This window comes from Aromatoleum tolulyticum, assembly GCF_900156155.1.
GTDB classification, from domain to species: Bacteria; Pseudomonadota; Gammaproteobacteria; order Burkholderiales; family Rhodocyclaceae; genus Aromatoleum; species Aromatoleum tolulyticum.
The window spans coordinates 55,700-111,678 of sequence record NZ_FTMD01000013.1 but is presented as its reverse complement, the minus strand read 5'-3'; the positions used below and the strand labels follow the sequence as shown (position 1 = coordinate 111,678).

The 55,979-nt window shown below is 68.4% G+C and carries 56 protein-coding genes and 1 riboswitch (2 of these 57 running past the window's edge); of the genes, 31 read left to right on the top strand and 25 right to left on the bottom strand.

Features of this window, described 5'->3' with window-relative positions:
• The 6 genes from BW991_RS18200 to BW991_RS18175 all read right to left on the bottom strand — a co-directional run.
• A protein-coding gene (locus tag BW991_RS18200; RefSeq protein ID WP_076603541.1) for a cobyrinic acid a,c-diamide synthase CobB crosses the window boundary here: on the bottom strand, positions 1–969 show its 5' portion. The gene continues 321 nt to the left of window position 1, outside the view; only the first 969 of its 1,290 coding nucleotides appear in the window; it begins with the start codon at positions 967–969; the stop codon falls past the left edge of the window.
• 11 nt (positions 970–980) lie between these two features.
• Entirely contained in the window at positions 981–1,829 is an 849-nt protein-coding gene (cobA, locus tag BW991_RS18195) for a uroporphyrinogen-III C-methyltransferase (RefSeq protein ID WP_076603540.1), read from the bottom strand.
• 307 nt (positions 1,830–2,136) lie between these two features.
• Positions 2,137–2,748 carry a cob(I)yrinic acid a,c-diamide adenosyltransferase gene (cobO, locus tag BW991_RS18190; RefSeq protein WP_076603539.1) on the bottom strand — a complete coding sequence of 204 codons (612 nt, stop codon included), beginning with the start codon at positions 2,746–2,748 and terminating at the stop codon, positions 2,137–2,139.
• 9 nt (positions 2,749–2,757) lie between these two features.
• Positions 2,758–3,543 carry an ABC transporter ATP-binding protein gene (locus BW991_RS18185; RefSeq protein ID WP_076603538.1) on the bottom strand — a complete coding sequence of 262 codons (786 nt, stop codon included), beginning with the start codon at positions 3,541–3,543 and terminating at the stop codon, positions 2,758–2,760.
• Positions 3,544–3,633: 90 nt separating this feature from the next.
• On the bottom strand, positions 3,634–4,614 hold the full coding sequence (locus BW991_RS18180; RefSeq protein ID WP_076603537.1) for a FecCD family ABC transporter permease: 981 nt from the start codon (positions 4,612–4,614) through the stop codon (positions 3,634–3,636).
• Positions 4,615–4,656: 42 nt separating this feature from the next.
• Complete coding sequence (locus tag BW991_RS18175) at positions 4,657–6,540, bottom strand: TonB-dependent receptor domain-containing protein (RefSeq protein ID WP_076603536.1); 1,884 nt, start codon at positions 6,538–6,540, stop codon at positions 4,657–4,659.
• 131 nt (positions 6,541–6,671) lie between these two features.
• A riboswitch (cobalamin riboswitch) is annotated at positions 6,672–6,922 on the bottom strand.
• Positions 6,923–6,996: 74 nt separating this feature from the next.
• On the opposite strand from BW991_RS18175, the gene cobU reads away from it, so the two are divergent.
• From cobU to BW991_RS18100, 15 genes are all read left to right on the top strand, one after another.
• A complete protein-coding gene (gene cobU / locus BW991_RS18170; protein WP_076603535.1) occupies positions 6,997–7,548 on the top strand; it encodes a bifunctional adenosylcobinamide kinase/adenosylcobinamide-phosphate guanylyltransferase in 552 nt (183 codons plus the stop codon).
• 116 nt (positions 7,549–7,664) lie between these two features.
• Positions 7,665–9,131, top strand: coding sequence for a diguanylate cyclase (locus BW991_RS18165; protein ID WP_076603534.1), 1,467 nt, complete (start codon positions 7,665–7,667; stop codon positions 9,129–9,131).
• A gap of 63 nt (positions 9,132–9,194) precedes the next feature.
• Positions 9,195–10,253, top strand: coding sequence for a nicotinate-nucleotide--dimethylbenzimidazole phosphoribosyltransferase (gene cobT / locus BW991_RS18160; protein WP_076603533.1), 1,059 nt, complete (start codon positions 9,195–9,197; stop codon positions 10,251–10,253).
• 25 nt (positions 10,254–10,278) lie between these two features.
• The gene (locus BW991_RS18155) at positions 10,279–11,049 is read left to right on the top strand and encodes an adenosylcobinamide-GDP ribazoletransferase (RefSeq protein ID WP_076603532.1); all 771 of its coding nucleotides are present in this window, start codon (positions 10,279–10,281) and stop codon (positions 11,047–11,049) included.
• Positions 11,034–11,585: an alpha-ribazole phosphatase family protein gene (cobC, locus tag BW991_RS18150; RefSeq protein WP_076603531.1), complete on the top strand. Its 552-nt coding sequence runs from the start codon at positions 11,034–11,036 to the stop codon at positions 11,583–11,585. The genes BW991_RS18155 and cobC overlap by 16 nt, the downstream gene beginning before the upstream one ends.
• 85 nt (positions 11,586–11,670) lie before the next feature.
• Positions 11,671–12,621, top strand: coding sequence for a D-glycero-beta-D-manno-heptose-7-phosphate kinase (rfaE1, locus tag BW991_RS18145; protein WP_076603530.1), 951 nt, complete (start codon positions 11,671–11,673; stop codon positions 12,619–12,621).
• Between the two features lie 13 nt (positions 12,622–12,634).
• On the top strand, positions 12,635–13,585 hold the full coding sequence (gene rfaD / locus BW991_RS18140; protein WP_076603529.1) for an ADP-glyceromanno-heptose 6-epimerase: 951 nt from the start codon (positions 12,635–12,637) through the stop codon (positions 13,583–13,585).
• On the top strand, positions 13,582–14,628 hold the full coding sequence (gene waaF / locus BW991_RS18135) for a lipopolysaccharide heptosyltransferase II (protein WP_076603528.1): 1,047 nt from the start codon (positions 13,582–13,584) through the stop codon (positions 14,626–14,628). The genes rfaD and waaF overlap by 4 nt, the downstream gene beginning before the upstream one ends.
• Positions 14,628–15,782: a lipopolysaccharide heptosyltransferase I gene (gene waaC, locus BW991_RS18130; protein WP_076603527.1), complete on the top strand. Its 1,155-nt coding sequence runs from the start codon at positions 14,628–14,630 to the stop codon at positions 15,780–15,782. Before waaF ends, waaC begins: the two co-directional genes overlap by 1 nt.
• Complete coding sequence (locus tag BW991_RS18125; RefSeq protein WP_076603526.1) at positions 15,782–16,903, top strand: glycosyltransferase family 4 protein; 1,122 nt, start codon at positions 15,782–15,784, stop codon at positions 16,901–16,903. The genes waaC and BW991_RS18125 overlap by 1 nt, the downstream gene beginning before the upstream one ends.
• Before the next feature lie 77 nt (positions 16,904–16,980).
• Complete coding sequence (rfaP, locus tag BW991_RS18120) at positions 16,981–17,805, top strand: lipopolysaccharide core heptose(I) kinase RfaP (RefSeq protein WP_088179633.1); 825 nt, start codon at positions 16,981–16,983, stop codon at positions 17,803–17,805.
• Positions 17,802–18,590 (top strand): lipopolysaccharide kinase InaA family protein, encoded by a 789-nt coding sequence (locus BW991_RS18115; RefSeq protein ID WP_076603524.1) that lies wholly within the window; start codon positions 17,802–17,804, stop codon positions 18,588–18,590. The genes rfaP and BW991_RS18115 overlap by 4 nt, the downstream gene beginning before the upstream one ends.
• 1 nt (position 18,591) lies before the next feature.
• Positions 18,592–19,365 carry a lipopolysaccharide kinase InaA family protein gene (locus BW991_RS18110; RefSeq protein ID WP_076603523.1) on the top strand — a complete coding sequence of 258 codons (774 nt, stop codon included), beginning with the start codon at positions 18,592–18,594 and terminating at the stop codon, positions 19,363–19,365.
• A complete protein-coding gene (locus tag BW991_RS18105) occupies positions 19,362–20,807 on the top strand; it encodes a lipopolysaccharide kinase InaA family protein (RefSeq protein WP_076603522.1) in 1,446 nt (481 codons plus the stop codon). Before BW991_RS18110 ends, BW991_RS18105 begins: the two co-directional genes overlap by 4 nt.
• Positions 20,808–20,831: 24 nt before the next feature.
• Positions 20,832–22,886 carry an LTA synthase family protein gene (locus tag BW991_RS18100; RefSeq protein WP_076603521.1) on the top strand — a complete coding sequence of 685 codons (2,055 nt, stop codon included), beginning with the start codon at positions 20,832–20,834 and terminating at the stop codon, positions 22,884–22,886.
• A 61-nt stretch (positions 22,887–22,947) separates the two neighbouring features.
• Here BW991_RS18100 and msbA read toward each other — a convergent pair whose 3' ends face one another.
• Positions 22,948–24,819 (bottom strand): lipid A export permease/ATP-binding protein MsbA, encoded by a 1,872-nt coding sequence (gene msbA, locus BW991_RS18095; RefSeq protein ID WP_084205144.1) that lies wholly within the window; start codon positions 24,817–24,819, stop codon positions 22,948–22,950.
• Between the two features lie 41 nt (positions 24,820–24,860).
• Here msbA and BW991_RS18090 point away from each other — a divergent pair, with 41 nt between their 5' ends.
• Positions 24,861–25,523 (top strand): phosphotransferase, encoded by a 663-nt coding sequence (locus BW991_RS18090; protein WP_076603519.1) that lies wholly within the window; start codon positions 24,861–24,863, stop codon positions 25,521–25,523.
• On the opposite strand, the gene BW991_RS18085 is transcribed toward BW991_RS18090, so the two are convergent.
• From BW991_RS18085 to polA, 9 genes are all read right to left on the bottom strand, one after another.
• Positions 25,507–26,676 carry a hypothetical protein gene (locus tag BW991_RS18085; protein ID WP_244551754.1) on the bottom strand — a complete coding sequence of 390 codons (1,170 nt, stop codon included), beginning with the start codon at positions 26,674–26,676 and terminating at the stop codon, positions 25,507–25,509. The two genes, BW991_RS18090 and BW991_RS18085, sit on opposite strands and share 17 nt — an antisense overlap.
• 7 nt (positions 26,677–26,683) lie before the next feature.
• Positions 26,684–27,490, bottom strand: coding sequence for a polysaccharide pyruvyl transferase family protein (locus BW991_RS18080; RefSeq protein WP_076603517.1), 807 nt, complete (start codon positions 27,488–27,490; stop codon positions 26,684–26,686).
• A 12-nt stretch (positions 27,491–27,502) separates the two neighbouring features.
• Positions 27,503–28,192: a sulfotransferase family 2 domain-containing protein gene (locus BW991_RS18075; RefSeq protein ID WP_076603516.1), complete on the bottom strand. Its 690-nt coding sequence runs from the start codon at positions 28,190–28,192 to the stop codon at positions 27,503–27,505.
• 92 nt (positions 28,193–28,284) lie between these two features.
• Entirely contained in the window at positions 28,285–29,241 is a 957-nt protein-coding gene (locus tag BW991_RS18070; protein ID WP_076603515.1) for a glycosyltransferase family protein, read from the bottom strand.
• Positions 29,238–30,131, bottom strand: a complete 894-nt coding sequence (locus BW991_RS18065) for a DUF6625 family protein (RefSeq protein WP_076603514.1) — start codon at positions 30,129–30,131, stop codon at positions 29,238–29,240. Before BW991_RS18065 ends, BW991_RS18070 begins: the two co-directional genes overlap by 4 nt.
• A gap of 7 nt (positions 30,132–30,138) precedes the next feature.
• Complete coding sequence (locus BW991_RS18060; RefSeq protein ID WP_076603513.1) at positions 30,139–31,272, bottom strand: glycosyltransferase; 1,134 nt, start codon at positions 31,270–31,272, stop codon at positions 30,139–30,141.
• Positions 31,265–33,010: a carbamoyltransferase family protein gene (locus BW991_RS18055; protein ID WP_076603512.1), complete on the bottom strand. Its 1,746-nt coding sequence runs from the start codon at positions 33,008–33,010 to the stop codon at positions 31,265–31,267. Before BW991_RS18055 ends, BW991_RS18060 begins: the two co-directional genes overlap by 8 nt.
• 73 nt (positions 33,011–33,083) lie before the next feature.
• Positions 33,084–35,135, bottom strand: coding sequence for an acyltransferase family protein (locus BW991_RS18050; RefSeq protein WP_076603511.1), 2,052 nt, complete (start codon positions 35,133–35,135; stop codon positions 33,084–33,086).
• A gap of 133 nt (positions 35,136–35,268) precedes the next feature.
• Positions 35,269–38,004, bottom strand: coding sequence for a DNA polymerase I (gene polA / locus BW991_RS18045; RefSeq protein WP_076603510.1), 2,736 nt, complete (start codon positions 38,002–38,004; stop codon positions 35,269–35,271).
• A gap of 88 nt (positions 38,005–38,092) precedes the next feature.
• On the opposite strand from polA, the gene BW991_RS18040 reads away from it, so the two are divergent.
• Genes BW991_RS18040 through rlmH form a run of 8 tightly spaced genes read left to right on the top strand, consistent with a single transcriptional unit; the run spans position 38,093 to position 43,349 of the window.
• Positions 38,093–38,818: an LOG family protein gene (locus tag BW991_RS18040; protein WP_076603509.1), complete on the top strand. Its 726-nt coding sequence runs from the start codon at positions 38,093–38,095 to the stop codon at positions 38,816–38,818.
• Between the two features lie 56 nt (positions 38,819–38,874).
• Complete coding sequence (locus tag BW991_RS18035) at positions 38,875–39,195, top strand: DUF2782 domain-containing protein (RefSeq protein WP_076603508.1); 321 nt, start codon at positions 38,875–38,877, stop codon at positions 39,193–39,195.
• A 45-nt stretch (positions 39,196–39,240) separates the two neighbouring features.
• Positions 39,241–40,182: a homoserine kinase gene (locus tag BW991_RS18030; RefSeq protein WP_076603507.1), complete on the top strand. Its 942-nt coding sequence runs from the start codon at positions 39,241–39,243 to the stop codon at positions 40,180–40,182.
• 3 nt (positions 40,183–40,185) lie between these two features.
• Entirely contained in the window at positions 40,186–41,016 is an 831-nt protein-coding gene (locus tag BW991_RS18025) for a BPSS1780 family membrane protein (protein WP_076603506.1), read from the top strand.
• 4 nt (positions 41,017–41,020) lie between these two features.
• Positions 41,021–41,794 (top strand): BPSS1780 family membrane protein, encoded by a 774-nt coding sequence (locus tag BW991_RS18020; RefSeq protein WP_076603505.1) that lies wholly within the window; start codon positions 41,021–41,023, stop codon positions 41,792–41,794.
• Positions 41,775–42,458, top strand: a complete 684-nt coding sequence (gene nadD, locus BW991_RS18015; RefSeq protein WP_076603504.1) for a nicotinate-nucleotide adenylyltransferase — start codon at positions 41,775–41,777, stop codon at positions 42,456–42,458. The genes BW991_RS18020 and nadD overlap by 20 nt, the downstream gene beginning before the upstream one ends.
• Positions 42,458–42,826 carry a ribosome silencing factor gene (gene rsfS, locus BW991_RS18010; RefSeq protein ID WP_076603503.1) on the top strand — a complete coding sequence of 123 codons (369 nt, stop codon included), beginning with the start codon at positions 42,458–42,460 and terminating at the stop codon, positions 42,824–42,826. Before nadD ends, rsfS begins: the two co-directional genes overlap by 1 nt.
• Positions 42,827–42,878: 52 nt before the next feature.
• On the top strand, positions 42,879–43,349 hold the full coding sequence (gene rlmH / locus BW991_RS18005; protein ID WP_076603502.1) for a 23S rRNA (pseudouridine(1915)-N(3))-methyltransferase RlmH: 471 nt from the start codon (positions 42,879–42,881) through the stop codon (positions 43,347–43,349).
• 8 nt (positions 43,350–43,357) lie between these two features.
• Here the strand turns inward: rlmH and BW991_RS18000 are convergent, their stop codons facing one another.
• The 3 genes from BW991_RS18000 to BW991_RS17990 are packed head-to-tail and all read right to left on the bottom strand — an operon-like array spanning position 43,358 to position 45,205.
• Positions 43,358–43,837 carry a cupredoxin domain-containing protein gene (locus BW991_RS18000; RefSeq protein WP_170879133.1) on the bottom strand — a complete coding sequence of 160 codons (480 nt, stop codon included), beginning with the start codon at positions 43,835–43,837 and terminating at the stop codon, positions 43,358–43,360.
• A gap of 5 nt (positions 43,838–43,842) precedes the next feature.
• Positions 43,843–44,730: an ethylbenzene dehydrogenase-related protein gene (locus tag BW991_RS17995; protein ID WP_076603500.1), complete on the bottom strand. Its 888-nt coding sequence runs from the start codon at positions 44,728–44,730 to the stop codon at positions 43,843–43,845.
• A 10-nt stretch (positions 44,731–44,740) separates the two neighbouring features.
• Entirely contained in the window at positions 44,741–45,205 is a 465-nt protein-coding gene (locus BW991_RS17990; RefSeq protein WP_076603579.1) for a cupredoxin domain-containing protein, read from the bottom strand.
• Positions 45,206–45,487: 282 nt separating this feature from the next.
• Between BW991_RS17990 and BW991_RS17985 the strand changes: the two genes are divergently transcribed.
• From BW991_RS17985 to BW991_RS17955, 7 genes are all read left to right on the top strand, one after another.
• A complete protein-coding gene (locus BW991_RS17985; protein WP_076603499.1) occupies positions 45,488–46,108 on the top strand; it encodes a Maf family protein in 621 nt (206 codons plus the stop codon).
• A gap of 106 nt (positions 46,109–46,214) precedes the next feature.
• Positions 46,215–47,669, top strand: a complete 1,455-nt coding sequence (gene rng, locus BW991_RS17980) for a ribonuclease G (protein WP_076603498.1) — start codon at positions 46,215–46,217, stop codon at positions 47,667–47,669.
• A gap of 13 nt (positions 47,670–47,682) precedes the next feature.
• On the top strand, positions 47,683–48,294 hold the full coding sequence (locus BW991_RS17975; protein WP_076603578.1) for a DUF1294 domain-containing protein: 612 nt from the start codon (positions 47,683–47,685) through the stop codon (positions 48,292–48,294).
• The gene (locus BW991_RS17970; protein ID WP_076603497.1) at positions 48,284–49,225 is read left to right on the top strand and encodes a prenyltransferase; all 942 of its coding nucleotides are present in this window, start codon (positions 48,284–48,286) and stop codon (positions 49,223–49,225) included. Before BW991_RS17975 ends, BW991_RS17970 begins: the two co-directional genes overlap by 11 nt.
• A gap of 22 nt (positions 49,226–49,247) precedes the next feature.
• Positions 49,248–49,847, top strand: a complete 600-nt coding sequence (gene ruvA, locus BW991_RS17965) for a Holliday junction branch migration protein RuvA (RefSeq protein WP_076603496.1) — start codon at positions 49,248–49,250, stop codon at positions 49,845–49,847.
• A gap of 32 nt (positions 49,848–49,879) precedes the next feature.
• A complete protein-coding gene (gene ruvB, locus BW991_RS17960; protein WP_076603495.1) occupies positions 49,880–50,929 on the top strand; it encodes a Holliday junction branch migration DNA helicase RuvB in 1,050 nt (349 codons plus the stop codon).
• Between the two features lie 9 nt (positions 50,930–50,938).
• On the top strand, positions 50,939–51,292 hold the full coding sequence (locus BW991_RS17955) for a hypothetical protein (protein ID WP_076603494.1): 354 nt from the start codon (positions 50,939–50,941) through the stop codon (positions 51,290–51,292).
• A 41-nt stretch (positions 51,293–51,333) separates the two neighbouring features.
• On the opposite strand, the gene BW991_RS17950 is transcribed toward BW991_RS17955, so the two are convergent.
• From BW991_RS17950 to BW991_RS17925, 6 genes are all read right to left on the bottom strand, one after another.
• Positions 51,334–52,524: a class I SAM-dependent rRNA methyltransferase gene (locus tag BW991_RS17950; RefSeq protein ID WP_076603493.1), complete on the bottom strand. Its 1,191-nt coding sequence runs from the start codon at positions 52,522–52,524 to the stop codon at positions 51,334–51,336.
• A 95-nt stretch (positions 52,525–52,619) separates the two neighbouring features.
• Positions 52,620–53,126: an IclR family transcriptional regulator gene (locus BW991_RS17945; RefSeq protein ID WP_170879132.1), complete on the bottom strand. Its 507-nt coding sequence runs from the start codon at positions 53,124–53,126 to the stop codon at positions 52,620–52,622.
• A 196-nt stretch (positions 53,127–53,322) separates the two neighbouring features.
• Positions 53,323–54,243: a tyrosine recombinase XerC gene (gene xerC / locus BW991_RS17940; protein ID WP_076603491.1), complete on the bottom strand. Its 921-nt coding sequence runs from the start codon at positions 54,241–54,243 to the stop codon at positions 53,323–53,325.
• 2 nt (positions 54,244–54,245) lie between these two features.
• Entirely contained in the window at positions 54,246–54,896 is a 651-nt protein-coding gene (locus BW991_RS17935) for a DUF484 family protein (RefSeq protein ID WP_076603490.1), read from the bottom strand.
• A gap of 91 nt (positions 54,897–54,987) precedes the next feature.
• The gene (gene dapF, locus BW991_RS17930) at positions 54,988–55,821 is read right to left on the bottom strand and encodes a diaminopimelate epimerase (protein WP_076603489.1); all 834 of its coding nucleotides are present in this window, start codon (positions 55,819–55,821) and stop codon (positions 54,988–54,990) included.
• A gap of 94 nt (positions 55,822–55,915) precedes the next feature.
• Positions 55,916–55,979, bottom strand: the end of a protein-coding gene (locus BW991_RS17925) for a lysophospholipid acyltransferase family protein (RefSeq protein WP_076603488.1). The gene runs 821 nt beyond the window's last position; only the last 64 of its 885 coding nucleotides appear in the window; the start codon falls outside the window, past its right edge; it ends in the stop codon at positions 55,916–55,918.

The window sequence follows — 55,979 nt, the reverse complement described above, 5'->3', positions numbered from 1 at the left end:
GCCGCACTCGGCGAGCAGCGGCTTGCCCGCCGCCGCGTGCGCCCGCAGTCCGGCGAAGAAATGCGGGTTCGCCGCGAGCGCCTCGCCGTGCAGCTCGGGATAGCCGCCCGGCAGCCACGCGGCGTCGCACTCGGGCAGTGCGTCGCCGGCGAGCGGTGAAAAGAATTCGAGCCGTGCACCGAGCCCGCTCAAGGTGTCGAGGTTGGCCGGGTAGATGAAGCCGTAGGCCGCATCGCGCGCAATCGCGATCGTGCGCCCGGCCAGCAGCGGGGGCAGTTGCGGCGGCAGCGCTGCTGGAAACTCCACCGGCTCCGGCAGATCGGCCGCGCCGGTCTCCGCGATGCCGTCGGCGAAGCGGTCCAGCCGCGCTTCCAGGTCGGCGATCTCCGCCGCCTGCAACAGGCCCAGGTGGCGCTCCGGCAGCCCGGCCTGCACGTCGCGCGACAAGGCGCCATACCAGCGCATGCCCGCGGGCAAGGTCGCCTGCAGCATCTCCGCATGGCGCGCGCTGCCGACGTGGTTCGCGAGCACGCCGGAAAACGGCAGGCCCGGCTGGTAATGCGCGAGCCCGTAGGCCACCGCGCCGAAGGTCTGCGCCATCGCGCGCGCATCGATCACCGCCATCACCGGCAGGCCGAAGCGGCGCGCGATGTCGGCGCCGGAAGGGGTGCCGTCGTAGAGGCCCATCACGCCCTCCACGAGGATCAGGTCGGCCTCGCGCGCGGCCGCGTACAGGCGCCACGCCGCGTCAGCGTCGCCGCACATGCCGAGGTCGAGGTTGTACACCGGCGCGCCGCTCGCAACCGCATGGATCTGCGGATCGAGGAAGTCGGGGCCGCATTTGAACACGCGCACGCGCCGCCCCTGTCGCGCGTGCAGACGCGCGAGCGCTGCGGTGACGGTGGTCTTGCCTTGGCCCGAAGCGGGTGCGGCGATGAAAAGCGCCGGGCAGCGTGCCATATCGTTCATTCCGCCATCCCTCATTCCTGGTCATCCCCGCGATGCACGACGGTGCAGCCGGCGTGGGGAGGATGCGCGACCGGCACGCTGTCCGGCGCGAACCACGCGAGACGCGGATACAGACCGACGACGTCGCCGACGATGGTCAGCGCCGGCGGGCGGATGCCCTCGTCCGCGACCACCTGCGGCAGGTTCGCGAGCGTGCCGACGGCGACGCGCTGGGCCTGCGTCGTACCGCGTTCGACGACGCCGGCCGGGGTTTCCGCGGGCAGGCCATGGGCGACGAGTTCGCGGCAGATGTCGGGCAGGCGCGAGATGCCCATGTAGATCACCAGCGTCTGGCCGCGCCGCGCGAGCATGGGCCAGTCGAGATCGAGCGCGCCGTCCTTGAGGAAGCCGGTCGTGAACACCACCGAACGGGCATGGTCGCGGTGCGTGAGCGGGATGCCGGCGTAGGCGGCGATGCCCGCCGCGGCGGTGACGCCGGGCACGACCTCGACGGTGATGCCGGCCGCGACGAGCACTTCCATTTCCTCCCCGCCGCGCCCGAAGATGAAGGGGTCTCCCCCCTTCAGGCGCACGACGCGCTTGCCCGCCTGCGCGAGGCGCACCAGCAGCAGGTTGATGTCGTCCTGCGGCAGCGTGTGGTCGGCGGCCTTCTTGCCGACGTAATGGCGTTCGGCCGACGCCGGCGCGAGATCCACGATCGCCGGGCTGACGAGGTTGTCGTAGACGACCGCGTCCGCGCCCGCAACGAGGCGCGCGCCGCGCAGGGTCAGCAGCTCGGGGTCGCCGGGACCGGCGCCGACGAGGTAGACGTGGCCCGGCGCGGGGCCGGGGCGGGGATTCGGGAGGTCGGGAAGGGACATGGGGATTTCTCGTCGTTATCGGCCCGGCAAACAATCAGGGGTGCAGGTTGAGTGCGGCACGGTCGCTCCCTCCCCTTCAAGGGGGCGGAGGCGGGGTTTCGCAGAGCACCGCTCTGCGCCGCCGCAGCGGCGGAGCGAAGCGAAGACTCCCGGGCTGGGGTGGGGATGGGTTATGCAGACGTCGCCGAAACCCATCCCCCTCCTAACCTCCCCCTTGAAGGGGGAGGGACACGGTCCCCGTGCAGACTTCATATTTCCTTGCCAGGTTAATTGTCGTACCGGCGCCGGGATCGTTCGTATCCGCGGCTCAGAACTCCAGGCCCGGCATCGCCTTCACGCCGGCGGCGAAGGCGTGCTTGACGAGGCCCATGTCGGTCACCGTGTCGGCCGCTTCGACGAGTTCGGGCGGGGCCGCGCGGCCGGTCACGATCACGTGCTGCGCCGCGGGCCGCGCGCGGAGATCCGCGAGCACCGTCTCCACGTCAAGGTAGCGGTACTTCAGCGCGATGTTCAACTCGTCGAGCACCACCAGCCCGATCGCGGGATCGCGCAGCAGCGCCCGCGCCTGTTCCCACGCGGCCTGCGCGCTCGCCACGTCGCGCGCGCGGTCCTGCGTGTCCCACGTGAAGCCTTCGCCCATCACGTGCCACACGACGTCGGGCTGGCGGCGGAAGAACGCCTCCTCGCCGGTGTCCGAGCGGCCCTTGATGAACTGCACGACGCCCACCTTCATGCCGTGGCCGAGCGCACGCGCGACGACGCCGAAGGCGGCGCTCGACTTGCCCTTGCCGTTGCCGGTATTGACCAGCAGCACGCCGCGCTCGTTCTGCGCCGCGGCGATCTTTTCGTCGACGACCGCTTTCTTGCGCTGCATGCGCTCGGCGTGACGGGCGTTCCTGTCCGTGTCGGGGGTATTCATGTCTTTGTTCTAGTCGGGGATGAAAAGGGTGCGCCCGTCGACGTCGAGGCGGCGGATCGGGTGCTCGAAGGCACGGCTGAGGTGGTCCGGCTGCAGGACGTCGTCGCGCGTGCCGGCCAGCACGCCGCCCTTGCCGTCGAGCAGGATCACGTGGTCGGCGAAACGGGTCGCCAGGTTGATGTCGTGCAATACCATCACGATGCCGTGCCCCTGGCGCCGGAGGCGTGCGAACAGCTCCAGCACCGCGATCTGGTAGTGCAGATCGAGGTGATTCGTCGGCTCGTCGAGCAGGAAGAGCCGCGGGGCCTGCGTCAGCAGCGTCGCGATCGACACGCGCTGGCGCTCCCCGCCGGACAGGCTGAGGACGTCGCGTCCAGCGAGCTCCGCGAGGCCCACCTCGGTCAGTGCCGCCTGCGCGACGGCAACGTCTTCGGCACTCTCCCAGCCCCACCGACCGAGATGCGGGTGGCGGCCGATCAGCGTGGTCTGCAGCACCGAGGCGGAAAAATGGTCCGGCTGCTGCTGCGCGAGGAGCCCGCGAAAGCGCGCCGCCGCGAGGCTGTCCCAGTCGGCGTAGGGGCGGCCGCCGAGGCGCACGCTGCCCACCGTCGGCGCACGCAGGCCGGCCAGCGTGTGCAGCAGCGTGGTCTTGCCGGCGCCGTTGGGCCCGAGCAGCACGAGGCATTCGCCCGCCGCCAGGCGCAGGCTGAATTCGCAGCACAGCCAGCGTTCGCCGACCTGCAGCGCGAGGCGGTCGGCTTCCAGCAGGACGAGGGAAGAATCGGTCGAAGCCATCACGCCCTCCGCCGGGCCGTCCCCAAGAGGGCGTGCGCCCCCTTGCGGGGCTGCGGAGCAAGGTCGGTTGCGAGCACGGCGCGCACCATCTCAGCGCGGATTCCGCGACAGCAGGAAGAGGAACACCGGCACGCCGATCAGCGCGGTCAGCACGCCGACCGGCAGCTGCACGGGCGCCATCACGGTGCGCGCAGCGGTGTCGGCGAAGGTCAGCAGCGTGCCGCCGGCGAGCAGCGCGGCCGGCAGCAGCAGGCGCTGGTCGTTGCCGATCGCGAAGCGCACGACGTGCGGCACGATCAGGCCGACGAAGCCGACGGAGCCGACCAGCGTCACCGCCGCCGCGGTCAGCAGCGAGGCGAGCACGTACAGCAGATAGCGCAGCCGCTGCACGCGCACGCCCAGGGCGGTCGCCGTCGCCTCGCCGCGCGCGAGCACGTTGAGGTCGCGAGCGAACGGCAACACCACGACGAGCCCCGCGCCGAGCACCGCAAGCGCCGGCCACGGCCGGCTCGCGCCGCTCGCATCGCCCATCAGCCAGAACAGCATCGACTGCAGGCGCGTGTCCGTCGCCAGCGACAGCATCAGCGTCACCGCCGCGCCGCAGCCGGCCGCGACGATGACGCCGGTGAGCAGCAGGCGGGTCTGCGTCCACGAGCCGTCGCCGTGCGCCAGTCCGAACACCACCAGCATCGCCGCGAGCGCGCCGCCGAAGGCCGCGCCATCGACGGCCCAGGACGACGCGCCGGCGAGCATCGCCGCCAGCGCCCCGACCGCCGCCCCGCCCGACACGCCCAGCACGTAGGGATCGGCGAGCGGATTGCGCAGCAGCACCTGCATCAGCGCGCCGGCCAGCGCCAGCAGCCCGCCGCACACGAACACCGCGACCGCACGCGGCAGGCGCAGCTCGCGCACGACGTCGGCGGCCATGCCTTCGGCACCGCGGAAGAGCGCATCGAAGACCTCGCCGAGGCCGATCGGCAGGTCGCCGGCGGCAAGCGCCCACGCCAGCGCGCACGCGCCCGCAAGCACCAGCCCTGCAATCACGTAGCCCGACGATGTGCGTCCTGGCATGAGTCTCCCGTCATCCGGTCGGGACGGCCGGCGGCGCGTCCCTTACTTCGGTGCGTAACGCACGCCAACGAAGACGTTCGCGCCCAGCGTATTGAAGCCTTTCGCGAGTTCATAATTGCGGTCGAAGACGTTGTTCGCCCTTGCCTCGACCGACCAATCGCGATTGACCGCATAGCGCGCGAACAGGTTCACAAGCGAATATCCTGCGAGTTCGCCTACCTCCCCGGCACGGTCATAACGCTTGCCGACACCAATGAGTTCGCCCCCGAAGCGGAAAGCGCCGACATCGCGCGAAACGGCCAGACGCCCCTGCTCGCGGGCCCGGCGGTGCAGGCGCTTCCCGGTCTCGGTGTTCTTCGCGTCCATCAGATCAACGCTCGCCGACATGTCGAAGCCATACACCTTGGTCGCGTACGCCAGCTCCCAGCCTTCGATTTGCGCCTTGTTCGTCTGCGCCGGGACGTATGCCCAAGTGGGCGGGGCAGCGTTCCACTCGATCAGGTTCGAAATCTTGTTGTTGAAGTAGGTGGCCGACGCGCTCTGGCGACCGTCATCATACTTCAGGGCCGCCTCGCGATTGCGGGACCTTTCGGGCTTCAGGTCCGGATCGCCATGATTGCCGAAGGAGTCCTCGTAATAGAGATCGTTGAGGGTGGGCGCCTTGAAGGCGGTCCCCAACGACGCCGAAACGGACCAGATCGGCGTGAGCCTGTAACCATAGGACGCCAGATAGGTCAGTTCGTCGCCGAACTGGCTGTTCTTGTCCTGACGCAGATTGAGTTGCCACTGGTGGTCGCCCACGGCAGCACTCCAGCCGCCGAGGAAGGACTCGATCCTGCGTCCCTTCTTCGCAAAAGTGGTCGTGCTGTCGACGCGCTGATCGAGATGTTCGTACGCAAGCAGCAGCGCCCCCAGCGGGAGCTTGACGTCGTTCTGCCAAGCGAGCTGGTCCTGTCTGGTATCGAAGCGGTACACGCCCCGGAAGCCGCGGGATTCATCCTTGGACTGGGCGATCCGGATGGTGCTCAGCCAGTTCGACGCGAGCCGGTTGCGGCTCGCGAGCCCGATCGACTCCACGACATCATCGTTGCCGACGTCCGCACCGCCGCGCGCGTTGTAACCGCTGCCGTCATACCAGTTGCGCGTTTCGGAGCGCAGGACGTTCAACTGCAGATCGTGATCGGGGTTGAACTTGAACCCGATCGTCCCGGATGCGGTGGTAGCCCGGAAGCCGTCGTCGTCCGCGTCGAGAGCCGGGTCGTAATCATGAAACAGGGTTGCAGGGCTGAACGCGGGAAACGGTCCCTTCTTGGCCGATACGCCATCGGTTTCATACTGGCTGACCCTGACGGCGTAAGACCACGCGCCTTCCGATCCCGAAACCCCGGCACTCACGTCGGTCGTCTCGTAGGTGCCGGCACCGACAAACAGCTCGGGCTTGAACGCCCCCTCGCCCTTCTTCGTGAAAATCTGTATGACTCCACCGATCGCATCGGCGCCGTAGAGCGCGGAGGCCGGGCCGCGCAAGACCTCGACACGCTCGATCTGATCCAGCGGAATGTTCTGGAACGCCGCCTGCCCCGTCGTCGCAGATCCCACTCGTACGCCATCCACGAACAGCACGGTGTGATTCGAATTCGTGCCGCGTACGAACAATGATGAGGTCTTGCCGGGGCCACCGTTGCTCGAAACCTGGATGCCGGGCCTGTTCGCCAGCAGTTCGAGCAGGGAAGACTGTCCGGATTGCTCGATTTCCGCGCGGTCGATGACGTCCACGCTGGCGAGCACGTCGGAAGCACGCTGGGGTTGGCGCGTCGCGGTCACGACGACGGTGTCACCGGTCTTTTCTTCGGCGGCCAGTGCACCGGAAGCGAACGGCAATGCGGCAGCCACCGCGATGGCGGTAGCGGACAAGCGGATGTTCATCTGGGGTTATCTCCCTGCGCCAGCGGTCGCGTCCCCGCGCCACTGGTCATCTTCACAATGGAAGCGCCGCCCGGGGAGATACGTGTTGAGCCGCTGCGATGCACGCCCGTCGCCGCCTCCCCGCGGCACTTCCGCCTTCTCGTGTCCAGGCCGGTATCCGGGCTCGTGGGCTGGACGGTGCTCCGTGGCGGAGACCGTACCGGGCGCATCGCCTTCCCGGACTCTCGTCCAGTGGCGGTTGGATGCGCTTTGCGTCCACTTACCGTTGCGGGGGCAGCACAGGCATTGCGGAGGGCGGCTTCGGGAGCCGTTCGCGCACCTGTTTCCCGTTTAACCCTCGGGCGGGAATCGCCGTCGGGCACCTGCAACACGTCGCACCCGAAACCGGGCGCGGGGCGGATAATAACGCGTTCCGCAATTTTGCGCAGCGCAAAAAAACCGCGTAATTCCAAAGACATGCCCGCACACCTCATCCTCGGCGGCGCGCGCTCCGGCAAGAGCCGCCACGCCGAATCCCTCGCCGTCGCCAGCGGCCTGCCCGTCACCGTGATCGCCACCGCCGAAGCCCTCGACGACGAGATGAAGGCCCGCATCCGCCGCCATCAGGACGACCGCCCGGCCGGCTGGCGCACCGTCGAAACGCCGGTCGCGCTCGCGGCGACGCTCGCGCGCGAAGCCGCCGAAGGGCGCTGCGTGATCGTCGACTGCCTGACGCTGTGGCTGTCCAACCTGATGGCCGACGCCTGCAACGTGGCCGATCCTGCCATGGCCGAACTGCCGCCGGCGCTCCACGCGGAGCGCGCGGCGCTGCTGGAGACCCTGCCGACGCTGCGCGGCGAGGTCCTGCTCGTCGCCAACGAGGTCGGCCTGGGCCTCGTCCCCGACACTGCGCTGGGACGCTTCTTCCGCGACGAGGCGGGCCGCCTCAACCAGATGGTGGCCGCCGCCTGCGAGCGCGTCACTTTCGTCGCCGCGGGCCTGCCCCTGGCACTCAAGGGCGGTACCTGAGAGCAAACCGCAACACGGCGACGCGCCGCTGCCCATGACGGGGCGGAATTTTTGTACGCCGGCAGCGATTGCCTCCTAGAATTGCATATCCGTAGCAACATTTTTTCAGGGCTGTCATGGACGTTGTAGCGCAAGCGGTCGACGCGATGGATCAAGGCCATACGGCATTCGACGCCGCACGCCTGCGCCTCGCGCTCCCGGCGGCGCTGACGCTTCCGCTCACGGCCTTCGCACAGGGCGAGGCACAGGCCGGAACCGGCGAGCTCCTGGCCAACCTGATTGCCACCGTCTTCTACGTCGGCTTCACGGCAGCCCTGCTGCTCAACAGCCTGATGCAGTTTCTCGCCAACCGCGACCGCAGTTACCTCGTCTACGCGGGATTCGCATCCGGCGCGGGCCTCGGCCTGCTGGCCGTCGGACTGCTGCACGGCTTTGCTCCCGGCGCGTCCGATGGCAACTGGATCGCGACAGCCGAACCCTTCGGCCTCGCGCTCGCCGGCCTGTGCGCAGCACTGTTCAACCGCGAATACCTGCGCACCGCGACCCTCTCGCCGCGCTTCGACCTTGCCCTCAAGGTCTTCACGGCACTGTTCGGCATCGCGCTGGCCGGCGCCTTCGTGCTGCCGGGCGATTACCCGAACAGGCTCGTCGCCGGCATCAGCCCGGCCTTTGCGCTGCTGGCGACCGCATGCGCCGTCCACGGCCGCCAGCAGAAACTGCCGGGCGCGACGCTTCTCATTGCCGGCTGGGCCGCGATGTTCGTCGGTGCACTCCTGTTCCTCGCCACCCACATCGGGCTGCTGCGTCCCGCGGGGCTTCCGATCCACGCGATCCAGCTCGCATGGGCGTTCGGCGTGCTGACGATGTCGCTCGCGCTCGCCGAACGCACCGGCTCCAGCTGGCGCGAACGCGCCGCCCGTCACGCCGACGAGGTCGCGAGCTTCGAGCACTCGATCGAATCCCTGCAGGCATCCGAACAGTTCCTCACCCAGGGCATGGCGCAGCGCAGCCAGGAGATCGAATCCCTCACCCATCGCCTGCAGGAAAGCGAGCAGCGCTTCCAGCAGATGGCGCATCACGATCCGCTCACCGGCCTGGCGAACCAGCTGCTGCTCACCGACCGCATCGACCAGGGCATCATCCGCGCCAAGCGCCACAACACCCGCATCGGCGTCGTGATGCTCGACCTCGACGAATTCAGCTCGATCAACGACAGCTACGGACAGGATGTGGGCGACGAGATCCTCAGGTGCGTTGCGCAGCGGCTGCGCAGCATCGTGCGCGAACAGGACACGGTCGCACGCCCCGAGAACGACCAGTTCGTGATCGTGCTCGAGGAAGTGTTCGACACGGAGGACCTGCAGCGCGTCGCGAACGCAGTCACGCTGGTGGCCGGCGAGGCGATCCAGATCGAAGGACAGACCTTCATGCTCGACGTGTCGATGGGCAGCGCGATTTCCGGCAACGAAGGCTCCAACGCGGTCAGCCTGCTCAAGCAGGCGGGCAAGCTCATGCGCCGCGCCAAGGAAGGCAAGCGCCTCAACCGTCAGCACGGCAGCACCCGCAGCATCGCCCGGGCGTGAGCTTCGCGGCCCGGGCTGCGTGCTAACATCGCAGCCCTTTCAGGGCTCACGCATACCACAATCATGACATTCCAGATCAGCGCCCCCGGGGGCACGCTCGCGGCCGACCTCCAGCACCGCATCGACAACAAGACCAAGCCGCAGGGTGCGCTCGGCCGCCTGGAGCCGCTGGCGCTGCAGCTGGGCCTGATCCAGCAGACGCTCACCCCCGAGCTCCGCCAGCCCCACATCATGGTGTTCGCAGGCGACCACGGCGCGGCACGCGCGGGCATCTCCGCCTTCCCGCAGGACGTCACCTGGCAGATGGTCGAGAACTTCCTCGCCGGCGGCGCGGCGATCAACGTCTTCAGCCGTCAGATGGGCCTGGGGCTCACCGTCATCGACTGCGGCGTGAATCACGAATTCGGGCCGCGCCCGGGCCTCGTCAATGCGAAACTCGGGCCGGGCACCGCGAACTATCTCGAGCAGGCGGCGATGAGCGCCGAGCAATGCGATGCGGCACTCGCGCGCGGACGCGAGCTCGCGCATGCGCTCGCCGCCAATGGCTGCAACGTGGTCGGCTTCGGCGAGATGGGCATCGGCAACACCGCGTCGGCCTCGCTGCTGACGCACTGCCTGATCGGCGAGGGGAGCAACGGGGGCGGCGCGGATCTCGTCACCGTGACCGGGCGCGGCACCGGCCTCGACGACGCCGGCCTCGTGCGCAAGCGCGAACTGCTCGGCCAGGCGCTCGCCCGCGGCGGCCGCCCGACCGATCCGCGCGCGGCGCTCGCCGAATACGGCGGCTTCGAGATCGCCGTGATGGCCGGCGCGATGCTCGGCGCAGCGGAAAAGCGCATGACGCTGCTGATCGACGGCTTCATCGTCACCTCCGCCCTGCTCGTCGCCCACGCGATCGCCCCCGAGATCCTCGGCTACTGCGTGTTCGCCCACCGTTCCAAGGAACCTGGCCACACCGCGCAGCTGAAGCACTTCGGCGTCGATCCGCTGATGGAACTCGACCTGCGCCTGGGTGAAGGCACCGGCGCCGCGCTCGCCTTCCCGCTGGTGCAGGCGGCGGCCAACTTCCTCAACGAGATGGCGAGCTTCGATTCGGCCAACGTCAGCGAGAAAGGCAACTGAGGGGCCACTGAGCGGCGCCCGCACGATGCGCTACCAGCTCGAACTCTTCTTCACCGCGCTCGGCTTCTTCACCCGCCTGCCGGTGCCCGCGTGGGTGCAGTGGTCGCCCGAGCGCCTGAACCACGCCGCGCGCTACTTCCCGCTCGTGGGCTGGGTGGTCGGCGCGATCGGCGCGGCGAGCTGGCTCGCGCTCGCGCAGATCCTGCCGCCGAGCGTCGCCGTGCTGCTGTCGATGGCGGTGACGATACGCGCCACCGGCGCCTTCCACGAGGACGGCTGGGCCGACGCCTGCGACGGCCTGGGCGGCGGCTGGGACAAGTCGCAGGTGCTGACGATCATGAAGGACTCGCGCATCGGCAGCTACGGCACCGTCGGGCTGCTGCTGATGCTGCTCACCAAGGCCGCCGCGCTGGTCGAACTGGCAGCGGCGGGCAGTGCGGCGGTCGCCATCGCACTGCTGGTCGCGCATCCGCTCTCCCGTCTCGCGTCGACGAGCCTGATCCACACCCTCGAATACGTGCGCGAGGACGAAACGGCGAAGGCGAAGCCGCTCGCGCGCCGGCTCACCGGCACGGAACTCGCGATCGCATCGGCTTTCGGCATCCTGCCGCTCGCGCTGCTGCAACCCGGCGAAGCCGCCGCGGCGCTGATCGCCGTCGCCGCGGTGACCCTGTGGGCCGGCCGCTACCTATTGCGCCGCCTCGGCGGCTACACCGGCGACTGCCTCGGTGCCGTGCAGCAGGCGACGGAACTGGCGATCTACCTGGGCATCCTCGCAACGTGGAACTTCACCTGATCCGCCACCCGCGCCCGGACGTGCTGCCGGGCGTGTGCTACGGGCAGTCGGACGTGGGGCTCGCGGAACCGGCCGACGCCGTTGCCGCACGCCTGCGCCCGCTCCTGCCCGAACGCTTCGCGCTGCACGCGAGCCCGCTGGCGCGCGCCCGCCTGCTCGCAGTCGAACTCGGCGCGCCCGTTCTCGACGACCGCCTCAAGGAGATGCACTTCGGCGAATGGGAGCTGCGCCCTTACGCCGAGCTCGGTCCCGCGATCGACACCTGGGCCACCGACCCGCTGGGCTTTCGCGCCCCGGGCGGCGAATCGGCGCACGACATGAGCGCGCGCGTGCTGCAGTGGCTCGACACCCTCCTCGCCACCCCGCCCGCCGATCCGGTGGTGGTGGTCGCCCACGGCGGCCCGCTGCGCGCGATCGCCGGCCACCTGCTGGGACTTCCTGCCGAACGCTGGCTGAGCCTCGACTTCGCCTGCGGCCACGCCACGCGCATCGACGTCGAGGAGTGGGGCGTCGTGCTGAAGTGGTTCAATCGCTGAAACATCGCGCACTACCCGGTTCGTGGGATAATTGCAGACTTTTCAACGCGCTGCCCCGTTCCCCATTTTGTCCCCCTCCCCGTCCATGCTGCCCCCCCTGCCCGATTTTTCTGCCGGTCGCGTGCTCGTCGTCGGCGACGTGATGCTGGACCGCTACTGGCACGGCTCGACGACCCGCATCTCGCCCGAGGCGCCGGTACCGGTCGTGAAAGTCGAGGGGGACGAGTACCGCGCCGGCGGTGCCGGCAACGTCGCACTCAACGCTGCCTCGCTGGGCGCCGGCGCCGAGCTCGTCGGCCTCGTGGGCCGCGACGAAGCCGCGCGCCTGCTGCGCGAACGGCTCGAATCGGGCGGCGTCGCCTGCCGCCTGCTCGAAGCGCCGCAGCACCCGACGATCACCAAGCTGCGCATCATCAGCCGCCACCAGCAACTGATCCGCCTCGACTTCGAGGACAGCTTCGCGGTGCTGGAGAGCGCCGGCATCGAGCAGGCCTTCGAGGACGCGGTCGGCGCGAGTGGCGCGGTGGTGCTGTCCGACTACGGCAAGGGCACGCTCGCACAGGTCGGCAGCCTGATCCGCGTCGCGCGCGAACACAAGGTGCCGGTCGTCGTCGATCCCAAGGGCACGGATTTCGGCCGCTATTGCGGCGCGACGGTGATCACGCCGAACCTTTCCGAATTCGAAGCGGTCGTAGGGCATTGCGCCGACGACGCCACGCTGCGTCAGCGCGGCGAGGCGCTGCGTGACGCGCTCGACCTCGAGGCGCTGCTCGTCACGCGCTCCGAACGCGGCATGACGCTGCTGCAGAAGGGCCAGCCCCCGCTCGACCTACCCACCCGCGCGCGCGACGTGTTCGACGTCACCGGTGCCGGCGACACGGTCGTCGCGGTACTCGGCGCGGGACTCGCGTGCGGCCTGTCGCTGCCCGACGCGACCGCGCTCGCGAACGTCGCCGCCGGCGTCGTCGTCGGCAAGCTCGGCACCGCGACCGTCAGCTGCGCGGAACTGCGCGAGGCGCTCGACGCCACGCACTGATCAAGGAGTCATCATGTACATCGTCACCGGCGGCGCCGGCTTCATCGGCAGCAACATCGTGCACGGCCTCAACGCCCGCGGCATCACCGACATCCTGGTCGTCGACGACCTCACCGACGGGCGCAAGTGCCTGAACCTCGCCGACGCGCACATTCGCGACTACGCGGACAAGGACGACTTCCTGCGCCGCGTCCAGGCCGGCGAGGACTTCGGCCGCGTCGAGGCGGTGTTCCACGAGGGCGCCTGCTCCTCGACCACCGAATGGGACGGCCGCTTCGTGATGGCGGTGAACTACGAATACACCAAGGCGCTGTTCGGCTGGTGCGTCGAACGCGGGATTCCCTTCCTGTACGCGTCCTCGGCCTCGGTCTACGGCATGGGCCCGACGTTCCGCGAGGCGCGCGAATTCGAGCGCCCGCTGAACATGTACGCGTACTCGAAGTTCCTCTTCGACTGCCACCTGCGCCCGCTCCTGCCGAACACCAGGAGCCAGGTCGCCGGCCTGCGCTACTTCAACGTGTACGGCCCGCGCGAACAGCACAAGGGCAGCATGGCGAGCGTCGCCTACCACTTCAAGAACCAGCTCGACGAAAGCGGCCGCCTGCGCCTCTTCGAAGGCTCGGACGGCTACGGCCCGGGCGAGCAGCGGCGCGACTTCATCCACGTCGACGACGTCGTCGCCGTGAACCTGTGGCTGCTCGACAATCCGCAGGTGTCGGGCATCTTCAACGTCGGCACCGGACGCGCGCAGAGCTTCAACGAAGTCGCGCGCGCCGCGATCAAGTGGCACAAGGGCGGCGGCATCGACTATGTCGCCTTCCCCGAGCACCTCAAGGGCCGCTACCAGAGCTACACGCAGGCCGACATGGATGCGCTGCGCGCCGCCGGCTACGCGAGCGAATTCATGCCCGTGGAGGTCGGCGTACCGAAGTACCTGGACTGGCTGGCGCAGAACCTCGGATGACCGCAGCGCGGCAGATCCTGGTGGTAGGCCCCTCGTGGGTCGGGGACATGGTGATGGCGCAGAGCCTCTTCATGACCCTGAAGGCCGAAGGCCCGTGCGACATCGACGTGCTCGCGCCGGGCTGGTCGCTGGCCATCCTCGAGCGCATGCCCGAGGTGCGCGGCGGCATCGCGATGCCGCTCGGCCACGGGCAGCTCGGCCTGAAGGAACGCTGGCGGCTCGGGCGCGAACTCGCAAGACGGCACTACGACCAGGCGATCGTGCTCCCCGGTTCGCTGAAATCCGCGCTGGCGCCCTTCTTCGCCCGCATCCCGCAGCGCACCGCCTTCCGCGGCGAGATGCGCTACGGCCTCATCAACGACATGCGCCGCCTCGACAAGGCCGCGCTGCCGATGACCGTGCAGCGCTTCGTCGCGCTCGGCCGCCCTGCCGGCAAACCCCTGCCGCAGCCCTTCCCGCGTCCGCGCCTGGTCGCGGCCCCGGCCAACCAGGCGCGCCTGCGTGCCGAACTGGGCCTCGATCCCGACCGCCCCGCGATCGCCTTCATGCCCGGCGCCGAATACGGCCCCGCCAAGCAGTGGCCGCTCGCGCATTACGCCGCACTCGCCGCCGAGCTCGTCGAGCGCGGCTACCAGGTGTGGGTGCTCGGCTCGGCCAAGGACGCGCCGGCGGGCCAGGAAATCGCCGCCAAGGCGGGGAACGGCGTGCATAACCTGTGCGGCCGCACCCAGCTCGGCGATGCCGTCGACCTGCTGGCGATGAGCGCGGCGGCGGTGACCAACGACTCCGGCCTGATGCACGTCGCCGCGGCGCTCGACCGGCCGCTGGTCGCGGTGTACGGCTCCTCGACCCCGGACCATACGCCACCGCTGTCCGACCGCGTCGCGGTCCGCTACCTGCGCATCGAATGCTCGCCGTGCTTCGAGCGCGTGTGCCCGCTCGGCCACACCCGCTGCCTGCACGAGATCACGCCGGCGAGCGTGCTGGCGTCGCTGGCGACGCTGGGCGTCACGGCGCAGCAGGACACCCGCGGAGCCGCCTGATGCGCGTACTGGTCGTCAAGACCTCGTCGCTCGGCGACGTCATCCACACCTTGCCGGCGCTGACCGATGCCGCGCGCGCGATCCCCGGCATCCGTTTCGACTGGGTCGTCGAGGAAGCCTTCGCCGAAATCCCGTCGTGGCATCCGGCGGTCGATGAAGTGATCCCGGTCGCCGTGCGACGCTGGCGCAAATCGCCCTTTGCGGCGCTACGCAGCGGCGAATGGCGGCGCTTCACCCGCCGCCTGAAGCAGGTCCGCTACGACGCGACCATCGACGCGCAGGGGCTGATCAAGAGCGCCTTCCTGACGCGCTACGCCAGCCGGCCGGTGCACGGCCTGGACCGCAACTCGGCGCGCGAGCCGTTCGCGACGCGCTTCTACACTCATTCCCATGCCGTTCCGGTCGGCCGCCACGCGGTCGAGCGCGTGCGCGAGCTCTTCGCCCGCGCACTCGGCTACCCGCTGCCCGAAGGGCCGGGCGAATACGGCCTCGACCGCCGCCGCGTGCTCCCGCCGGGCCGCGACGACGGCGACTACCTGCTGTTCCTGCACGGCACCACCTGGACGACCAAGCACTGGCCCGAAGTCTATTGGCGGCGACTCCTCGAACTCGCCCGCGACGGCGGCTGGGCGGTGCGCCTGCCCTGGGGCAACGACGAGGAGCGTGCACGCGCCGAACGCCTCGCTGCCGGCCTGCCCAACGTTACCGTGCTGCCGCGCCTCAGGCTCGCCGGCATCGCCGCGCAGCTCGCCGGCGCGCGCGCCTGTGTCGCCGTCGATACCGGCCTCGGCCATCTCGCGGCGGCGTTCGACGTGCCGACGCTGTCGCTGTTCGGGCCGACCAACCCCGGCTTCACCGGCGCCTGGGGCCATAACCAGTTCCATTTCGCGTCGAACCTGGCCTGCGCACCCTGCCTGCAGCGCCGCTGCACGCACGAGCCGACCGACGAGGAGCGATCCCGCTTCGACCTCGCCACCGAGCAGCCGCTGTGCTTCACGCGCCTCGCGCCGGAGCGGGTATGGCGCGCACTGCAGTCCGTGATCGCGGACGGCGTCCCGTGCGCGGAGCCTGCGTTCGCCGCCCCGGAGCCGGACGACGGCAGCGCCGTGCTGCGCCCCGCGCTACGGCCCGTATTCGACCGCAAGGCCCGTTGATGCAGCTCGCGTTCTGCCTGTACAAGTACTTCCCCTTCGGCGGCCTGCAGCGCGACTTCCTGCGCATCGCGCTGACCTGCCAGGCGCGCGGCCACGACATCCGCGTGTATGCGCTGGAATGGCAGGGCGAGGTCCCGCCGGGCTTCGAACTCGTGCGCGTCCCGGTGAAGGCCTTCACCAACCACCGCCGCTACGCGAAATTCACCGCCTGGGTGCAGGCCGACCTGCGCCGCCGCCCCGCCGACCGCGTCGTCGGCTTCAACAAGATGCCGGGCCTCGACGTGTATTACGCCGCCGACCCGTGCTACGAGGACAAGGCACGCCGCCTGAGGAAACCCCTCTACCGCTACAGCCCACGCTACCGCCACTTCTCGGCCTACGAGCGCGCGGTGTTCGCGCCCGAGGTGCATACCGAGATCCTGACCATCTCGCCCGCGCAGCAAGCCCTGTTCGCCCAGTATTACGGCACGCCGCAGCGCCGCTTCCACCCGCTGCCGCCGGGCATCGCCCCCGACCGCCGCGCCCCGGCGAACGCCGCCGGGATCCGTGCCGCATTCCGGCGCGAGTTCCGCCTCGCCGACGACGACCTGCTGGTCGTGCAGATCGGTTCCGACTTCCCGCGCAAGGGCCTGGACCGCACGCTCGCGGCGATCGGCGCGCTGCCCGAGCCGCTCAAGCGCCGCACGCACCTGATCGCGCTCGGCGCCGACGATCCCAAACCTTTCCTGGACCAGGCGCGCACGCTCGGCATCGCCGGGCGCGTCTCGCTGCCCGGCGGGCGCAACGACGTGCCGCGTTTCCTGCTCGGCGCCGACCTGTTCATGCACCCCGCGCGCCACGAGAACACCGGCACGGTGCTGCTCGAAGCGCTCGTCGCGGGCCTGCCCGCACTCGTCAGCGGCGCCTGCGGCTATGCACACTACATCGCAGAGGCCGACGCCGGGCGCGTCATCGCGGAACCCTTCGACCAGGGCGCGATGAATGCCGCACTCGCGCAGATGCTCGGCGACGACGCCGCGCGCGCGCAGTGGCAGCGCAACGCGCTCGCCTACGCCGACAGCCACGACCTCTACAGCCTGCCCGAGCGGGCCGCCGACGTGATCCTCGGCCAGCGCAGATGAGCGCCCCCGCCCGGCCGCCCGAAGGGGGCGCTTGTCTTCCCGTGGGGAGGATGTCGCGCAGACAGGAGGGTAGTCCAGTGAGCACCGTCGTCCTCGCCGAACCCTTCGCAACGCTATGGGCGGGCCGCGACCCCTTCGCGGCCGCTGCCGCGCTCACCGGCACCGTCGTGCGCGAACTCGAAGGCCGGCGCACCTTCCGCTTCGAGATCGACGGACGCGGCTACTACGCCAAGCTGCACCGCGGCATCGGCTGGGGCGAGATCCTCGAGAACCTCGTGCGCGGGCGCCTGCCGGTGCTCGGCGCCGAGAACGAATGGCGCGCGATCCAGGCCTTCCACGCGCACGGACTTGGCACGATGACGGCAGTGGCCTTCGGCGACCGCGGAAGCGGCCCGGCGCGGCGCGAATCCTTCCTCATCACCGAAGCGCTGGAGCCGACGACCGACCTCGACGCCTTCACCCGCGACTGGGCCGACAACCCGCCGCCGGTCGCCCTCAAGCGCGCGCTGCTCAGGGAAGTCACCCGCATCGCACGCGGCATGCACGAGGCCGGCATCAACCACCGCGACTTCTACCTGGTGCACTTCCTGCTCGATCTCGACCCACCGCCCGCCCCCGACCGGCTGCGCCTGTCGGTGATCGACCTGCACCGCGCGCAGCTGCGCGAGCGCACGCCGCGGCGCTGGCGCGACAAGGACCTCGCGGCGCTGTACTTCTCGGCGCTCGACATCGGCCTCACGCGGCGCGACAAGCTGCGCTTCCTGCGCGACTACTTCCCCGGCCCGCTGCGCGACACGCTCAAGCGCGAAGCGCGTCTGTTCGCGCACCTCGAACGCGAGGCCGCACGCCTCAAGCGCCGCTACGAGCGCAAGTTCGCCCACCGGCCGGCGCTGCAACGATGAGCGGCTGGAAGCTGAACCCGGACTACCTGCGCACGACCGGCGACGACGGCGCACCGCTCACCGCCTTCGGCTCGCTCGACGCGGTGTTCGCACTCACGGGCCAGCGCGTTGCGCGCGATCCGCTCAGCGAAGTGCTGAAGGTCGAGGTCGCCGGCCGCCACTACTATGTCAAACGCTACCACGGCGCCGGCAAGCACCTGCGGCGCTGGCTCGGCCGGCCGCGCGTGAAGGCCGAATGGCAGAACCTGCGCCACTTCGCCGCCTGGGGCATCCCGACCGCAACCGTCGTCGCCTGGGGCATGGAGCGCCGCCTGGGCGCCTTCGCACGCGGCGCGATGATCACCGCCGAGCTGCCGCGCACGACCGACCTCGCCAAGCTCGCACTCACTCACGATCCGCGCCTGAAGGACCGCCGCTGGGTCGCCGGCGTGTCGCGGCAGCTCGCGGACATCACGCGCACGCTGCACGCCCACCGCTTCGCGCACAACGACCTGAAGTGGCGCAACCTGCTCGTCGATGAAGGCGGGGAAGGCAAGGACGACGCCACAGGCCACGCCCCCCGCCTCTACCTCATCGATTGCCCCGGCGGCACGTTCTGGCGCGGCCCCCTGCTCGCCTACCGCATCGTCAAGGACCTCGCCTGCCTCGACAAGGTCGCGAAGTACCACCTCACGCGCACGCAGCGCCTGCGCTTCTACCTCGACTACGCCGGCAAACGCCGCCTCGATGCGGCCGACAAGCGCCGCATCCGGCGCATCACGGCGTTTTTCGAAGGACGCGAGTAAGGTGAGCGACGACTACATCGCCGACTCCGCCCGCACACTGTTCGCCCGGCACGGCCTCGACCGCTTCGCGGCGCTGTGGGCGCTCGAACTCGACAGCGTGGACGCCCCCAACACAGGCCGCGGCGGCTGGAGCAGCGTGAGCCGGCTGGAGCTCGTCGACGCCGACGGCACGGTGCACGCCTTCTACCTCAAGCGCCAGATCGACCACCTCAGCCGCAGCCTGCGCCACCCGCTCGGAGAAGCCACCTTCGCGCGCGAATTCCGCAACATCCGCCGCTACCAGCACGACGACGTGCCCGCGCTCGAAGCGGTGTTCTTCGGCCAGCGCCGCATCGCCGGCAAGGTTTGCGCGCTGCTCGTGACGCGCGCACTCGACGATCACAAGCCGCTCGACCGCTGGCTCGCCGACTGGCCGGCGCTGCCGCGCGCGACACGGCGCGCGATCGTCGATGCCGTCGCCGGCCTCGCGCGCACGCTGCACGGCGCCGGTCACCTGCACAACTGCCTGTACCCCAAGCACGTCTTCGTGCGCGTCGACAGCGGCCGCGCCAGCGCGCGCCTGATCGACCTCGAAAAGACCCGCCCGCTGTTCCTCGGTGCCCGCGACCGCGTGCGCGACCTCGACGCGCTGAACCGCCACACCCGCGGCCCCGCCGCCACCGAGCGCCTGCGCTTCCTGCTGCGCTACCTCGGCCGCGACGCCCTCGACGACGCCGCCGCGCACCTCGCGCGCAGCGTCCTGCAGCGCCGCCACCGCAAGGCTGCCCGCCGATGACCGCCCTGCTTCCGCCAACCCTCCCGCTCGCGGACGCGGCCGCGCTGCGCGCCGCCGGACGCACCCCCGACGTGCCCTTCCGCGTCACGCTCGCCGACGGCCGCGAACTCACCATGACGCACCTGCTGCGCGTGCTGCCCGGCAAGCGCATCGTCGGCGACAGCCTGCTCGACGGCCGCCGCGTGCTCGCGAAGCTCTTCGTCGACAAGGACAGCGCCCGCCGCGCCGAGCGCGAACGGCAAGGCATCGCTGCGCTCGCCGCGGCCGGCATCCCGACCCCCGCCCTGGCCGCCGCGGCCGCGCTGCCCGGCGGCGGCCACCTGCTGACGACCGAATTTCTCGACGGCGCGACGACGCTCCTCGAGCACTGGCGCCCGCTCGCCGAGCGCGCGCCCGGCGACGCCGCCGCCCTTGCGCTGCTCGCCCCCGCCTTCAGTCTGCTCGGACGCCTGCATTGCGCCGGCCTCGCCCACGACGACCTGCACTTCGGCAACTTCCTGCTGCACGACGGGCGCCTGTACCTCATCGACGGCGACGCCGTCACGACCGCCAACGCACCGCTCGCCGCCAAACCCGCCGCGCGCGACCTCGCGATGCTGATCGCGCAACTGCCGCGCACCTGGGACGGCGCGCTGGCACCGCTCCTCGACGCCTACCGCGACGGCGGCGCCCCCGCCCTCGACGATGCCGCGCTCGCCCGCGCGCTGCACCACGAGCGCGCCTGGCGCCTGCGCGACTACCTCGCCAAGACCGGCCGCGACTGCACGCTGTTCCGCGTGCGCCGCAGCCTGCACCGCTTCGAAGCCGTCGTACGCAGCGAGGCCGACGCGCTCGCGCCGCTGCTCGCCGACCCCGACCGCTGGATAGAGTCCGGCCATTCGCTCAAGCGCGGCAACACCTGCACCGTCGCGCGCGTCGAAGTCGGCGGCCGCCAGCTCGTCGTCAAGCGCTACAACCTCAAGCACCTCGGCCACGCGATCTCGCGCGCGTGGCGCCCGACGCGTGCCTGGCACTCGTGGCGCGAGGGGCATCGCCTGTCCCTCTTCGGCATCCCGACGCCCAGGCCGCTCGCGCTGATCGAGGAGCGCTGGGGCCCGTTGCGCGCGCGCGCGTGGCTCGTCACCGAATATTGCGGCGGCCCCGACATGCGCGCGCATCTCCAGCCCGACGCGGCACCCACGCCCGCGGAAGCCGCATCGCTCAAGACGCTTTTCGACACCCTGTATCGGGAGCGCATAAGCCATGGTGATTTGAAGGCCACCAACCTGCTATGGGACGGCAACAAGTCCTTGCTGATCGACCTTGATGCCGCCCGCCAGCACGCTACAATCGCTGGCTTCCACCGCGCCTGGCGCCGCGATCGCGCGCGCTTCCTGCGCAACTGGCCCGCGGATTCGCCGCTTCATCGCTGGCTCGACGCGATGCTGCCCGGCCGCCCCTGAGCGCTCTTTGATACCCGAACACCCATGCTCCTGACCGATTGGCTCCACTCCCGCCGCGTGCGCTACCTGCTCGGCGGCACCGCCCTGTTCTTCATCGTCTTCGCACTGCTGCGCGGCGCCTTCCTGATCGGCTTCGCGGATTTCGACGCGATGGGCGGCATCGGCAGCGAGCGCATCGTCGAGGCCGTGGGTATCGGCCTGCGCTTCGACCTGCGTCTGGCGATCCTGATGATGCTGCCGGTGGCGCTGCTCGCCTTCCTGCCGCGCGCCAACCTCGTGCGCTGCCGTGCCGTGCGCGGCCTGTCGCGGCTCTACCTGGGCCTCGCGATCCTCCTCGTCCTGCTCCTCTACGTGCTCGACTTCGGCCACTACGACTACCTCGGCCTGCGCATCAACTCGACCATCCTGCGCTTCCTCGGCAACACGGACATCTCCGCCGGCATGCTGTGGCAGAGCTACCCGGTGCTGAAGATCGCCGCCGGCTGGCTCGCCGCCTCCGTACTGGTGCTGTGGGCCGCGATCCGCCTCGAACGCCGCCTCCTCGACCGGCCGGCGCGCGTGACACCGACGCTCTCGCGTGCGGCCGTCGCCGCCGTCGCGCTGACGATCCTGACCCTGCTGGGCCTGATCGGGCGCCTCACCAGCATCAACCCCTCGAACCCCGTACCGCTGCGCTGGAGCGACGCCTTCGTGTCCGGCAACTCGGCAGTCGGCGCGCTGGGCCTCAACCCGGTGATCTTCATCTACGACACGATCCGCACGCCGCAGGAAACCTTCGACCGCGCGCAGGTGGCCAAGCACTACGAAACGATGGTCCGCTACCTCGGCGTCACCGAACCCGACCCGGAGAAGCTCACGGTGACGCGCCAGATCGGCCCGCAGCCGCACCGTCTGCAGTTCCAGCGCGCACCCAACGTCGTCTTCGTGATGCTCGAATCGCTCGGCGCGAGCCGCCTAGGCACCTTCGGCAACCCGCTCGACCCGACCCCCAACCTCGACCGGATCGCGCGCGAAGGCTGGCTGTTCCGCAACTTCCACGTCCCCGTCTCGGGCACCGCGAAGACCGTGTGGGCCAGCATCACCGGCATCCCCGACGCCGCCCGCGCCGAGAGCGCGACGCGCAACCCCTTCATCAGCAACCAGCACACCGTGGTCAACGCGCTGAAGGAACACCGCAAGGTGTACGCGATCGGCGGCAGCGCCGGCTGGGCCAACATGAACGCACTGATCCAGAGCAGCATCGACGGCATCGAGCTGGTCGAGGAAGGCGCGTGGAAGTCGCCCAACGACGACGTATGGGGCATCTCGGATCTCAACCTGTTCCGCGAGAGCAGCACGCTATTGAAGGCCGACGCCGCCAGGCGCCCCTTCTTCGCCTACCTCCAGACCGCCGGCAACCACCGCCCCTACACCATTCCCGCGGACAACGAGGGCTTCGAGATCCGCAAGCCCTCGCTGCAGGAAGTACAGGACGCGAGCTTCCAGGACGTCGACCAGTACAACGCGGTGCGCCTGCTCGACCACAACATCGGCCGCCTGATGGAGATCGCGAAACGCGACGGCTGGTTCGACAACACCATCTTCGTGCTCTTCGGCGACCACAACGGCCGCATCAGCCGCCTGCCCTTCATGCCGCCCGCCTTCGAGCAGCTCAACCTCGAAAGCACGCACGTCCCGGCGGTGATCTACGCGCCCAAATTGCTGAAGCCGCGCGTGTTCGAGGAAGCCGCCAGCCTCGTCGACCTGATGCCGACCGTCGCCGGCCTGCTCGGAGTCGAGTACCGCAACGGCGCGCTCGGCCGCGACGTGCAGCTCCCCGCGCCCGAAGGCGAGCGTGCCGTGCACGTGATCCTGCGCGAAGGCGCCTTCCCGCTGATCGGCGCCGTCACGCGCAACTTCCTCGTGCAGATGAACCACGACGGCAGCAAGGCGACGATGCACGACCTCGCGTCGAAGACGCCCACCGACAACGTCGCCGACGCCCACCCGGAAGAATTCGCGCGTCTGGCCGCACTGGCCCGAGGGCTCCACGAGACCTCGCGCTACATGATGTACGACAACCGCCGCGCGGCGCAGTGATACCCGGCATCGTAGGGCGGGAGTAGCGCAGCGCATCCCGCCCTACAAAACCGGGCCAATCTCAGCCGGCGGCAGCCCCTTCGCCCTGTTCCGCGAACTGCATCGCATGCAGTCGCGCATACGCGCCGTCGCGCGCGAGGAGCTCCGCGTGCGTGCCGCGCTCGACGATACGCCCCTGCTCCATCACCATGATCACGTCGGCCTTCTCGATCGTCGATAGCCGGTGCGCGATCACGATCGTCGTGCGCCCGCTCATCACGCGGTCGAGTGCGGCCTGGATATGGCGCTCCGACTCGGTGTCGAGCGCCGAGGTCGCCTCGTCGAGGATCAGCACCGGCGCATCCTTCAACAGCGCACGCGCGATCGCCAGGCGTTGGCGCTGCCCGCCCGACAGCATCACGCCGTTCTCGCCGATCTCGGTGTCGTAACCCTGCGGCAGGCGCTCGATGAACTCCGCCGCGAAAGCCGCCTGCGCGGCAGCCTCGACCGTGGCGCGCGGCGCGCCGGCGAGATCCCCGTAGGCGATGTTGTTCGCCACCGTGTCGTTGAAGAGCGTCACCTGCTGCGTCACCAGCGCGATGTGGCGGCGCAGGTTCTTCAGCGTGTAATCCTCGACATCCACGCCGTCGAGCAGGATCTGCCCGCGCTCGTGGTGGTAGAAGCGCGGGATCAGGTTCGCGAGCGTCGACTTGCCGCTGCCCGAGCGCCCGACCAGCGCCACCATCTGCCCCGGCTCGACAGAGAAATCGATGCCGTCGAGCACGACACGATCGGAGCCGGGATAGCGGAAGCTCAGCTGGCGCACGTCCAGCCGCCCGCCAACGCGCTCGCGCTCGACCGAGCCGCGATCCTCCTCGGGCGGCGTGTCGAGCTGCTCGAAGATGCTCTCCGCCCCGGCGACCCCTTTCTGGATCGTGGAACTGACCTCCGAGAGCTGGCGGATCGGCTTCGGCAGCAGACCGGCCGCGGTGATGTAGGCGACCAGATCCCCCACCGACGAATCGCCGCGCAGCCACAACACCAGGAACAGCAGCACCGACATTGCCGTGTAGCTCACCAGCTGCAGCATCGGCGTGTAGGTCGCGCCGGTCTTCACCATCTTCAACTGCTTGCGCGTGTTGTCCTCGCTCGCCGCGCGGAAGCGCCGCGACTCGTAGGCCTCGCCGCCGAAGCTGCGCACGACGCGGTAGCCGTGGATCGTTTCCGACGCCACGTGCGTCACGTCGCCCATCGCTGCCTGGATCTTCTTGCTCTGCTTGCGGAACTTGCGGCTCGCGCTCGTCACCATCACCCCGATCACCGGCAGGATCGCGAGCATCACCAGCGTCAGCTTCCAGTTCATCCACAGCAGATAGCCGAACAGGAACACGATCGTCAGCCCCTCGCGGATCACCACCTTGATCGCGTCGGTCGCCGCGCCGGTGACCATCGTCACGTTGAAGGTGATGCGCGAGATCAGGTGCCCGGAGTTGGTCTCGTCGAAATAGCGGTTCGGCAGGCGCAGCAGGCTGTCGAACAGCGCCAGCCGCAGATCCTGCACGAGGCCCAGCGAGACCTTGGCGAGGAAGTAGTTGCCGAGGTAGGACCCGAGCCCCTGCCACACCGCGATCGCGACGATCAGCACCGGCACCGCCTTCATCAACGGCAGCGACTCCAGCAGCGGCACGCCGGCGAACAGCGCCGCGTCGGGATTCGACAGCCCGTCCACGAAGTACTTCAGGATGCCCGCCAGCATCGGCTGCGACGACGCGAAGATCAGGAAGCCGACGATGCTGAGCGCGAATGCCGGCACATAGGGCCGCACGTAGCTCAGCAGGCGGACATAGATCTTGAGGCTGGAAGCGGACTGCGTGTCTTTATTGCGCTTCAAGTTATGGAGCTTCCGGAAAGGGGATTCGTGCACTGCCGCAAAAACCGGCGTGCACTGCAACATGCGGGTTAAAATTGTACCTTTGATTCTCGCGGCAGCGCCCAGTGACCCCACTCAACCGTGAAGCCTTTTCCGCCTTGCGCAAGGGCGCGACGGTCATCGAAGCCGACCCGCGCGGCGAAAAGGTCCTGCGCCTCGCCGACGGGTCCTTCCTCAAGCTCTTCCGCCGCAAGCGCTTCCTGTCCTCGGCGCTGTTCTTTCCGCCCGCCGACTGCTTCCGGCGCAACGCCGAAGCCCTCGCCGCCCGCGGCATTCCCTGCCCGCAGGTGCTCGAGAGCTACGATCTCGACAGCGAACGCAAGACCGCCGTGCGCTACTGGCCCCTGCCCGGCGACACCATCCGCAGCCTGCTGCCCGGCCTGGACACGGACGCGCGCTCCGCCCTGCTGCTGCGGCTCGCCGGCTTCATCGCCAGGCTCCACGACGAGGGCATCTACTTCCGCTCCCTGCACCTGGGCAACGTCCTGCTCATGCCCGACGGCGCATTCGGCCTGATCGACGTCTCCGACATGAGCGTGCAGCGCGCCCCGATCAGCCGCCACAAGCGCGTGCGCAACTTCCGCCACGTGTTCCGCTACAAGGCCGATACACGTCTCATCAACGAAGTCGGCGCACTGCGTTTCCTCACGCACTACAACGCGGCTTCCGGCATCCATCTCGAGCCGGAGCACATGACTCGCATGCCCAACCTCAACCGCGCCGGCTAATCTCGTCCCGCACGCGGTAGTAGGCTTCCAGCGCGGGACGGCCGCTTTCGAGCACGGCCATCAGCGTCGGGATCCAGAAGAACACCCATAGCGTGCGCGGCGAAACGATCACCCCCGGCGTCGTCGTCGCCACCCCGACCCAACCGACGAGTGCGACCAGCAGCCAGCGCGAACGGCTCCGCCATGCGGCAACGAAGAACGCGAGGGCCATCGCGAGGAAAAGCGCCAGACCGATCGCTCCCCCCTCGTAGAGAATCGAAACGTAGGCGCTGTGGGCATGGAAAAACTGCCCGAGGAAGCGATAGTCGTCCTTGCCGCAACCGACCCACACGTTGCAGTCGGACGACAGGCGTCGCAGCGCGTCGTGCCAGATATCGAGGCGAAAGCTCAATCCGCGTTCGAGCAATGCTTCGCCCAGCCCGGAGAATGACAGAGCCGCCACCGCGACAGTCCCGAGGATCAATCCGACAATGACGAGGCGACGTTGAACCAGATAGGCGACAAAGAAGGCCGCAAAACCGATGAGTGCGGAGCGGGCCTGAAAGACGACCGCGCACATGCCGCAAAGCGCTGTCAGGAGCGCCAGCGCACCCCAGAAAACCCAGCGCGGACGAGACGCCAGACGACGCTCGAGGAAAAAAAGCCACAGAAACGTAAATGAGGAGATCGTCAGCAAGGCCGCATAGACGGGGTTCTGCCCCTGACCCGACAGGACCACCCGTGGCCAGACATCGAGCGTGCCGACCAGGCGAAGCCAGTCGAAGACGGCGAAGGCAAACAGTCCCGCACTGACGAGGGCGAACGCGCAGAACGCCGCGACCACTCCATGTCCCCGCCGCTCGAGCATCGCGCAGCACAGGAACAGCGCGATAAGGTACAACGAGTCCTTCAGGAAAGCGATATCCACCAGGCTGAGCCACGCCGCGAGCAGCGCGTAGGCGACAGAGAACGCAGGCGCCACACGAAACAGGCCGAGCGCCGCGCGCGGCCGGGACAGCCACCACGCCAGCGCCGGCAGGCCGAGGCCGATATAGAAGATGTTGTTCGACGCCTTGGACGATATCGGCGTGTAGAACGATACGCAGAAGACGAACAACATGACCGATGCCAGCCAATAGGCTGCGCGGCCGTCGCGCAAATCCAGCTTTAGCAAGAAGACCTCAGAGCGACGGAAACACCGCCAACAGATTGTCCTTGATACCCTCGATGCCGGGGCGCTCGCATTCCCCGACCAGCGCCTCGAAACCGCGCGTGGCGCTCGCGAGGAAGTCCTCCGGAGTGAGGCAGGCCGGTTCCGCGATCCCGAAGGCCGAATAGTAGTCGGCAAACTTGTAGTCGGAGATCATGCCGCGCGAGATCGCGATGCGCCGGTTCGGAACCCCGAAGGCGTCCGAGACGATCAGGCCATGCATGCTCGACGAGACGATCAGATGGCACTCCTGGATCGCCTTGAGGACCTCCTCGACCGGCCAGTAGACGTCGATGACCTTCACGCCGGGCAGCGCGCCGACCTGCTCAACGATGGGGGCGGTCTGATCCACGTAATGCGGAATGAACCCGAGGGTAAAGCGCTTCGCCGGCTTCGGCCTGCCTTCCCACCAGCGATCCGCGAGCAGCCCCGGATCCCCCAGTGCCATTTTCTGAAGGCTCTCGCCCCCTTCTATCTGCTCGCGCGTGAGACGGCCGCGTACCGCGTGATAGTGATGCCGCGCCGAGTACTCCCGCTCCGGCGCGTCCGTGCCACTTCCCCAGACATGCAGGCAGCGCGGCACGAGGAAGCGTTTCGCCTTCTGCTCGCGGTTCATGATGGAGCCGATCGCCATCATGTCGGCCTTGTGAATGGGCGCATATTCGACCGGCTTGCGCGCAGCCATCTCGACGATCAGCGGCGAGAGGTAATCGCCGAAATTCCTCTGCCCCGGATCGTCCCGCCCCTTGCCGCGGCACCAGTACAACTTGATGGCCATGCTCAGTCTGCCTCAGTAACCCAATAGTTCGTAATCGCGCTCGTAGACGCGACGGATCCTGTCGATCGTGCGCGCCTCGAACGTCTGCGCAGGAGGCGCAGGGGGAGTGACATTCGTCTGCTCCAGCCTGGCGTCCACCCCGAGCTTCATGCACACACGCAGGAAATCTGCCGCCATCGACTCCTGCCGTCCGATGAAGTCGATGCGCAACTGGCCCAACGAATCGCACAAGAACAGCCACTGCGGGGCGAAGTGCATCTGCATTCGGGCGGTCTCCTCGCACAACCACTTCTGCACGAATTCGTCGAAGGTGTCGTAGCGCATCACCATGTGGCGCGCCGCCTGATCGCGCTCGATGTCCCGATTGGAGCGCAGATACTGGTAGGCCGAATACGCGCGGTCGAGCGGATTCCGGACGAAGCAGAACTTGAACGCCCGCTCGAAGAACTCCGGAAAATTTCTTTCGTAGAACCACAGCGGCATATGCCCGTGCGTCCTTTCCGGAAACAGGGCGCGCTTCACGCTGCTCCCGGCACACTTCGGCACATGGATGAAAATGCACGAATGGCGCTCGAAATCGACCGGCAGGCGGACGCTTTCCGACAGGATCTTGTCGATCGCGGAACGATCGACGACCGACAGGCGGTTGAGGATGGATTCACGCGCCTGTTTCGGAACAAGTTTCCAGAGATACCTTCTCATCCCGCTTCACCAAGTTGACTCGGCCGGCCGGCGCGCAGAAACACGCGCCTGACAGATCGCTTCCTGCAGCCGTATAAGCACATCGCGACGCCTTAGAAGCCGAATTGCAGACGGAAGCGCTCGATCGCCCCCAGCGGCGGTCTGGGGCGCAGTGGCGGCTCGAGTGCTAGCGCAATCTTCTCGCCGAGACGGTCGAAACGGTATTCGCGCTCGGCCAGCGCCTGTCCGGCTGCGGCAATCCGCGCGGCGAGGCCCGCGTCCTCGCGCAGCAGGGCGAGCTTCGCGCTCAGTTCCGCCGCATCGCGATACAGCACGACGTTTTCCATGTCGCGGAAGCCCAGCGCGGCGTTTTCCCCGGCGCCCTGATCGTTCGCGCACAGCACGCAGCCGCAGGCCATCGCCTCGAAATTCTTGATCATGTACTCGCCGATTCCGGCATCGGCACCGACGAAGAAGCGGATGCGGTTCAGCGTGCGCAGATACTCGTCGCCGGAAGCCGTGCGGGTGATCAGGAGTTGCTCGCGCGCGCCGATCTCGTCGAGCATCCGGCGACGCTCCGTATACACCGAACTCTTGGTGCTGCCGACGAAGGCGAGTTCGATGTCGCGCTCCAGGCCAAGGTTGCGCAGCATCGTCTGGTCGTAGCCCTTGGGCACGAACACCGCGTCGACGCCTTCTTCGCGCAGGCGCTGCGCAACCGTGAAGCCGGACGAAATCACGCGCGCCCACGGCAGTTGCGCATAGTGGCGGCTGAACTTTCCCTGGTACTTGCCGGGGAAATAGTTCTGGCAGGCGTCGTGCTCGAGGATCACGAGATTCGGCACGGTGCGGATGAACGGCACCTGGCGGATCTCCTGCTTGAAGCGCAGGAAGAACACGATGCGCTCGTAGTCGTCGACGCGGACGTTGTGCCGGAAATAGCGCCGCAAGTTCGCCTGGTCTTCGCGGCCGAGCCAGCGCAGGTCGCAGTCCGTATGCGCCGCGATGCCCTCGTAAAGGCGGTCGAGGATGACCCGCTGCTCCTGCTGGACCAACAACAGAATCTTCATGCCACGGCCTCGCCGAGCGGATGGAATCCCCGCGCATCGACGGCCCACCGGCCGGAGGCGGCAAGGGCTGCGAGCGCGGCCGCATCCTGCGCCGCCAGCCCCTTCCAGGCATGCTTCTTCCACACGACAAAATGCAGGTAGGGGAAGACGCGGACGCCGTCGCGATCGTTGGTCAGCCGGCCGCGGTCCCAGAACCAGCGCTGCGGAAAATCGAAACCGCCGTCGACCCACGCGACCTTCGCGTCGGGCGTGCTGAAAGCCTCGACGAATTCGGCGCGCCGATACCACGGGTTGAGCAGGCGCGGCAGATGCGCGACCCGATCGGGAAGATTCTTGTAGCGGATGAAGATCCGGCTGAATGCCCCTTCGTCGAGCGCATGGTGCTGCTGGTCGGTCATGCGCGGCTGCCAGTCCCGCATCAGCCGGAAGGCCTCGCGCATTTCCCGCGTGTTCCTCACCAGGCAGCAGTGCCCCGAGATGCGCCGTGCGTGGGTCGCGAAGAGGTCCTTCCGCGCTAGCCGCTCGGCCGTGAAATACGCGCGCAGGTCGCCCCACACGAGGTCGAGGTCGCCGAAAGCCCAGAAATCGTAATCCCGCAGCTCGTCCTCGTGGATGTAGCCGAAGGCCGGCTTCACGTCGCACAGCTTGTAGGGATTCTTCGGCGCGAAGGGGATGTCGAGCGCGCGCGCGACGCGGGCGCAATAGTCCTGGTAGGTGGTGTCCACGACGCGCACGTTCGGCGGGCAGTCGGGAATCGGTCCGCAGTCCGAGAAGAGCAGCCAGTCGACGGTCGGATTGGCGCGGCAGCTCGCGACGAAAAAGGGCATCCAGAACGGCCAGCGGCCGAAATAGGGAATCACGAAGCAGATCGACGGCTGTTGCGCGCTCATCGCATCCTCATCTCATCCACTCCGGTTCGCCGAGCACCGCCCTGACCATCGGCAGCGCGAAGAAGCGGCGCTGCGCGGCCTCGTCCGAGAAATGCGCGTACAGGCGCTCGATGCCGCGTTCGACGATCGCCTCGCGCTCCGCCGCGGGCATGCGCGCCCCGGCCACGAGACCGCGGGCGAGCGCCGCCGCATCACCCAGCGGGAAGAGCGTACCCGCATCGCCGACGACTTCCGGTGCGCCGCCGCAGTCGGTCGCGAGCACCGGCACGCGCGCGGCCATCGCCTCGAGCAGCACCATGCCGAAGGGCTCGTGGTCGGAGCTCAGCGCGAACAGGTCGAAGGCCGAAAACGCGCGGCGAGCGTTCGGCACCTGACCGAGGAAACGCACCCGCTCGGCAATCCCCAGTTCGCCGGCAAGTTTCCGCAGCGAAGCTTCCAGTCGCCCCTTGCCGAGGATCGCCAGCAGCGCGTCGCCGGGGAGTTCCGGCAGCGCGCGGGCGAAGCCGCGCAGCAGCGTGGCCTGGTCCTTGTCCGGATACAGCCGGCCGACGTTGCCGACGACGAAGGCATCGTGCGGCAGCCCAAGCAGTTCGCGCGCGGCGTCGCGCGGGAGCACTTCGGCGCGCACGGCATCGACGTCGATGCGATTGTGCAGCGTCTCGATCCGGTCGGCCGGCCACGACGGCACGCCGCGGCGGATGTCGTCGCGGATCGCGTCGGACACCCCCAGCAGGCCGAGGCGCTTGCCGAACCAGCGCGCAAAAAGCTTGTGCGTCAGGCGCTCGTAGTCGCCAAAGGCGTGATGCACGCCGATCACCGGCAGCTGCGTCCCCCAGCACGAGATGTGGATGGGCTTGAAGCGGTGCGCGAGGATCAGCGCGAAATCGCGCCCCGCGATGATCTCGCGCACGCGGCGCATCGCGTCGAGCTTGAGTCCGCGCACGTCGGCACCGTCGTAGTCGAGGTAGATCACCTCGTCGGACGCCGACAGGGCGGTGACTTCGTCGCTCGGCGGATCGGTCAGGTAGACGGTCGTGACCTTGTACGGCGAATCCTTGAACAGCACCGCATACTGGCGCGCGACATCAGCGAACGGGCCGTAGTGGCAGTGGCAGAACTGCAGGATGCGGCGTTCAGCCAAGGGCCGCGCCCTCCTTCACGACCAGCACGTCCTCCATGATCAGGTACTGCAGGTCCGAGCCGAAGAACATGTTCAGCGCGTCCGTCGGCGAACAGATCATCGGTTCGCCGCGGCGATTGAGCGAGGTGTTGAGCACGACGCCGTTGCCGGTGAGTTTCTCCAGTTCCTTCATCAGGTCGTAGTAACGCGGATTGAACTCGCGCTTGAGCACCTGGGCGCGCGAAGTGCCGTCCTCATGCACGACTTCCGGCACGCGCGACTTCCACTCCTCGGCGACCTCGAAGGTGAAGGTCATGAAGGGCGCGGGGTGGTCGGTCTGCAACATCTGCGGGCCGACGGTGTCGAGCATGCTGGGGCAGAACGGCCGCCAGCGCTCGCGGAACTTGATCTGCTCGTTGATGCGGTCGGCGACGCCCGCAGCGCTGGGGCAGCCGAGGATGGAGCGCCCGCCGAGCGCGCGCGGACCGAACTCCATGCGCCCCTGGAACCACGCCACCGGATTGCCGTCGGCCAGTACTTGCGCGATGCGCGCGGGAACATCGGAAATCTGCTGCCACGTCGGCTGCGCCGGGTGCTTCGCGCACGCGGCGATCACGTCCTCGTTGGCGTAGCGCGGACCAAGGTAGACGTGCTCCATCTTCTCGACCGGCACGCCGCGCGCGACCGACACGTAGGAGGCCGCGCCCACGGCAGTTCCGGAATCGCCCGAAGCCGGCTGTACGAAGAGTTCGCGCAGATCCGGTCGCGCGATGATCTTCTGGTTGAGCTTGACGTTCAACGCGCCGCCGCCGGCGAAGGCCAGGCGCCCGGTGTCACGCAGGATGTCGCCGAGGTAGTGGTCGATCATCTTGAGCGACAGGTCCTCGAACAGCTTCTGCATGCTCGCGGCGTAGTGGATGTAGGGCTCGTCGGCGATGTCGCCCGCGCGCTTGGGGCCCAGCCAGTCGATCAGCTTGGGCGAGAAGTAGTAGCCCTTGCCGTTCTCCTTGTAGCGGCGGAAGCCGATCACGTTGGCGTAGTCGGTGTCGATCACCAGTTCGCCGTTCTCGAACTTCGCCAGGCGCGAGAAGTCGTACTTGTCCGGATCGCCGTAGGGCGCCATGCCCATGACCTTGTACTCGCCGTCGAGCATCTCGAAGCCGAGGTACTCGGTGATCGCGCCGTACAGGCCGCCGAGCGAATCGGGATCGTAGAACTCCTTGATCTTGTGGATCCTGCCGTTCTCGCCGTAGCCGAAGAAGGTCGTCGCGTATTCGCCCTTGCCGTCGATGCCGAGGATCGCGGTCTTCTCCTGGAAGCCCGAGCAGTGGTAGGCGCTCGACGCGTGCGCGAGATGGTGCTCCACTGGCACGATCTCGGTCTTCTTCAGGTCGAAGCCGAGTTGCGCGAGGCACCACTCGATGCGCTTCTTGTAGCGGTAGTAGCGGCGATTGCCGGTCAGGATTGCGTCGAGGCCGCGGTCCGGGGCGTACCAGTAGCGCTTCGCGTAGTGCCAGCGCGCCGGCTCCGAGATGCTGATCGGTGCGAACGGGATCGCGACCGCATCGACGTCCTGCGGCTTGATGCCGGCGAACTCGAGGCAGAACTTCGCCGCCTCGTAGGGCATGCGGTTCTTGGCATGCTTGTCGCGCACGAAGCGCTCTTCTTCCGCCGCCGCGACGAGCTTGCCGTCGATGTACAGGGCTGCGGAGGGGTCGTGCGTCAGGGCGCCGGACAGGCCGAGAATGGTCAAAGCCACGGATGAACCTCTGGTTGGGGACCGCGGCATGCGCAGTCCCGGCAAGCAAATTTTGCGATTATAGCCTCTTGGCTCACGAGCCCGGCCGCGGATCCCCGTTCGGGGCAGCCGGCAAGGCGCGCACGATGCGCGCCCCGAGCCAGCGCGATCCCGCCATCGACAGATGGTCGTCGTCGCGGTACATCAGCTCGCCGTCGCGGCGGCCAAGGCAGGCGCGATCGTCGCACATGGCCGTCTGCGGATCGAAGACGATTACCTGCGGATACTTTTCGAGCACCCGTCGCAGGTAGGGGCGGTATTCCTCGTTGCGCGCCTCGATCACCGCGCGGGGAACCTCGCACTCGGGCCGCGGAATACGGCTGACGAACCGGTTCGGCGTCCAGTGCACGCACTCGCGCGCATTGAAATCGAGTTCGGGCACCGAGTCGAGGAACACGATGCGCTTGCCCGTCGCCGTGAGCTGGCGCAGCGTGTCGTCGAGTGCGGTCGCAATGACCTCCCCCCGTCCGACGGCCGGATCGTCCGGCGCGGCGAGCAGCACGGGCTTGCGGTGCATGCGGCTGAACACGCCCGGCTTGTCCTTGAGCTGACGCGCGGTGATCCCCAGCACCCAGCGCCCCGCCAGGAAGATCGTGTCGACCTGCGGCGCCCCGGCTGCGTACGCAAAGGCAGCCTGAGCAACGGGCGCACAGCCGCGCGACTCGCCCGACCTTTCGCGCGTATCCATCCCGTCCAGCAACAGGCAGCCGTCTTCGTTGATCTGCAGAAGATTGCCGCCGTTGCGCCCCAGGGCCTCGCTGATGCCCCAGAAGAAGTGGTTCGCGTGGCTGTCGCCGATGATCACGGCGTCGGGCGGGCGCGACGCATCGCCGATCAGGCAGTTGCCGCTAAAGTTTGCGGGCAGGAGGTGGCGGCAATCGCTACTTTCCAGCCACCGCTCCTCCCACCGCAGGGCTGCCGACGCCTGTTGCGCCTGCGCATCCTTGAGGCGGATCTCGAGCCCGTCGCGCAGGTGGATATTCCAGCCCGCGACCGCGAGCAGGACGCTGGCCAGCACCAGCCCGGCAACGGTTCTCCGCCCGCCGCGGCGGCGGACCGGCTGCTCGACCCAGCGGAAGGTCGCCCACGACAGGACCAGCGCGGCGGCGAGCGCCGCGACAAGGACCGCGGGCGTTGCCCGCTCGGGATGCACGATCCGCGTGAACGACAGCAGCGGCCAGTGCCACAGGTACAAGGGGAAGCTGATCAGGCCGAGCCACACGACGGGCCGCGCCGACAGCAGGATCCGGTTCACGGCCGCACGCGGACCGGCGGCAATCAGCAGCACGGCACCGCCGACCGGCAGCAGCGCCCAGGCGCCCGGAAAGGCCCGCTCCTTGTCGATGACGACGAGGCCGCAAGCGATGAGCGACAGGCCCGCCACCGAGGCCACGCTCGGCGCCCACGCCGAGGCGGCCGGAAAGATCGTGCCGTAGCGCTGCAGGCGCCACGCGAGCGCCGCGCCGAAGAGCAATTCCCACACCCGCGTCGGGGGGAGGAAGTAGCTGGCGACCGGGAACTGCGCGCTCAGCGCGACGCTCGCGACGAGCGAGGCCGCAGCCAGGGCGAGAAGAATGCCGCCGAGCCGGTGGCGCATGCGCCACGCGAGCACCGCCAGCGCCGGCCACACGATGTAGAACTGTTCCTCGATACCCAGCGACCAGAGATGCAGCAGGGGCTTGAGCTCGGCCTCGGTATCGAAGTAGCCCGCCTCCCTCCAGAACATGAAGTTCGCAACGAATCCCAGGCCGGCGACCGAATGTCTGGCGAGCTGGGCGTACTCGTCCGGGAAGAGCGTCCCCCACCCCGCGGCGAGACACACCGACACGACCAGCAGCAGGGCGGGGAAGATGCGCCGCACGCGGCGCGCGTAGAAATCGGCAAAGCTGAATTCGCCACGCCCGAGGGCCTTGATGATGATCGACGAGATCAGGTAGCCCGAAATGACGAAGAAGATATCGACGCCGACGAAGCCGCCCGGCAGGGCCGCGGGGAAGGCGTGGAAGATCACGACCGAAAGGACCGCGACCGCGCGCAGGCCGTCGATATCCGCGCGGTAGGCGAGATGGGGATTGGGATGACTCATGGACATGCCCGCCCCGGATGTGCGGGGCTCGGCTCAGGAAATGTCGACAAAGCCCGCCATTCTAATCGCCATCGGCTTCATCACGGGCGATGTGCCCTCCGAGGCGGCCAGCGGAGGGACCGTCGATGCGCCCTCAGTGGGCCTCGTCCCAGTTGTCGCCGACGCCGACCTCGACCAGCAGCGGCACGGCCAGGTCGGCGACGCCGCACATCTGCGCCGGCAGTTCCGCGCGCACGCGCTCGAGCTCGTCGCGCGGCACCTCCAGCACCAGTTCGTCATGCACCTGCAGGATCAGGCGCGTCTTCAGCCCCGCGGACGCGAGCCAGCCGTGCACCGCGATCATCGCCTTCTTGATCAGGTCCGCCGCCGTGCCCTGCATCGGCGCGTTGATCGCCGCACGCTCGGCGGCCTGACGGCGCCCCACCTGCTGGGCACGGATTTCGGGCAGATGGAGACGCCGGCCGAACACCGTCTCGACGTAGCCGTGCTCCTTGGCCTCGGCCTTGACCCGGTCCATGTAGGCGGCCACCCCCGGGTAACGCGCGAAGTAGCGGTCGATCCAGCCCTGCGCCGCGGCGCGGTCGATACCGAGGTTCTTCGCCAGGCCGTGCGCGCTCATGCCGTAGATGAGGCCGAAGTTGATCACCTTGGCGTAGCGGCGCTGCTCGCTCGTGACCTCCGCCGGCGTCACGCCGAACACCTCCGCGGCGGTCGCGCGATGCACATCCTCGCCCTGCGCGAAGGCTTCCAGCAGGCGCGCGTCACCCGACAGGTGGGCCATGATGCGCAGCTCGATCTGCGAATAGTCGGCCGACACAATCACGTGATCGCGCGGCGCGATGAAGGCCGCGCGGATGCGCCGCCCCTCGGCCGTGCGGATCGGGATGTTCTGCAGATTGGGGTCCGAACTCGCGAGCCGGCCGGTGACCGCGACCGCCTGCGAGAAGCTCGTATGCACGCGGCCGGTCTTGGGGTTGACCATGCGCGGCAGCTTGTCGGCGTAGGTGCTCTTGAGCTTGGCGAAGCCGCGGTGCTCGAGCAGCAGTTTGGGCAGCGGGTAGTCGTCGGCGAGCTGCTGCAGCACCTCCTCGTCGGTCGAGGGCTGGCCGGTGGCGGTCTTCTTCACCACCGGCAGGCCGAGCTTGCCGAAGAGGATCTCGCCCAGCTGCTTCGGCGACGAAAGATTGAAGGGCTGACCGGCCAGGTTGTGCGCCTCGCGCTCCAGCTCCATCAGGCGGCGCCCCAGTTCCTCGCTCTGCTGCGCAAGCAGGAAGGCGTCGATCAGCACGCCGGTGCGCTCCATGTCCAGCAGCACCTGCATCGCCGGCAGCTCGACGTCGCGGTACAGCGCCGCGAGCGCCGGCGTCGCTTCGAGCTGCGGCCACAGATTCTGATGCAGGCGCAGCGTGATGTCGGCGTCCTCGGCGGCGTATTCGGTCGCGCGGTCGAGCGCAACCTCGTCGAAGCCGATCTGCTTCGCGCCCTTGCCGCACACGTCGGTGTACGGAATCGTCGTCAGGCCGAGGTGGCGCTTCGCCAGCGAATCCATGTCGTGCGACTTGTCGCTCTCGAGCACGTAGGACTGCAGCAGCGTGTCGTGCGCCATACCGGCCAGCCGTATGCCGTGGTTCGCCAGCACGTGCGCGTCGTACTTGAGGTTCTGGCCGACCTTGGCATGCTGCGCGGACTCGAACCACGGCCGCAGGCGTGCGACTACCTCGTCGAGCGGCAACTGCGCGGGAACGTCAGGCCCGCGGTGCGCGAGCGGCAGGTAGGCCGCCTCGCCCGCGACGACCGCGAAGGACATGCCGACGAGGCGGGCCGCCATCGGATCCAGGCTGGTGGTTTCGGTATCGAAGGCGACGAGCGCGGCGGCGTCCAGCTGCGCGAGCCAGGCGTCGAACGCCGCCCAGTCGAGGATCGCCGAGTACCCGCCGCGATGTGCGCCCGGCGCGGCGGGCGGGTCGTCGGCCGCGGCGGCCGCGGTGGCTTCGGCGCCCGCGGGAGCCGTCGCCATGCCGCCCTGCCCGTCCAGATCCTTCAGCCAGCCGCGGAACTCGAAGCGCTCGTAAAGCGCGCGCAGCGCGGCCTTGTCGTCCTCGCGCGCCGGCAGATCGTCGAGCGCGACCGGCAGCGCGACGTCGGTCGCCACGGTCACGAGCTTCTTCCCCAGCGGCAGGAACTCGAGATGTTTGCGCAGATTCTCGCCGACCTTGCCGCCGACCTTGTCGGCATTGGCGACGAGGCTGTCGAGCGTGCCGTACTCCGTGAGCCACTTCACCGCGGTCTTCGGACCGCACTTCTCGACGCCCGGCACGTTGTCGACGGTGTCGCCGACGAGCGCGAGGTAATCGATGATGCGCTCGGGCGGCACGCCGAATTTTGCCTCCACCCCCGCCGCGTCGAGCACCTCCTCGCTCATCGTGTTCACCCACTTCACGCCGGGGCGCACGAGCTGGGTCAGGTCCTTGTCGCCTGTCGAGATCACCACCTCCCAGCCGCGCTCGAGCGCCTGGCGCGTCAGCGTGCCGATCACGTCGTCGGCCTCGACGCCCTCGACCGCCAGCAGCGGCCAGCCTTCGGCCTGCACGGCCTCGTGCAGCGGCTCGATCTGCGCGCGCAGGTCGTCGGGCATGGACGGGCGGTGCGCCTTGTACTCCGGATACCAGTCGTCGCGGAAGGTCTTGCCCTTGGCGTCGAACACACAGGCGCGGAATTCGGCCTTGTAGTCGCTTTCGAGCCGACGTAGCATCGACAACACACCCCGAATCGCTCCTGTCGGCTCGCCCTTCGAATTGCGCAGATCCGGCAGCGCGTGAAACGCGCGATACAGATAGCTGGAACCATCGACGAGCAACAGGACGGGCATCGGACAAACTTCCTTGCGGGATCCGGGCGAATTCCGGAATCAGATGAAGCCGGCACACGGACCGGCAGAACGACAAGACGAGAACAACATGACCGCGAAAGAGAAAGTCCCTCCCAGCGCGCCGAGCAGCACGACGCAGCGCTTCAACGCCCGCGAGTCGTGGCGGATCTTCGGAATTATGGCAGAGTTCGTCGAGGCGACCGAACGGCTCAACTCGGTCCGCCCCGCGGTGTCGATCTTCGGCAGCGCGCGCATCCCGCCCGACCACATGTACTACATCCTCTCCGAGAAGATCAGCCGGCTGCTGTCCGACGCCGGCTTCGCGGTGATCTCCGGCGGCGGCCCCGGCATCATGGAAGCGGCGAACAAGGGTGCCTACTTCGGCAAGAGTCCGTCGATCGGGCTCAACATCCAGCTGCCGATGGAACAGAGCTCCAACCCCTACCAGGACATCTCGCAGACCTTCCAGCACTTCTTCGCGCGCAAGTTCATGTTCGTGCGCTTCGCCTCGGCCTACGTCGTGATGCCGGGCGGATTCGGCACGCTGGACGAGCTGATGGAAGCCCTGACGCTGATCCAGACCGGCAAGAGCCGCAAGATCCCGATCATTCTCGTGCATGGCCCGTTCTGGAAGGGCATGATCGACTGGTTCCGCGAGCGCCTCGTCGCCGAGCGCATGATCAATCCCGAAGACCTCGACCTGATCCAGGTCATCGACACGCCCGAAGAGGTCGTCGAGGCGATCTTCAAGCACTACGAAAACCGCGGCTTCCTGCCGCTGCCCGAGGAACACGAACTGCTGCTCAACCTGTAATGACGGACGCACAACGCGGGTCCCTGCTAGAATCCGCGCCATCCAAGGAGAGCACCATGCGTCGCAACCTGATCGTGCTGCTGATGGCCCTCGCAACCCCGGTTGCGGCCCAGCAGCCTCCGAAACTCGAACCGATTCCCGAACCCCCGCCGATGCCGGCGAGCGATCCGGCGATGGATCCCGAAGTCCGCATCCTCAAGCGCGGCGAGGACACCGTGCAGGAATACCGCATCCGCGGCAAGCTCTACATGCTCAAGGTCACGCCCCCGCACGGCGTGCCCTACTACCTGATCGACAACGAAGGCAACGGCGTGATGACGCGGCAGGACGTGCTGCCGACGCTCGCCGTGCCGATGTGGGTGATCAAGTCCTGGTAATGCAACCCCGGCCCGCGGGCCACTGACTCACCCTCTTCCCCTGCCATGTCCGTTTTCACCGCTGTCGCCCCCGAGACGCTGTCGTGCTGGCTCGGCCGCTATGCCATTGGCCGCCTCGTCGACCTGCAGGGCATCTCGGCCGGCGTGCAGAACAGCAACTTCTTCGTCACGACGACGCTCGGCCGCTACGTGCTGACGCTGTTCGAGGCGATCCCGCGCGCCGAACTGCCCTATTTCCTGCACCTCATGGCCCACCTCGCGCGCCACGGACTGCCGGTACCGGGGCCGATCGCCGACCGCGACAACGAATACCTCGGCACGCTGTCGGAACGCCCTGCTGCGCTGGTGATGCGCCTGTCGGGCAAGTCCGAGATGGCCCCCACTGCGCTGCACTGCGAGCGCGTCGGCGCGATGCTCGCAGGTCTGCATCTGGCCGGGCTGTCCTACGGCCGGCGCCAGGACAACCCGCGCGGCACGGCGTGGCGCACGGCCGCCGCCGCGCGCGTGCGCCCCTTCCTGCCCGCGGACGAGCAGGCCCTGCTCGATGCGGAACTCGCCTTCCAGGCCGCGGTGGACTACGCCAGCCTGCCGCAGGGCGTGATCCATGCCGACCTCTTCCGCGACAACGTGCTGTGGGACGGCGACTACATCGGCGGCGTGATCGATTTCTACTTCGCCGGCCACGACGCGCTGCTCTTCGACGTCGCCGTGACGGTGAACGACTGGTGCACGACGGCAGACGGCGAACTCGACCCGCAGCGCACGGCCGCCCTGCTCGCCGCCTACCACGCCGAGCGCCCGTTCACGGACGCCGAGCGCGCGAACTGGCCGGCGCTGCTGCGCGCCGCGGCGCTGCGCTTCTGGCTGTCGCGCGCCGAGGATTTCCACCTGCCCAAGCCGGGCGAAATGGTTCTCGTGAAGCCGCCCGCCGAATACCGCGACATCCTGCGCCTGCGCATCGCCGCACCCCCACCGCTGCCGCTCTGAACGATGAACGATCCGCACACGACCGATCACGCCGCATCGCACCGCCGGCATCCCCTTCCGCCAGCGGGCCACGTCACCCCTGCGGACACGCTCAGGTGGATCGCCGCGGGCTGGAAGACCTTCATCGCCAACCCCGGCACCTGGATCGTCCAGACGCTGGTGCTGATCGCCGTGCTGTTCGCACTCGCCGCCGCAGTGGGCTTCATTCCGACCTTCGGGCCGCTGCTCGCCCCACTGGTCCTCCAACTGGTGTTCCCGATGCTCGTCGCCGGCATGGTCACCGGCGTGCATGCGCAGCACCAGGGCGAGCCGCTGCGTGTCGCCCATCTGTTCGAAGGCGCGCGCCGGCATTCGGGCAACCTGCTGATGGTCGGCTTCTTCTATGTCCTCGGCGGGCTCGCCGCCGCGCTGGTCGCGGTACTCGTCGGCAGCAGCGCCGCGGTGACCGGCATGCTCGTCGGCCTGCTCGGCAGCATCGGCCTCGCCAGTGGCGTCGCCCTGCTGTCGGCCGCGCTGTGGCCCGTCCTGTTGATCCTGCTGCTGATGGCGCTGTGGTTCGCCCCGCCGCTGGTCGTGCTGCAGAACGTCTCGCCGCTCGACGCGATGAAACTCTCGCTGCGCGCATGCATTTCCAATCTCGGCAGCTTCATCGTCCTCGGCTTCGTCATCTATCTGCTGACCTGGTTCGCCATGCTGCCGTTCGCGCTGGGTGTCCTGGTGCTCGTCCCGGTGCTGGCCGGCGCGCTTTACGCAGCCTGGCAGGACACCTTCGCACCGCACGCCCCGCAGCCGACCCCCACGCTGCCCGGCCCCACCGCTCCCCCTGCCGAGTAAGCGCATGCAAGCACGACAACTTCCGGCCCAGCGCGGCTTCGCGTGGCTCGGCGAAGGCCTGCAACTGTGGCGACGCAACCCCGCGCTGCTCACCTTCGCGTCCTTCGGCTACCTGCTGCTGCTGATCCTTGTCAGCGTCGCGCCGTTCATCGGGCAGATCCTCGCGTCGTTGTTGACGCCCGTCCTGTCGCTGGGCGTGCTGAACACCTGCCGGGCCATCGACGCCGGCCGCAAGGCCGGGCCGGACGTACTGTTCTCGGGTTTCCAGCAGAATCTCCCCGCACTGATCATAATCGGCGCCATCAACTTCGCCGGCGTCTGGCTGGTACTGGGGCTGACCGCGATTGCAGACGACGGCACCCTGTTCCGGCTCATGACCAGCGGCGGCAAGCTCGACCCCGACATCGCCACCAGCGGCGGCTTCACGATGGCGCTGCTGATCGCGATCACGCTGTCCACGCCGGTGATGATGGCCTACTGGTTCGCGCCGCTCCTCGCGGGCTGGTGGAAGGTGTCGGCCCCCAAGGCGATGTTCTTCAGCTTCTTCGCGTGCCTGCGCAACTGGCGCCCCTTTCTCGCGTACTCGATCGCGCTGACGCTGTTCGGCGCGATCCTGCCGGGCATCGTGCTCGGCATCGTCGGCATGGTCTCGCCGACGCTCGCGACGCTGCTCTCGGTGCCGCTGCCGCTGCTGCTGATCCCGATCATCTTCGCCAGCTTCTACACCAACGCGCGCGACATCTTCGGCGAACCCGACAATGTCCCCGAGCAAGCCTGACGCGGGCGCACTGGGGGTGCTGGGCGGCACCTTCGACCCGATCCATTTCGGCCACCTGCGCCTCGCCGAAGAGGCCCGCGAGGCGCTCGGGCTCGCGCAGGTCGTGCTGATCCCGGCCGGCCAGCCGCCGCACCGCGATGTGCCACAGTCCCCTGCCGCCGACCGCCTGGCGATGGTGCAGCTGGCGAGCGCCGGCAATCCGGGCCTCGCCGTCGACGACGGCGAAGTGTTCGCGTCGAGCAAGAGCTTCACGGTGCTGACGCTGGAGCGCCTGCGCGCACTGCACGGGGCGCAGCGCCCGCTGGTGCTGATCCTCGGTGCCGACGCCTTCAACGGATTGCCGGGCTGGCACCGCTGGCAGGAGCTCTTCGCTCTCGCCCACATCGCGGTCGCCAACCGCCCGGGCTTCGCCCCGCATGGCCGGCGCTGGCCCGGCACGCTGTCGCCGGAACTCGACGCGGCGTGCGCGGGTCGCATCGACACGGACCCCGCCGTCCTGCACCGGAGCCCTGCCGGACGGGTGGTTCCCTTCGACATGACGCCGCTGGCGATCTCCGCGTCGCTGATCCGCGACCTCATCCGCGGCGGGCAGAGCGCCCGCTATTTGCTGCCCGATTCGGTTCTCGACTATATTGGGCTGCACCACCTTTACCGCAGAACCTGATGGACACCCGCACACTCGAAAAGACCGTCGTCGCCGCACTCGAAGACATCAAGGCCAAGGACATCGAAGTCATCGACACGACCCGATTGACCTCGCTGTTCGACCGCATCGTCATCGCCACCGGCGACTCCAACCGCCAGACGCGGGCTCTGGCGCGCAACGTGCAGGAAAAGGTCCGCGAAGCCGGCGCCCCGGTCGTCAGCGTGGAAGGCGAGGAAACCGGGGAATGGGTGCTCGTCGACCTCGGCGACATCGTCGTGCACATCATGCAGCCGGCGATCCGTAGTTACTACAACCTCGAGGAACTGTGGGCCGCCCCCTCGACCCTGCGGCGCGGCCGCACTACGGCAGACGTCGCCGCGCAGTGACACGCCCCCTGCGGCCGGCCCCGGGCCGACCGCGCCTCCTGCATACTCAAGCATGAAACTGCTGATCGTCGCCGTCGGCACGCGCATGCCCGCGTGGGTCGAGGCCGGCTTCGACGAGTTCGCGCGCCGCATGCCGCGCGAACTGCCGCTGCAGCTCGTCGAGGTGAAGGCCGAGCCGCGCACCACCGGCAAGACCGTCGAAGCGATGATGGCGGCCGAGGCGACGCGCATCGAGGCAGCCCTGCCGCCGCGCTGTCGCCGCATCATCCTCGACGAGCGCGGCAGCGACCTCACGACCGTCGAACTATCGCGCCGACTGGAAGCCTGGCAGGCCGATGGAGCCGACGCAGCGCTGATCGTCGGCGGCCCCGACGGCCTGTCGCCGGCCCTGAAATCGAGCGCGCACGAGCGTATCCGCCTGTCGAGCCTCACGCTTCCGCATGCGCTGGTGCGCCCGCTGCTGGCCGAAGCGCTGTACCGCGCCTGGACGGTGCTGAAGAACCACCCTTACCACCGGGAGTGAGCGGCAGCCTACGGAACGACGCGGACGACCCCTTCCATGCCGTCCTCGCGATGCCCCGGCAGGCTGCAGAAGAAGGAATACTCGCCCGGCTTGAGCGGCACGAACCAGAGTTCGATGTTGTTGTGGGACCGCACGTAGACAGAATTCACGTCGTCCGCGATCACGCGCCCGACGCTGGAATTCACCATGCGCAGCGCGATCACCTTCTCGTCGAAGAGCGAGCCGCCGACCATGTCGTGCGCCACCGCACCGACATTGCGCAGCACCAGCTTGTACGGCCGGCCGACCACGAAGCGGATCTCGTCGGGCTCGTAGCTGTGGTCCTCGAGCGCGACCTCGACTTCGGCCGCTTCCGACCAGTCGATGCCGGCGAGCGCCGGATGCATGCGCACGACCGGTTCGTCGTCGGCCGTCGCGCCCCCCGCGCCGAGCGCGAGCAGGCAAGCGAGCAGCGTCGCCCGCAGGGCGTCGCCCAAGGAATGCCGCATGCTCATCATTTCACCGCACCGAAGTCGAATACCAGCGGCTCGGACACGCTCTTGTGCTCGGCATTGGCCTTGTTGAACACGGCGATCTGCCCGGTGAACCGGGATCCCGCCTTGAGTACGACGTCGTCCGCGTGGCCCGAATCGAGGGCACGGGCAAATTCCAGATTCCAGTGCCCGGCCTTCCACACGCCCCGGGCAGCGACGTCCGCGACGCTGCCCGAAGCGTTCGCCGCTACGAACGACGGCAGGCGGTCGCCCTTGTTTTCCTTCGGGCGCGGCAGCATCTCGTAGGGCGCAACGCCTTCGTCGCGGCGCTTCGAGATGTAGATCACCGGACCGTCCTTCACCTGATACTCGGCAGCCGATTCCTGCATCTTCGTCGTGACATGGTGCGTCATGTCCTCGGCAATGCCGCCCGCATTGGTCCGCGCCGCCGACCACAGCCAGACGTCGACTTTGTAGTCCTTGGTCGACAGCATCGTGCGATCGAAGTCCCCGGCGAGATGGAAGCGCACCGCGAACATGTCCTCGAGCTGGTTCTCGCGCTGGTACTTGTCGCCGCGCCAGCTCCATTCCTTGTGCACGGTGTCGGCGGCATCGTCGGGATAGCGCGCGGCAAGATAGAAGCGCCCCGCCGCGACGCCGGCCTTGAGCTCGACCGTGAGGCTGCCCGCCACATTACGCTCGCCGGCCGGATCGAGACCGTACTTCGCGCGCTCCTCGCGTTCCAGCGCAGGCTTCACCGGCACCTTGACCCAGCCGCTGCCGCCCCACTCGCCCAGTTCTCCATCGACTTTCGGAGCGGCGGCGAGGTTCGCCACCGGAATCACCTGCGGCGTCTGGGCCTGCGCCGCGAACGGCAGCAGCAGGAGGAGCGAGGGAAGAAGCTTCATGGGACCGGACTTATTCGACGACGATCTTGCCGTACATGCCCTGATCCTTGTGATCCTCGATCGTGCAGATGACGTCGAATTCGCCCTTGTTCACGGTGACGAAGAAGAGCTCGACCGAGCCGCCGTTCTTGTAGGCTTCGACGGCGGTGAAATACGGCGCCTTGATCTCGCCGCCATTCGGTTTGGGCGTCTGCACCTTGCGCCACGCGACCGACTTGAAGAACTCCGTCGCGGTGTAATAGTGGTCCTTCTGGCCCACGTTCTTGATCACCAGTCGGTACGGCTGGCCGGCCTTGAGCTTGAGATCCTGCGGCGTGAAGCTGTGCTCGGTGAGTTCGACCGTGATCGTTTCCATCGCGTCCCAGTTGGCGGCCTTCACGATTGCGGCGGCATCGGCGACCGGATCGGCGGCGCCTGCCGCGAGGGGAGCGGAAAGGACTGCCGCGGCGACGAGAGAGAGGAGGGACATGCGCATACCGACTTGCTCCAGGATGATCGGGCGGCGCAGCGGCGCCGGCCGGGTTTGACGATGCCGGATCGGCTCGCGTGCATCGACGACGTGGGCCATAAGCACGCGAGCATTTGATGACCAGCGAATTGTAGCAATTAAATGCAATCACAACGATGACGGACGGCCCCGAAAGCCGGACCGCCCCCGCCTGCATTCGAGGACGCCGCACACGCATACACGGGTCGCGGCACGGCAAGGAGGGTAGAATCCGCCCCAATAACCGCCGGTATCCCGCCCCCGACAGCCATGAGCAACCTCCAAGCCCGCATCTATCTCGCGTCGCGCAGTCCGCGCCGGCGCGAGCTCCTGCGCCAGATCGGCGTGCATTTCGACCTGCTGGTATTCCGCGGCACGGAGCGTGGCGCCGACGCCGACGTCGATGAGACGCCGCTGCCGGACGAAGACGTCGAGCACTACGTCGAGCGGGTCGCGCTCACCAAGGCCCAGGCCGGGTGCCGGCGCCTGCAATGGCGCACGCTGCCGCAGCACCCCGTGCTGTCGGCGGACACGACGCTCGAGCTCGACGGCGACATCATCGGCAAGCCGGCCGATGCGGTCGATGCCGCCGCGATCCTGCGCCGCCTGTCGGGACGCACGCATCGCGTGCTGACCGCGGTGGCGATGAGCGACGGCGCGCGCACGCGCAGCTGCATCAACGCCAGCGAAGTGCGCTTCCGCCCCATCACCGACGCCGAGATCCGCCACTACGTCGCAAGCGGGGAGCCGATGGACAAGGCCGGCGCATATGGAATCCAGGGGCGCGCCGCGGTCTTCATCGAGGAGATCCGCGGCAGCTACACCGGAATCATGGGCCTGCCGCTGTTCGAAACGGCACAGCTCCTCGACGCCTTCGGCTATCCCCTGTAAGCTCGGCAGGTCCCTGCCCGGGGTTTGCCGGGCCGCGCCCTCGATGGGCAATGCGCAATCGGTGCCTCACGTCTGCGCTTGCGCATTTCCCATTGGCAGCCTTTCCATGAGCATCGAATTCCTCATCAACTTCACGCCGCAGGAGACGCGCGTAGCGATCGTCGAACAGGGTGTCGTGCAGGAACTCCACGTCGAGCGCACCGCCAGCCGCGGCATCGTCGGCAACATCTACCTCGGCAAGGTCGTGCGCGTGCTGCCGGGCATGCAGTCGGCCTTCATCGACATCGGCCTCGAACGCACGGCCTTCCTGCACGTCGCGGACATCTGGAGCGACCGCCACAACGGCGACACCGGCAAGCCGATCGAACGCATCCTCGTCGAGGGCCAGAACCTCACCGTGCAGGTGTTGAAGGACCCGATCGGCACCAAGGGCGCGCGCCTGTCGACACAGATCAGCATCGCCGGCAGGCTGCTGGTGTACCTGCCCCAGGAAAAGCACATCGGCATCTCGCAGCGCATCGAGGACGAGGCCGAGCGGGAGGCGCTGCGCGAACGGCTCACGCGCCTCGTGCCCGAGGACGAGGCCGGCGGCTTCATCGTGCGCACGATGGCCGAATCGGCCTCGGACGAAGAGCTCGCGGCCGACATCGCCTACCTGCGCAAACTGTGGGGCGAGATCCGCAACAGCGCGACCGGGCGCTTCCCCCCCAGCGTGCTGTACGAAGACCTGGGCCTCGGCCAGCGCGTGCTGCGCGACCTCGTCAACGACGACACCACGCGCATCCTCGTCGACTCGCGCGAGAACTTCCAGAAGCTCACGAGTTTCGCGTCGGAATACAGCCCCAAGGTCCTGCCCCTGCTCGAGCACTACGGCGGCGAGCGCCCGTTGTTCGATCTGCACAGCGTCGAGGAGGAGATCCAGAAGGCGCTCGCGCGGCGCGTGAACCTCAAGTCCGGCGGCTACCTGATCATCGACCAGACCGAGGCGATGACCACCGTGGACGTGAACACCGGCGGCTTCGTCGGCGCACGCAACTTCGACGACACGATCTTCAAGACCAACCTCGAGGCGGCACAGACCATCGCCCGCCAACTGCGCCTGCGCAACCTCGGCGGCATCATCATCATCGACTTCATCGACATGGAAAACCCCGAGCACCGCGACATGGTGCTCGACGAATTCCGCAAGGCGCTCGCGCGCGACCACACCAAGATGACGGTGAACGGTTTCACCGCGCTGGGGCTGGTCGAAATGACGCGCAAGCGCACGCGCGAATCGCTCGCCCACCTGCTGTGCGAGCCCTGCCCGACCTGCGGCGGGCGCGGCGAGGTGAAGACCGCGCGCACCGTGTGCTACGAGATCCTGCGCGAACTGCTGCGCGAGGCGCGCCAGTTCAACGCGCGCGAGTTCCGCGTGCTCGCCGCACCGAACGTGATCGACCTCTTCCTCGACGAGGAATCGCAATCGCTCGCGATGCTGTCGGACTTCATCGGCAAGAAGATCTCGCTGCACCCGGAAGCGAGCTACTCGCAGGAACAGTTCGACATCGTGCTGCTTTAGGATGCGCCCCCCTATGCGATATCAGGGAAAGATCACCGAGTGGAACGACGACCGGGGCTTCGGTTTCGTCACGACCAACGGGACTAACGAACGGTACTTCTTTCACATCTCGGAGTTGCAGGGCTCGACGACAAGGCCGACGGCCGGGAAGATCGTGACCTATGAAATCGTCACGCCGAGCGACAAGAAATCCAGTGCCGTTAAGGTCAGGTATCCGGGGACCACTCCCGCGCGCCCGACACGAGCCGGTCGACCGTGGGGCTGGAGCCCGGATGCGATCATCGCCGGCGCACATGTAGCGGTTCCCCTGTGGCTCGTAAGCTCCGGCAAACTTCCGACCATGCTGATTGCCTTGATCGTTGGAATGAGCCTCGTCGCATTCGTGATGTACAACATCGACAAGCGACGAGCGGAACGCGATGCGTGGCGCATCCCGGAAAGCAACCTGCAGTTTGTTGGCTTGGCCGGCGGCTGGCTGGGAGCGCTGTCGGCGCAACGCATTTTCCGGCACAAATCGTCGAAGACCGCCTACGTGCACACCTTCCGGTTTTTCGGCGTTCTCGCCCTCGCCCTGATGATCGGAGCAGCTCGCTATAACGTCGCCAACTTCCTCAATGGCGTCTGAACCGCGACGGGATGCAGCGACATCCTCCATTCGGATTTACTTCGCGGCAACCCGACCCGCCTTCCTCAGCGTGACCCTGGTCGGCTGCCTGATCGGGCTGGCCGCGGCGCGTGCGGACGGCGTCGCGCTCGATGCGCTGCGTGCGGTCGTGACGGTGCTCTTCGCCCTGCTCGCCCATGCCGGCGCGAACGTGCTCAACGACTACCACGACGCGCTGAGCGGCGCCGACGCCGCGAACACCGACCGGCTCTATCCCTTCACCGGCGGCAGCCGTTTCATCCAGAACGGCGTGCTGACGACGGACCAGACCGCACGCTTCGCCTATGCGCTGCTCGGGCTGGTGGTGCCCGCGGGACTGTGGCTCGCCCTCGGCTCGGGTGTCGGTCTGATCGCGATCGGGCTCGCGGGACTCGTTTTCGGCTGGGCCTATTCGGCGCCGCCGCTCAGGCTCGCGAGCCGCGGGCTGGGCGAATTCGCGATCGCCGGAGCGTGGCTGCTGGTCGTCGCCGGCACGGACTTCGTGCAACGCGGGGCCTTCGCGTGGACGCCCGTCGCAGCGGGATTCTCGTTCGCGCTGCTGGTCGCGAACCTGCTCTTCATCAACCAGTTCCCCGACCGCGCCGGCGACGAGGCCGCAGGCAAGCGTACGCTGGTCGTGCGGCTGGGCGCCGATACGGCAAAATGGGGCTACTTCGCGATCGCGTTGGCGGCCTACGGCTGGCTCGTGCTGCAGGTCGGACGCTACAACCTTCCCCAGGCCTGCGCGGCGGCGGCGCTGACGCTGGTGCTGTCCTTCCACGCGGCGCGCCTGCTGCGCGAGCACGCAACCGAGCCGGCGGAACTGCGCCCGGCGATCAAATTGACGATCGCGGCCGCGAACCTGCACGGCCTCGTGCTCGCCGCGACACTCGCCTTCGCGCGCCACGCCTGACCCAACCCTCGGACCCGAATACATGATCGGACGCATCACCGGCATCCTGCTGGAAAAGAACCCGCCCCAGATCGTCGTCGACGTGCACGGCGTCGGCTACGAGATCGACGTGCCGATGAGCACCTTCTACGGCCTGCCCGCGAACGGCCAGCCGGTGACGCTGTTCACCCATCTGGCGGTGCGCGAGGACGGCCACTTCCTCTACGGCTTCGCCGGCGCCGACGAGCGCGCGGCCTTCCGCCAGCTGCTGAAGGTGTCCGGCATCGGCGCGCGCACCGCGCTCGCGGTGCTGTCCGGCCTGTCCGTGACCGATCTCGCACAGGCGGTCGCGCTGCAGGAGGCGGGACGCCTCGTGAAGATCCCCGGCATCGGCAAGAAGACCGCCGAACGCCTGCTGCTGGAACTGCGCGACAAGCTCGGCAAGGCGCTGCCGACTCTCGGCGCGACGGTCTCGACCGGCGTGGTCGCGGCCGCGCCGGACGCGCGCAGCGACATCCTCAACGCGCTGCTCGCGCTCGGTTACAACGAGAAGGAAGCGCTCGGCGCGATGAAGGTAGTCCCGGAAGACAGCGGCGTCTCCGACGGCATCCGCCTGGCGCTCAAGAGCCTGTCGAAGGCCTGAAGCGCCGGCTCGCGCTGCGCTAAACTTCCGCCATGATCGAAACCGACAAGCTGCACGCCCCGCGCATCATCTCCGCGCAGACCACCGACCGCCAGGAAGACGTCGTCGAGCGCGCGCTGCGCCCGAAGCGGCTGGCCGAGTACGTCGGCCAGGCGAAGATCCGCGAACAGCTCGAGATCTTCATCGCCGCGGCGCGCCAGCGCGGCGATGCGCTCGATCACGTGCTGCTGTTCGGCCCGCCGGGGCTGGGCAAGACCACGCTGGCGCACATCGTCGCCGCCGAGATGGGCGTGAATCTGCGTTCGACCTCCGGCCCGGTGCTGGAACGGGCCGGTGACCTCGCGGCGCTGCTCACGAACCTCGAGCCGCATGACGTGCTCTTCATCGACGAAATCCACCGCCTGTCGCCGGTCGTCGAGGAGATCCTGTACCCGGCGCTGGAAGACTTCCAGATCGACATCATGATCGGCGAAGGGCCCGCGGCGCGCTCGGTGAAGCTCGACCTGCCGCCCTTCACGCTGGTCGGCGCGACCACCCGCGCGGGCATGCTGACCAACCCGCTGCGCGACCGCTTCGGCATCGTCTCGCGGCTGGAGTTCTACACGCCGGAAGAACTCGCCTACATCGTGACCCGCTCGGCGCGCCTGCTCGAGGTGACGATCGACGACAGCGGCGCCTTCGAGATCGCGCGCCGCTCGCGCGGCACCCCGCGCATCGCCAACCGCCTGCTGCGCCGCGTGCGCGACTATGCGCAGGTGAAGGCCGGGGGCGACATCACCGCCGCCGTCGCCGACGCGGCGCTGCGGATGCTGGACGTGGATCATCTCGGCCTCGACCTGATGGACCGCAAGCTGCTCGGCGCGATGCTGGAGAAATTCGCCGGCGGACCGGTGGGCCTCGACAACCTCGCGGCGGCGATCGGCGAATCGTCCGACACCATCGAGGACGTACTGGAACCCTATCTCATCCAGCAGGGCTACCTGCAGCGCACGCCGCGGGGCCGCATCGCCACCGCGGCGATCTGGGAGCATTTCGGACTCGCACGCCCGGGGCGCGGCGACGGGGACCTGTTCGGCGCCTGAGCCCACGCGATGCGCACCTTCATCGCCTTCACGATCGTACTCTGCACCGTGGGCGGCCTTTGGCTGCTGCAGGGCCCCGCCTTCTTCTGGCCGGACCGCTTCGACCCGTCTCAGGGCGTGTTTCTCGGCGGGTTCACATCGCAACTGCTGGGCGGCGGCCTGCTGGCAATCGCCGCCGCGGGACTGATGGCAATCGCGCAGGCGCGGCGGGGTCGCGTGGGCACCGCATCGCAAGGCTGGCAGATCCGCTACTTCGTTCTGATCCTGCTCGCCATCGGCCTGGTCAGCGCGGCATTCAACCTCGGCGAACGCGGTCCGAATCCGGACTGGCGCGCGCCGGACAATTCCGCCAGTCCGACGTAGGGCGGGAAACGAGGTTTCGGCGCGGGAAAAGGCGTAGCGCCTTAACCGATCTGAACCGCCAAGCCCTTCAGATACTCTCCCTCGGGCACCGCGAGCCCGATCGGGTGGTCCGCCGCGGCGGACAGCCGGTGCAGGATGCGCGCATCGACACCGGCGTCGCTCGCCGCGCCGGCGACGATCTTCTGGAAGAGCTCCAGCCCGATGCCGCCCGAGCACGAGTAGGTCATCAGGATGCCGCCCGGGTTGAGCAGGCGGAACCCGAAGAGATTGATGTCCTTGTACGCGCGCGCGGCACGGTCGGCATGCGCGGCCGAGGGCGCGAACTTGGGTGGATCCAGCACGATGAGGTCGAAAGTCCGCCCCTCGGCCTTCAGCGCGCGCAGCGCGGCGAACACGTCCGCCTCCATCCACTCCGCACGGCCCGCGTCGAGCTGCGGATTGAGCGCAACGTTGCGACGTGCGACGTCCAGCGCCGGCCCGGAGGAATCGATCGACAGCACCGACGTCGCGCCGCCCGCAAGCGCCTGCAGCGAGAAACCGCCCGTATAGCAGAAGCAGTTCAGCACGCTGCGTCCGTCGGCAAGGAGTCCGGTGAGGCGGCGGTTGTCGCGCTGATCGAGGTAGAAACCGGTCTTGTGCCCGGCGACGACATCGACTTCCATGCGCACGCCGTTCTCGACGATGGTCAGCGCGTCCTGCGGCAGCTCGCCGAAGACGCAGCCGGTCTGCGGCCCCAGCCCTTCGAGCTTGCGCACGTCGGAGTCGGAGCGCTCGTACACCGCCTTGCAGCCCGTCGCCTGCACCAGCCCGGCGACGATCGCGTCGCGCCATTTCTCGGCACCGGCGCTGGTGAGCTGCACGACCACCACGTCGCCGAAGCGGTCCGCGATCACGCCCGGCAGCCCGTCGGACTCGCCGTGGATCAGGCGCACGCCACTCTCGTTCGCGAGCAGCGGATGGGTCGCGCGACGGGCGACCGACTCCGCGACACGCCGCTTGAAGAAGGCATGGTCGATCGAGGTGTCCGGCGCGAAGGTCCACATGCGCGCGCGGATCTGCGACTCCGGCGACCAGGCGGCACGGCCGAGCGGACGGCCGTCGTCCGCAACGACCTCGACCGTGTCGCCGGGCCGCGCGCGGCCTTCGAGACGGGCCACGGAGCCCGCGAACACCCACGGGTGGCGGCGCAGGAGCGAACGCTCCTTGCCGGGATTGAGAACGAGCTTGGACATGGCGAAGACCGGGGAAGGAATCAGGCGCGAGAGTTTAAAGCCACGCGCCGCCCCCCGCCAGCGGACGATCCACCGCGCTGCGGCGCGGACCGCACTCAGTCCTGCATGCGCTTGCGGATGCGGTCGGCGGTATCGAGCAGTTCCGGCAGATCGCGCGAGCCCAGCAGACTGCCGAAATGGTCGATCGCGCGCTGCGTCAGGAACAGGTGTCCATTGCCACGGCGCGTGATCCAGCCGAGCTCGACGAGGCGCACGATCTTGCGTCGCACCGTCTCGCGCGGCAGACCGGTCGCCGCGGCGATCGAATAAGCGTTGCACGGGCGCATGACAGTGGCAAACCTGTCGCCATCGATGCTGACGTTCGCCTCGCCGCTGTTTTCGAGCGCGCCGATGTTATGCAGTGCGATTTCGCCGAGCAGCAGCGGCAACAGGATGTCGCGCTCGAACTCTTCGAACAGGCGCCTCAGGCTGCGTATCTGGTAACGGGCCAGCAGGATCCCTGCTGCACGCAGCGGCGAAGGACAGGAGCCCTCTGCCACGGCATAGCCCCGCTCTCCGGCACTCGGGCTGTTGGCTTCTGGAATTTTTGTAGTGCGGCGCATGGCTGCCTTTCTCCCGACGCCCGCGACTGGGGGCGTAAGGCAGACTTGTCGGGGTCAAACGAAGCGGTTCTTGTTGGGCTTCTCTTGCTTTGAGCATAGCGCAGACACGCCCCGCAACCGGGATTTTCGCTACCCGATTTGGGCAGGATTTCACAACCCCGATTTTTAAAACAAATATTTCCTGACGAAAGGCAATTCAGCGGCGACGCGCGCGCGGATGCGCGGCATCATAGACTTTTGCGAGATGCTGGAAATCGAGGTGGGTATAGACCTGCGTGCTGCGGATGCTCGCATGGCCGAGCAGTTCCTGCACCGCCCTGAGATCGCCGCTCGACTGCAGCACATGGCTCGCGAAACTGTGGCGCAGCATATGCGGATGCACATGCACGCCGAGGCCGCGCATCTGCGCCCAGCGCGCCAGGCGCGAGCGGATCGCGCCGGAACTCATGCGCGTGCCGCTGCGCGTGACGAAGAGCGCGGGCTCGCCGTTCCGGGCCAGTGCGTCGCGCTGCGCGAGCCACGCCGCGAGGGCGGCGACGGCCTGCGTGCCGACCGGCACGGAACGCATTTTGTTACGCTTTCCGCGTACCGTAACCATGCGTTCGGCAAGGTCGAGCGCGGGGCCGACGTCGAGCGCCGCCAGTTCCGCCAGACGCAGCCCAGACGAATACAGCAGCTCGAACATCGCGTGGTCGCGCACCTCCAGCCCGTCCCCGGCCTCGGCGTCGAGCAGCGCCTGCGCCTGGTCGGGCGACAGCGCCTTGGGCAAGGGCTGCGGCGATTTGGGCGGGCGCACGCCTTCGGCGGGATTCACACCCATCTCCCCGCGCTGGCGGATGAACCAGCGGAACAGCCCGCGCCACGCAGACAACGCGCGCGCGATCGAACGTCCGCCCAGGCCTTCGCCGTGCATGCGCGCGACAAAGCGGCGGATGTCGTGGGAAGAGAGGGTCTGCGGCGCGCGCCCGTCGGCAAGCCGAAGCAGGCGCTCGAGATCGCGACGGTAGTTCTCCAGCGTCAGCGCGGCGGCGCGCCGCTGGGTCGCGAGATAACCGAGATAGGCCGCCAGCCACTCGGGCGGCTCCGCGACAACGGCCGGGGCGTCGCGGCCGGTCATGCTCAGCCCAGCTGCCGGCGCAGCGCCGAAGCGACGATGTCGCCGATGCGCGAGACGTAGAGCGTGCCCATCTCCGGGTAGAAGCGCTCGCTCTCCTGGCTGCCGAGGGCAAGCAGTCCGAACGTCTGCGCGTCGCGGCGCAGCGGGATCAGCGCGACCGAACGCACATGCGCCGAGGCGTCGCCGAACCATTCGAGCACTTCGAGATTGACCGGGGCGCCGCAATAGGGATGGCGCATGTCGCCGGCGAAGAAGCGCATCGCCTCGCTGACGGGCGCGAAGTCCTCGGCCTCGCGGGTGAGGACCGAGTTCCACACGCGCAGCGCGATGCTGGGCACGGAGAAATCGTCGCGCAGGTTCTCGAACAGCGAGTGACGCAGCGTTTCGTAGTCCTCGGCCTCGAGCAGCGCGAGCGTCAGGCGATGCACCTTCTCGCCGATCTCGTCGTTCTCCTCGCCGAAACGGATCAGCTCGGCGAGCTTGCCTTCGAGGAGCCGGATCTTGTCGCGCAGCGCGTGCAGCTGGCGCTCGGCGAGCGAGATCGCCTGTCCGCCGTGCGGATGCGGCACGGTCAGGTGGGTGAAGAGTTCGCCGTGCTCGGCGAGGAAATCCGGATGTTCCTTGAGATATCGTGCGACGTCGGCTGCATTCATGGAAAGACCGCTCCCTGCGGACGGTTCGCGTCCGCGCGTGTTCATTGGCAACCGGGCCGGCGCGTGGATGGCACGGCGCCGCCCGGCCCGATCATGCGAGTTCGATCTCGCCTGCAAATACCGTCACGGCCGGCCCGGTCATCAACACCGGCTCACCGACGCCCGCCCACGCGATCTCGAGTTCGCCGCCGCGCGTCTCCACGCGCACCGGCGACACCAGCAGTTCGCGCCGGATGCCCGCAACGACCGCCGCGCATGCGCCCGTGCCGCAGGCGAGCGTTTCGCCGGCGCCGCGCTCGTATACGCGCAGGCGGATGCGGTGCTCATCCACCACCTCCATGAAGCCGGCATTGACGCGGGCGGGGAAGCGCGCGTGGTTCTCGATCAGCGGCCCCTGCGCCGCCACCGGCGCGCCATCGACGTCGGCGACGACCTGCACCGCATGCGGGTTGCCCATCGACACGGCGGTGATCGCGACCGGCGTGCCGGCGACATCGAGCGGCTGCACGACGGCGTCCGAGTCCGACACGAAGGGCACGCGCGCGGGCGCGAACACCGGCACGCCCATGTCGACGGTGACGAGTCCGCTGTCCTCGAGGCGCGGCGCGATCACGCCGGACTTCGTCTCGACGCGGATCTCGCGCTTGGCGGTGAGCCCCTGCTCATGCACGAAACGCACGAAACAGCGCGCACCGTTGCCGCACTGCTCGACCTCGCCGCCGTCGGCGTTGAAGATGCGGTAGCGAAAATCCACACCCGCCTGCCCGGCCGGCTCGACCACCAGCAGCTGGTCGCAGCCGACGCCGAAATGGCGGTCGGCGAGGAAGCGGACACGCTCGGGCGTGAGCTCGACGTGCTGGCGCACGGCATCGATGACGACGAAGTCGTTGCCGAGGCCGTGCATTTTGGCGAAGCGCAGATGCATGGAAAGTGTTCCGCTCAGAAGGTTCGAATCGGCGCGCGCCGAACTGTGGGATTCTCGCGCAGCACCCCGGGGGAGTCCAGCGCGGCCGGGCCGCTCAGTACGGGCGCTTTTCACCCGGCGGGCGCGTCTTGAAGCGGCGATGCACCCAGTAGTACTGC

What these genes read in the sequence shown, in the direction of transcription:
- BW991_RS17995 (WP_076603500.1), bottom strand. Translation starts at nt 44,730, where the DNA reads ATGAAGCTTCTTCCCTCGCTCCTCCTGCTGCTGCCGTTCGCGGCGCAG.
- BW991_RS17955 (WP_076603494.1), top strand. Translation starts at nt 50,939, where the DNA reads ATGCGCACCTTCATCGCCTTCACGATCGTACTCTGCACCGTGGGCGGC.
- rfaE1 (WP_076603530.1), top strand. Translation starts at nt 11,671, where the DNA reads ATGCTGCCCCCCCTGCCCGATTTTTCTGCCGGTCGCGTGCTCGTCGTC.
- BW991_RS18185 (WP_076603538.1), bottom strand. Translation starts at nt 3,543, where the DNA reads ATGGCTTCGACCGATTCTTCCCTCGTCCTGCTGGAAGCCGACCGCCTC.
- BW991_RS18105 (WP_076603522.1), top strand. Translation starts at nt 19,362, where the DNA reads ATGACCGCCCTGCTTCCGCCAACCCTCCCGCTCGCGGACGCGGCCGCG.
- waaF (WP_076603528.1), top strand. Translation starts at nt 13,582, where the DNA reads ATGACCGCAGCGCGGCAGATCCTGGTGGTAGGCCCCTCGTGGGTCGGG.
- rng (WP_076603498.1), top strand. Translation starts at nt 46,215, where the DNA reads ATGAGCATCGAATTCCTCATCAACTTCACGCCGCAGGAGACGCGCGTA.
- BW991_RS17970 (WP_076603497.1), top strand. Translation starts at nt 48,284, where the DNA reads ATGGCGTCTGAACCGCGACGGGATGCAGCGACATCCTCCATTCGGATT.
- BW991_RS18125 (WP_076603526.1), top strand. Translation starts at nt 15,782, where the DNA reads ATGCAGCTCGCGTTCTGCCTGTACAAGTACTTCCCCTTCGGCGGCCTG.
- cobA (WP_076603540.1), bottom strand. Translation starts at nt 1,829, where the DNA reads ATGTCCCTTCCCGACCTCCCGAATCCCCGCCCCGGCCCCGCGCCGGGC.
- cobU (WP_076603535.1), top strand. Translation starts at nt 6,997, where the DNA reads ATGCCCGCACACCTCATCCTCGGCGGCGCGCGCTCCGGCAAGAGCCGC.
- BW991_RS18155 (WP_076603532.1), top strand. Translation starts at nt 10,279, where the DNA reads ATGCGCTACCAGCTCGAACTCTTCTTCACCGCGCTCGGCTTCTTCACC.
- BW991_RS18035 (WP_076603508.1), top strand. Translation starts at nt 38,875, where the DNA reads ATGCGTCGCAACCTGATCGTGCTGCTGATGGCCCTCGCAACCCCGGTT.
- BW991_RS18165 (WP_076603534.1), top strand. Translation starts at nt 7,665, where the DNA reads ATGGACGTTGTAGCGCAAGCGGTCGACGCGATGGATCAAGGCCATACG.
- BW991_RS17990 (WP_076603579.1), bottom strand. Translation starts at nt 45,205, where the DNA reads ATGCGCATGTCCCTCCTCTCTCTCGTCGCCGCGGCAGTCCTTTCCGCT.
- waaC (WP_076603527.1), top strand. Translation starts at nt 14,628, where the DNA reads ATGCGCGTACTGGTCGTCAAGACCTCGTCGCTCGGCGACGTCATCCAC.
- ruvB (WP_076603495.1), top strand. Translation starts at nt 49,880, where the DNA reads ATGATCGAAACCGACAAGCTGCACGCCCCGCGCATCATCTCCGCGCAG.
- rsfS (WP_076603503.1), top strand. Translation starts at nt 42,458, where the DNA reads ATGGACACCCGCACACTCGAAAAGACCGTCGTCGCCGCACTCGAAGAC.
- BW991_RS18180 (WP_076603537.1), bottom strand. Translation starts at nt 4,614, where the DNA reads ATGCCAGGACGCACATCGTCGGGCTACGTGATTGCAGGGCTGGTGCTT.
- BW991_RS18025 (WP_076603506.1), top strand. Translation starts at nt 40,186, where the DNA reads ATGAACGATCCGCACACGACCGATCACGCCGCATCGCACCGCCGGCAT.
- BW991_RS17945 (WP_170879132.1), bottom strand. Translation starts at nt 53,126, where the DNA reads ATGCGCCGCACTACAAAAATTCCAGAAGCCAACAGCCCGAGTGCCGGA.
- BW991_RS18020 (WP_076603505.1), top strand. Translation starts at nt 41,021, where the DNA reads ATGCAAGCACGACAACTTCCGGCCCAGCGCGGCTTCGCGTGGCTCGGC.
- BW991_RS17975 (WP_076603578.1), top strand. Translation starts at nt 47,683, where the DNA reads ATGCGATATCAGGGAAAGATCACCGAGTGGAACGACGACCGGGGCTTC.
- nadD (WP_076603504.1), top strand. Translation starts at nt 41,775, where the DNA reads ATGTCCCCGAGCAAGCCTGACGCGGGCGCACTGGGGGTGCTGGGCGGC.
- BW991_RS17985 (WP_076603499.1), top strand. Translation starts at nt 45,488, where the DNA reads ATGAGCAACCTCCAAGCCCGCATCTATCTCGCGTCGCGCAGTCCGCGC.
- dapF (WP_076603489.1), bottom strand. Translation starts at nt 55,821, where the DNA reads ATGCATCTGCGCTTCGCCAAAATGCACGGCCTCGGCAACGACTTCGTC.
- msbA (WP_084205144.1), bottom strand. Translation starts at nt 24,819, where the DNA reads ATGTTGCAGTGCACGCCGGTTTTTGCGGCAGTGCACGAATCCCCTTTC.
- BW991_RS18080 (WP_076603517.1), bottom strand. Translation starts at nt 27,490, where the DNA reads ATGGCCATCAAGTTGTACTGGTGCCGCGGCAAGGGGCGGGACGATCCG.
- BW991_RS18070 (WP_076603515.1), bottom strand. Translation starts at nt 29,241, where the DNA reads ATGAAGATTCTGTTGTTGGTCCAGCAGGAGCAGCGGGTCATCCTCGAC.
- rlmH (WP_076603502.1), top strand. Translation starts at nt 42,879, where the DNA reads ATGAAACTGCTGATCGTCGCCGTCGGCACGCGCATGCCCGCGTGGGTC.
- BW991_RS18075 (WP_076603516.1), bottom strand. Translation starts at nt 28,192, where the DNA reads ATGAGAAGGTATCTCTGGAAACTTGTTCCGAAACAGGCGCGTGAATCC.
- BW991_RS18065 (WP_076603514.1), bottom strand. Translation starts at nt 30,131, where the DNA reads ATGAGCGCGCAACAGCCGTCGATCTGCTTCGTGATTCCCTATTTCGGC.
- BW991_RS18100 (WP_076603521.1), top strand. Translation starts at nt 20,832, where the DNA reads ATGCTCCTGACCGATTGGCTCCACTCCCGCCGCGTGCGCTACCTGCTC.
- BW991_RS18000 (WP_170879133.1), bottom strand. Translation starts at nt 43,837, where the DNA reads ATGCGGCATTCCTTGGGCGACGCCCTGCGGGCGACGCTGCTCGCTTGC.
- BW991_RS17950 (WP_076603493.1), bottom strand. Translation starts at nt 52,524, where the DNA reads ATGTCCAAGCTCGTTCTCAATCCCGGCAAGGAGCGTTCGCTCCTGCGC.
- BW991_RS17935 (WP_076603490.1), bottom strand. Translation starts at nt 54,896, where the DNA reads ATGAATGCAGCCGACGTCGCACGATATCTCAAGGAACATCCGGATTTC.
- BW991_RS18030 (WP_076603507.1), top strand. Translation starts at nt 39,241, where the DNA reads ATGTCCGTTTTCACCGCTGTCGCCCCCGAGACGCTGTCGTGCTGGCTC.
- ruvA (WP_076603496.1), top strand. Translation starts at nt 49,248, where the DNA reads ATGATCGGACGCATCACCGGCATCCTGCTGGAAAAGAACCCGCCCCAG.
- rfaD (WP_076603529.1), top strand. Translation starts at nt 12,635, where the DNA reads ATGTACATCGTCACCGGCGGCGCCGGCTTCATCGGCAGCAACATCGTG.
- xerC (WP_076603491.1), bottom strand. Translation starts at nt 54,243, where the DNA reads ATGACCGGCCGCGACGCCCCGGCCGTTGTCGCGGAGCCGCCCGAGTGG.
- cobT (WP_076603533.1), top strand. Translation starts at nt 9,195, where the DNA reads ATGACATTCCAGATCAGCGCCCCCGGGGGCACGCTCGCGGCCGACCTC.
- cobO (WP_076603539.1), bottom strand. Translation starts at nt 2,748, where the DNA reads ATGAATACCCCCGACACGGACAGGAACGCCCGTCACGCCGAGCGCATG.
- polA (WP_076603510.1), bottom strand. Translation starts at nt 38,004, where the DNA reads ATGCCCGTCCTGTTGCTCGTCGATGGTTCCAGCTATCTGTATCGCGCG.
- BW991_RS18175 (WP_076603536.1), bottom strand. Translation starts at nt 6,540, where the DNA reads ATGAACATCCGCTTGTCCGCTACCGCCATCGCGGTGGCTGCCGCATTG.
- BW991_RS18040 (WP_076603509.1), top strand. Translation starts at nt 38,093, where the DNA reads ATGACCGCGAAAGAGAAAGTCCCTCCCAGCGCGCCGAGCAGCACGACG.
- BW991_RS18050 (WP_076603511.1), bottom strand. Translation starts at nt 35,135, where the DNA reads ATGAGTCATCCCAATCCCCATCTCGCCTACCGCGCGGATATCGACGGC.
- BW991_RS18115 (WP_076603524.1), top strand. Translation starts at nt 17,802, where the DNA reads ATGAGCGGCTGGAAGCTGAACCCGGACTACCTGCGCACGACCGGCGAC.